50 protein-coding genes and 4 pseudogenes are annotated in these 56,349 nt (G+C 68.6%); 35 read left to right on the forward strand and 19 right to left on the reverse strand.

All coding sequences use genetic code 11. The features are described 5' to 3' along the window. From ACFYOH_RS13595 to ACFYOH_RS13610, 4 genes are all read left to right on the forward strand, one after another. Positions 1–552, forward strand: a 552-nt coding sequence (locus ACFYOH_RS13595; RefSeq protein ID WP_388624992.1) for a fumarylacetoacetate hydrolase family protein, incomplete at its 5' end; no start/stop codon positions are given. Next, positions 549–2,171, forward strand: coding sequence for a bifunctional 3-(3-hydroxy-phenyl)propionate/3-hydroxycinnamic acid hydroxylase (locus ACFYOH_RS13600; RefSeq protein ID WP_388624994.1), 1,623 nt, complete (start codon positions 549–551; stop codon positions 2,169–2,171). The genes ACFYOH_RS13595 and ACFYOH_RS13600, both read left to right, overlap by 4 nt. Next, positions 2,168–4,186 carry an acetoacetate--CoA ligase gene (locus ACFYOH_RS13605; protein WP_388624996.1) on the forward strand — a complete coding sequence of 673 codons (2,019 nt, stop codon included), beginning with the start codon at positions 2,168–2,170 and terminating at the stop codon, positions 4,184–4,186. Before ACFYOH_RS13600 ends, ACFYOH_RS13605 begins: the two co-directional genes overlap by 4 nt. Before the next feature lie 69 nt (positions 4,187–4,255). Beyond that, positions 4,256–4,873, forward strand: a complete 618-nt coding sequence (locus tag ACFYOH_RS13610; RefSeq protein WP_388625944.1) for a malonic semialdehyde reductase — start codon at positions 4,256–4,258, stop codon at positions 4,871–4,873. A gap of 93 nt (positions 4,874–4,966) precedes the next feature. On the opposite strand, the gene ACFYOH_RS13615 is transcribed toward ACFYOH_RS13610, so the two are convergent. Both ACFYOH_RS13615 and ACFYOH_RS13620 read right to left on the reverse strand, forming a co-directional pair. Next, the gene (locus tag ACFYOH_RS13615) at positions 4,967–6,103 is read right to left on the reverse strand and encodes a HoxN/HupN/NixA family nickel/cobalt transporter (protein ID WP_388624999.1); all 1,137 of its coding nucleotides are present in this window, start codon (positions 6,101–6,103) and stop codon (positions 4,967–4,969) included. 148 nt (positions 6,104–6,251) lie between these two features. Continuing rightward, positions 6,252–6,722, reverse strand: a complete 471-nt coding sequence (locus tag ACFYOH_RS13620; RefSeq protein ID WP_388625002.1) for a hypothetical protein — start codon at positions 6,720–6,722, stop codon at positions 6,252–6,254. A gap of 429 nt (positions 6,723–7,151) precedes the next feature. Here ACFYOH_RS13620 and ACFYOH_RS13625 point away from each other — a divergent pair, with 429 nt between their 5' ends. From ACFYOH_RS13625 to ACFYOH_RS13650, 6 genes and pseudogenes are all read left to right on the forward strand, one after another. After that, entirely contained in the window at positions 7,152–7,775 is a 624-nt protein-coding gene (locus ACFYOH_RS13625) for a hypothetical protein (RefSeq protein ID WP_388625005.1), read from the forward strand. Positions 7,776–7,909: 134 nt separating this feature from the next. Continuing rightward, the gene (locus ACFYOH_RS13630; protein WP_388625008.1) at positions 7,910–9,457 is read left to right on the forward strand and encodes a cytochrome ubiquinol oxidase subunit I; all 1,548 of its coding nucleotides are present in this window, start codon (positions 7,910–7,912) and stop codon (positions 9,455–9,457) included. Positions 9,458–9,478: 21 nt separating this feature from the next. Continuing rightward, positions 9,479–10,426, forward strand: a pseudogene (gene cydB, locus ACFYOH_RS13635) (cytochrome d ubiquinol oxidase subunit II); the annotation flags it as partial. Positions 10,427–10,534: 108 nt separating this feature from the next. After that, positions 10,535–11,872 (forward strand): NAD(P)/FAD-dependent oxidoreductase, encoded by a 1,338-nt coding sequence (locus ACFYOH_RS13640; protein WP_388625945.1) that lies wholly within the window; start codon positions 10,535–10,537, stop codon positions 11,870–11,872. Between the two features lie 46 nt (positions 11,873–11,918). Next, positions 11,919–13,430 carry an MFS transporter gene (locus ACFYOH_RS13645; RefSeq protein WP_388625010.1) on the forward strand — a complete coding sequence of 504 codons (1,512 nt, stop codon included), beginning with the start codon at positions 11,919–11,921 and terminating at the stop codon, positions 13,428–13,430. 110 nt (positions 13,431–13,540) lie between these two features. Then, positions 13,541–14,128: a TetR/AcrR family transcriptional regulator gene (locus tag ACFYOH_RS13650; RefSeq protein WP_388625012.1), complete on the forward strand. Its 588-nt coding sequence runs from the start codon at positions 13,541–13,543 to the stop codon at positions 14,126–14,128. Here ACFYOH_RS13650 and ACFYOH_RS13655 read toward each other — a convergent pair. Then, complete coding sequence (locus tag ACFYOH_RS13655; protein ID WP_388625015.1) at positions 14,125–15,861, reverse strand: FUSC family protein; 1,737 nt, start codon at positions 15,859–15,861, stop codon at positions 14,125–14,127. The genes ACFYOH_RS13650 and ACFYOH_RS13655 overlap by 4 nt on opposite strands. Positions 15,862–16,162: 301 nt before the next feature. Beyond that, positions 16,163–16,630, reverse strand: coding sequence for a MarR family winged helix-turn-helix transcriptional regulator (locus ACFYOH_RS13660; RefSeq protein ID WP_388625018.1), 468 nt, complete (start codon positions 16,628–16,630; stop codon positions 16,163–16,165). 52 nt (positions 16,631–16,682) lie between these two features. Here ACFYOH_RS13660 and ACFYOH_RS13665 point away from each other — a divergent pair, with 52 nt between their 5' ends. The 9 genes and pseudogenes from ACFYOH_RS13665 to ACFYOH_RS13705 all read left to right on the forward strand — a co-directional run bounded on the left by ACFYOH_RS13665 (position 16,683) and on the right by ACFYOH_RS13705 (position 25,387). After that, complete coding sequence (locus tag ACFYOH_RS13665; RefSeq protein ID WP_388625020.1) at positions 16,683–17,609, forward strand: pirin family protein; 927 nt, start codon at positions 16,683–16,685, stop codon at positions 17,607–17,609. A gap of 141 nt (positions 17,610–17,750) precedes the next feature. Next, entirely contained in the window at positions 17,751–18,104 is a 354-nt protein-coding gene (locus tag ACFYOH_RS13670; protein WP_388625022.1) for a DoxX family protein, read from the forward strand. Positions 18,105–18,688: 584 nt separating this feature from the next. Continuing rightward, entirely contained in the window at positions 18,689–19,312 is a 624-nt protein-coding gene (locus ACFYOH_RS13675) for a hypothetical protein (RefSeq protein ID WP_388625005.1), read from the forward strand. A 108-nt stretch (positions 19,313–19,420) separates the two neighbouring features. Then, entirely contained in the window at positions 19,421–20,749 is a 1,329-nt protein-coding gene (locus ACFYOH_RS13680) for a Dyp-type peroxidase (RefSeq protein ID WP_388625024.1), read from the forward strand. 36 nt (positions 20,750–20,785) lie between these two features. Then, positions 20,786–21,955 (forward strand): DUF4331 family protein, encoded by a 1,170-nt coding sequence (locus ACFYOH_RS13685; RefSeq protein ID WP_388625027.1) that lies wholly within the window; start codon positions 20,786–20,788, stop codon positions 21,953–21,955. Then, positions 21,952–23,043, forward strand: coding sequence for a tetratricopeptide repeat protein (locus tag ACFYOH_RS13690; protein WP_388625029.1), 1,092 nt, complete (start codon positions 21,952–21,954; stop codon positions 23,041–23,043). Before ACFYOH_RS13685 ends, ACFYOH_RS13690 begins: the two co-directional genes overlap by 4 nt. 223 nt (positions 23,044–23,266) lie before the next feature. Beyond that, positions 23,267–24,313, forward strand: a complete 1,047-nt coding sequence (locus ACFYOH_RS13695; protein ID WP_388625032.1) for a zinc-binding dehydrogenase — start codon at positions 23,267–23,269, stop codon at positions 24,311–24,313. 187 nt (positions 24,314–24,500) lie between these two features. Continuing rightward, a pseudogene (ribA, locus tag ACFYOH_RS13700) lies at positions 24,501–24,929 on the forward strand (GTP cyclohydrolase II RibA); the annotation flags it as partial. A 41-nt stretch (positions 24,930–24,970) separates the two neighbouring features. Further along, positions 24,971–25,387, forward strand: coding sequence for a PhzF family phenazine biosynthesis protein (locus ACFYOH_RS13705; RefSeq protein WP_388625035.1), 417 nt, complete (start codon positions 24,971–24,973; stop codon positions 25,385–25,387). 306 nt (positions 25,388–25,693) lie between these two features. Here ACFYOH_RS13705 and ACFYOH_RS13710 read toward each other — a convergent pair whose 3' ends face one another. The 4 genes from ACFYOH_RS13710 to ACFYOH_RS13725 form a co-directional block, all read right to left on the reverse strand. After that, positions 25,694–27,334 (reverse strand): vanadium-dependent haloperoxidase, encoded by a 1,641-nt coding sequence (locus ACFYOH_RS13710; RefSeq protein ID WP_388625038.1) that lies wholly within the window; start codon positions 27,332–27,334, stop codon positions 25,694–25,696. A gap of 96 nt (positions 27,335–27,430) precedes the next feature. Then, the gene (locus tag ACFYOH_RS13715; protein WP_388625041.1) at positions 27,431–27,853 is read right to left on the reverse strand and encodes an ATP-binding protein; all 423 of its coding nucleotides are present in this window, start codon (positions 27,851–27,853) and stop codon (positions 27,431–27,433) included. 1,316 nt (positions 27,854–29,169) lie between these two features. Next, positions 29,170–29,961 carry an anti-sigma factor family protein gene (locus tag ACFYOH_RS13720; RefSeq protein ID WP_388625044.1) on the reverse strand — a complete coding sequence of 264 codons (792 nt, stop codon included), beginning with the start codon at positions 29,959–29,961 and terminating at the stop codon, positions 29,170–29,172. 25 nt (positions 29,962–29,986) lie between these two features. After that, on the reverse strand, positions 29,987–30,607 hold the full coding sequence (locus tag ACFYOH_RS13725) for a sigma-70 family RNA polymerase sigma factor (protein WP_388625946.1): 621 nt from the start codon (positions 30,605–30,607) through the stop codon (positions 29,987–29,989). 990 nt (positions 30,608–31,597) lie between these two features. Here ACFYOH_RS13725 and ACFYOH_RS13730 point away from each other — a divergent pair. The 4 genes and pseudogenes from ACFYOH_RS13730 to ACFYOH_RS13745 all read left to right on the forward strand — a co-directional run bounded on the left by ACFYOH_RS13730 (position 31,598) and on the right by ACFYOH_RS13745 (position 34,062). Beyond that, complete coding sequence (locus ACFYOH_RS13730) at positions 31,598–31,894, forward strand: cupredoxin domain-containing protein (protein WP_388625046.1); 297 nt, start codon at positions 31,598–31,600, stop codon at positions 31,892–31,894. Beyond that, a complete protein-coding gene (locus tag ACFYOH_RS13735; RefSeq protein WP_388625049.1) occupies positions 31,891–32,124 on the forward strand; it encodes a hypothetical protein in 234 nt (77 codons plus the stop codon). The genes ACFYOH_RS13730 and ACFYOH_RS13735 overlap by 4 nt, the downstream gene beginning before the upstream one ends. Further along, positions 32,121–32,576: a hypothetical protein gene (locus ACFYOH_RS13740; RefSeq protein ID WP_388625052.1), complete on the forward strand. Its 456-nt coding sequence runs from the start codon at positions 32,121–32,123 to the stop codon at positions 32,574–32,576. The genes ACFYOH_RS13735 and ACFYOH_RS13740 overlap by 4 nt, the downstream gene beginning before the upstream one ends. Before the next feature lie 89 nt (positions 32,577–32,665). Continuing rightward, a pseudogene (locus ACFYOH_RS13745) lies at positions 32,666–34,062 on the forward strand (IS30 family transposase). A gap of 144 nt (positions 34,063–34,206) precedes the next feature. Here ACFYOH_RS13745 and ACFYOH_RS13750 read toward each other — a convergent pair. From ACFYOH_RS13750 to ACFYOH_RS13765, 4 genes are all read right to left on the reverse strand, one after another. After that, positions 34,207–35,136, reverse strand: a complete 930-nt coding sequence (locus tag ACFYOH_RS13750; RefSeq protein ID WP_388625054.1) for an NAD(P)H-binding protein — start codon at positions 35,134–35,136, stop codon at positions 34,207–34,209. Positions 35,137–35,678: 542 nt separating this feature from the next. Beyond that, a complete protein-coding gene (locus ACFYOH_RS13755) occupies positions 35,679–36,686 on the reverse strand; it encodes a zinc-binding dehydrogenase (protein ID WP_388625057.1) in 1,008 nt (335 codons plus the stop codon). A gap of 46 nt (positions 36,687–36,732) precedes the next feature. Beyond that, complete coding sequence (locus ACFYOH_RS13760; protein WP_388625059.1) at positions 36,733–37,350, reverse strand: NADPH-dependent F420 reductase; 618 nt, start codon at positions 37,348–37,350, stop codon at positions 36,733–36,735. A gap of 77 nt (positions 37,351–37,427) precedes the next feature. Then, the gene (locus ACFYOH_RS13765; protein WP_388625062.1) at positions 37,428–38,402 is read right to left on the reverse strand and encodes a zinc-dependent alcohol dehydrogenase family protein; all 975 of its coding nucleotides are present in this window, start codon (positions 38,400–38,402) and stop codon (positions 37,428–37,430) included. A gap of 805 nt (positions 38,403–39,207) precedes the next feature. On the opposite strand from ACFYOH_RS13765, the gene ACFYOH_RS13770 reads away from it, so the two are divergent. The 6 genes from ACFYOH_RS13770 (at position 39,208) to ACFYOH_RS13795 (ending at position 44,981) form a co-directional block, all read left to right on the forward strand. Next, a complete protein-coding gene (locus ACFYOH_RS13770) occupies positions 39,208–40,434 on the forward strand; it encodes an acyl-CoA dehydrogenase family protein (protein ID WP_388625064.1) in 1,227 nt (408 codons plus the stop codon). Between the two features lie 5 nt (positions 40,435–40,439). After that, positions 40,440–41,672 carry a CaiB/BaiF CoA transferase family protein gene (locus tag ACFYOH_RS13775; RefSeq protein ID WP_388625067.1) on the forward strand — a complete coding sequence of 411 codons (1,233 nt, stop codon included), beginning with the start codon at positions 40,440–40,442 and terminating at the stop codon, positions 41,670–41,672. Next, positions 41,669–42,451 carry a crotonase/enoyl-CoA hydratase family protein gene (locus ACFYOH_RS13780; protein WP_388625070.1) on the forward strand — a complete coding sequence of 261 codons (783 nt, stop codon included), beginning with the start codon at positions 41,669–41,671 and terminating at the stop codon, positions 42,449–42,451. The genes ACFYOH_RS13775 and ACFYOH_RS13780 overlap by 4 nt, the downstream gene beginning before the upstream one ends. 60 nt (positions 42,452–42,511) lie before the next feature. Further along, positions 42,512–43,498 (forward strand): 3-hydroxyacyl-CoA dehydrogenase NAD-binding domain-containing protein, encoded by a 987-nt coding sequence (locus tag ACFYOH_RS13785; protein WP_388625073.1) that lies wholly within the window; start codon positions 42,512–42,514, stop codon positions 43,496–43,498. Continuing rightward, positions 43,495–44,400, forward strand: coding sequence for a 3-hydroxyacyl-CoA dehydrogenase (locus ACFYOH_RS13790; protein WP_388625075.1), 906 nt, complete (start codon positions 43,495–43,497; stop codon positions 44,398–44,400). The genes ACFYOH_RS13785 and ACFYOH_RS13790 overlap by 4 nt, the downstream gene beginning before the upstream one ends. Before the next feature lie 77 nt (positions 44,401–44,477). Beyond that, positions 44,478–44,981, forward strand: a complete 504-nt coding sequence (locus ACFYOH_RS13795; protein ID WP_388625078.1) for a MarR family winged helix-turn-helix transcriptional regulator — start codon at positions 44,478–44,480, stop codon at positions 44,979–44,981. 99 nt (positions 44,982–45,080) lie between these two features. Here ACFYOH_RS13795 and ACFYOH_RS13800 read toward each other — a convergent pair whose 3' ends face one another. The 5 genes from ACFYOH_RS13800 to ACFYOH_RS13820 all read right to left on the reverse strand — a co-directional run bounded on the left by ACFYOH_RS13800 (position 45,081) and on the right by ACFYOH_RS13820 (position 49,762). Then, entirely contained in the window at positions 45,081–45,611 is a 531-nt protein-coding gene (locus tag ACFYOH_RS13800) for a MarR family winged helix-turn-helix transcriptional regulator (RefSeq protein ID WP_388625082.1), read from the reverse strand. A gap of 41 nt (positions 45,612–45,652) precedes the next feature. After that, complete coding sequence (locus tag ACFYOH_RS13805; protein ID WP_388625084.1) at positions 45,653–46,147, reverse strand: DoxX family protein; 495 nt, start codon at positions 46,145–46,147, stop codon at positions 45,653–45,655. 52 nt (positions 46,148–46,199) lie between these two features. Beyond that, positions 46,200–48,089, reverse strand: coding sequence for an amidohydrolase (locus ACFYOH_RS13810; RefSeq protein WP_388625087.1), 1,890 nt, complete (start codon positions 48,087–48,089; stop codon positions 46,200–46,202). Positions 48,090–48,191: 102 nt separating this feature from the next. Beyond that, positions 48,192–48,878, reverse strand: a complete 687-nt coding sequence (locus tag ACFYOH_RS13815; protein WP_388625089.1) for a YoaK family protein — start codon at positions 48,876–48,878, stop codon at positions 48,192–48,194. A gap of 221 nt (positions 48,879–49,099) precedes the next feature. After that, a complete protein-coding gene (locus ACFYOH_RS13820) occupies positions 49,100–49,762 on the reverse strand; it encodes a hydrolase (protein WP_388625091.1) in 663 nt (220 codons plus the stop codon). A 712-nt stretch (positions 49,763–50,474) separates the two neighbouring features. On the opposite strand from ACFYOH_RS13820, the gene ACFYOH_RS13825 reads away from it, so the two are divergent. The 3 genes from ACFYOH_RS13825 (at position 50,475) to ACFYOH_RS13835 (ending at position 52,167) form a co-directional block, all read left to right on the forward strand. Then, positions 50,475–50,834, forward strand: a complete 360-nt coding sequence (locus ACFYOH_RS13825; RefSeq protein ID WP_388625093.1) for a hypothetical protein — start codon at positions 50,475–50,477, stop codon at positions 50,832–50,834. Between the two features lie 107 nt (positions 50,835–50,941). Next, the gene (locus ACFYOH_RS13830; protein WP_388625095.1) at positions 50,942–51,916 is read left to right on the forward strand and encodes an aldo/keto reductase; all 975 of its coding nucleotides are present in this window, start codon (positions 50,942–50,944) and stop codon (positions 51,914–51,916) included. Next, entirely contained in the window at positions 51,913–52,167 is a 255-nt protein-coding gene (locus ACFYOH_RS13835) for an NAD(P)-binding domain-containing protein (protein ID WP_388625098.1), read from the forward strand. The genes ACFYOH_RS13830 and ACFYOH_RS13835 overlap by 4 nt, the downstream gene beginning before the upstream one ends. A 30-nt stretch (positions 52,168–52,197) precedes the next feature. Here the strand turns inward: ACFYOH_RS13835 and ACFYOH_RS13840 are convergent, their stop codons facing one another. Both ACFYOH_RS13840 and ACFYOH_RS13845 read right to left on the reverse strand, forming a co-directional pair. Then, positions 52,198–53,154: a cytochrome D1 domain-containing protein gene (locus tag ACFYOH_RS13840; protein WP_388625100.1), complete on the reverse strand. Its 957-nt coding sequence runs from the start codon at positions 53,152–53,154 to the stop codon at positions 52,198–52,200. Positions 53,155–53,289: 135 nt separating this feature from the next. Beyond that, positions 53,290–54,594 (reverse strand): Dyp-type peroxidase, encoded by a 1,305-nt coding sequence (locus tag ACFYOH_RS13845; RefSeq protein WP_388625103.1) that lies wholly within the window; start codon positions 54,592–54,594, stop codon positions 53,290–53,292. Between the two features lie 308 nt (positions 54,595–54,902). Between ACFYOH_RS13845 and ACFYOH_RS13850 the strand changes: the two are divergent. The 3 genes and pseudogenes from ACFYOH_RS13850 to ACFYOH_RS13860 all read left to right on the forward strand — a co-directional run. Next, positions 54,903–55,046 (forward strand): annotated as a pseudogene (locus tag ACFYOH_RS13850) (hypothetical protein); the annotation flags it as partial. After that, a complete protein-coding gene (locus tag ACFYOH_RS13855) occupies positions 54,977–55,969 on the forward strand; it encodes an NAD(P)H-quinone oxidoreductase (protein WP_388625105.1) in 993 nt (330 codons plus the stop codon). The pseudogene ACFYOH_RS13850 and the gene ACFYOH_RS13855, both read left to right, overlap by 70 nt. Positions 55,970–56,055: 86 nt before the next feature. Continuing rightward, entirely contained in the window at positions 56,056–56,337 is a 282-nt protein-coding gene (locus ACFYOH_RS13860; RefSeq protein ID WP_388625108.1) for an isochorismatase family protein, read from the forward strand. Positions 56,338–56,349 lie beyond the last annotated feature (12 nt).

The following is a 56,349-nucleotide window of genomic DNA, read 5'->3' on the forward strand; positions in this document are numbered from 1 at the left end:
CTCCCGGTGGGCACAGTTGTGGAGGAGCAGGACCTTTCTTCGTACGTCGCCGGGCTCGTCCTCACCAACGACGTCAGCGCCCGCGACGTCCAGCTGACCAAGACCCAGTTCTACGAGAGCAAGTCATACCCGACCTTCACGCCGACGGGCCCGTACCTGGCCCTGCTGGAGCCCGAGGACTTCGCCCATCTGCTGAACCTGCGGCTGCGGCTGAACGTCAACGGCGTACCGCGTCAGGACCGCACGCTCGCCGACATGATCGTGCGGCCCGCGCAGGCGCTCACCCTGCTCGCCCGCTTCCAGACCCTCGACCCGGGCGATCTGCTGCTGACCGGTACGCCCGGCGGCACCGCCCTGAAGGCCCCGCCCGCGCCGGTCGCGAAGATCAGTGCGCTGCTGCCGCCCGCGGCGAGGTGGAAGGCGTTCTTCAAGGGCCAGGCCAGGAACCCGCGTTACCTGCGTGACGGTGACCTCATCACCGCCACGATCGCCACCCCGGACGGGCGGATCGACCTCGGTGAGCAGCGGACCGCCGTGGCGGACGCGAGGTGAGCGCCGAAGCCCGGAGACCGGTGGTGATCATCGGCGCGGGACCGGTCGGGGTCACGGCCGCCCTCCTGCTCGCCCGGCACGGGGTACGCAGCCTGCTCCTCGAACGCCACCGGGACATCTATCCCCTGCCACGCGCCGTCGTCGCGGACGACGAGATCTGCCGGATCCTGCAGAGCGTCGGCATCCACGAGGAGTTCGCAGCCGTCTCGCGCCCGGCGCCGGGCCTGCGGCTCCTGGATCCCCGGCGCCGCCTGATCACCGAGTTCCCGCGATCCCTGCAGGGCCACCACGGCTTCGCGCAGACCAACATGTTCGACCAGCCCGAGCTGGAGCGCCTGCTGCGGCGCGCCTTGGCGCGCCGCCCCGAATGCGAGTTGTGGGGCGGCGTGGAGGCCGTGTCCGTCACGCAGCCCGCCGACGGGACGGCTCCGGTGCGGGTGACCTTCCGCCGCGACGGCAGCGACGAGGAGGAGCACCTCTGGGCCGACGCCGTCCTCGGCTGCGACGGTGCGGGCAGCCTCACCCGAGAGGCCATCGGTGCCGTCTGGGAGGACCTGCATTTCGAGGAGAGCTGGCGCGTCATCGACGTGCGCACCAGCCGCCGGGTGAACAGCTGGGAGGGAGCCGAGCAGATCTGCTGCGCCACCCGTCCGGCCACCTACATGCGGGTCGGCGAGGACCGCTACCGCTGGGAGTTCCGGCTGGACGACGACGAGCGCCTGGACGGCGCGGAGGGCCGGGAGCGCCTGCGCGAGCTGGTCGCCCCCTGGGTGGATCTGCCGTCCGACGGGCCAGAGGACGACGACTTCGAGGTGATCCGGCAGGCGCAGTACACCTTCCGGGCCCGCCTCGCCGACCGCTGGCGCCAAGGGCGCGTCTTCCTGCTGGGCGACGCCGCCCACCTCACCCCGCCCTTCGTCGGGCAGGGCCTGTGCGCCGGGCTGCGCGATGCCTACAACCTCACCTGGAAACTCGCCCGTGTCCTGCGACAGGGCGCACACGACGGACTGCTGGACACCTACGAGCACGAACGCAAGCCGCACGCACGCCACCTGATCCGCGTCGCGGTCGCCGTGGGCTGGGCCATGACCGGCGGCCAGGGCCGCGGTGCGGCATTCCGCCGGACTCTCGTGGGAACGGCCTGCCGCATCCCCGGCGTGACCGCGGCAGTGAGCCGCGACCTCAGCCCCGCTCTGACCGCCGGCCCGCTCGTACGGCGTCACCCCCGGATGGCCGGCCGGACACTGGCCGGAACGTTCTGCCCGCAGCCCTGGGTACGGCACGACGGCGGGGCGGTCCGCCTCGATGACGTCCTCGGAAACTCGTTCGCCGTCCTGACCGCTGTGCCGCCCACAGCCCGGATGACGGCCGTGGCCACGGCCCTGGGCGCACCGCCGATCCACGTCGACGACCTGGGCGACGACGGCACTCTGGCGGCCTGGCTGGCAGGCGGCCGCTCGGACGCCGTCCTGCTGCGCCCCGACCGCGTCGTGATGGACACCGTCCCCGCCGGCACCGGCGACTTCACAGGCACCGCCGCCTGGGCTCCCCTGCTGCACACGGGCCGCCGTGCGCCTGATGCCCGGGCCGTTCCCCCGCCGAGGAGCACCACACCATGACCACCCCGCACCCCACGCCGTACCCGGCCCCCTTCTTCACTCCCGACCCGAAGGCGGCCGCCCGCAGCCGCATCGCCGACTTCGCCCGGTGGGCCGCACGTCACCAGGGCGCCGAGGGAGTTGACGAACCCACCGACTACGAGGCTCTGCACCGCTGGTCCGTCACCGACCTCGAAGGGTTCTGGGAGGCGGTGTGGCAGTACTTCGACATCGACTCAACGACTCCGTACGAAAACGTGCTGGCCGAGGAAACCATGCCCGGCGCACGCTGGTTCCCGGGCGCCACTCTCAACTACGCCCATCACGCGGTGCGCAACCTGCACCCGGACGCGCCCGCGATCACCGCGCTGGACGAGACCGGAGCCGGCTACGAGATCACGGGCCGGCAGCTGCGCGCCCAGGTCGCCTCGGTCGCCGCCACCCTGCGCGACCTGGGCGTCGGACAGGGCGACCGGGTAGTGGGCTACCTGCCCAACACGCCCCACGCCATCGTCGCCTTCCTCGCAACGGCCAGCCTGGGCGCGGTGTGGTCGGTCTGTGGCCAGGACTACGCACCCAAGGCCGCCGCCGACCGCTTCGCCCAGCTCGAACCGGCCGTGCTCGTCACCGCGGACGGCTACCTCTTCAACGGGGCCACGCACGACCGCCGTACCGCCTCGCTCGAGCTGGCAGCCGCCCTGCCGACGCTGAAGGGCACGGTGCTCGTGGACCACGTGGGCCTCACCTGGCCCGAAGGCGAACCCTCGGGACTGGTGGTTCCCTGGGAGGACGCGGCCACCCGCACCGAGTACCTCACCATCGCCCCGGTGCCGTTCGACCACCCGCTGTGGGTCGTGTTCTCCTCCGGTACCACCGGCCTGCCCAAGGGCATCGTCCACGGGCACGGCGGCGTCCTGCTGGAGCACCTCAAGACCCTCGGCCTGCACTGCGACCTGGGCGTCGGGGACCGGCTGCTGTGGTACACCACCACCCACTGGATGATGTGGAACCTGGTCGTCTCCACCCTGCTGACCGGAGCCACCACCTGCACCTACGACGGCAGCCCCGCGCCGCAGGCCCGCCCGGACATCCTGTGGGAGCAGGCGGCCCGCCACCGGGTCACCGTCCTCGGCACCAGCCCCCAGTACCTGCTGGCCATGGCCAAACTGGGCATCGAACCCTCCGCGCACGACCTGTCAGCCGTCCGTGTCATCGGATGCACGGGCTCCGCCCTGCCCGCATCCACCTACCCGTGGGTCCGTGACCACGTGGGCGAAGGCATCCAACTGGCCTCCACCAGCGGCGGCACGGACGTCGTCTCCGGCTTCGCCGGAAGCGCACCCACGACCCCCGTCTGGGCAGGGGAGTTGTCCGCCCCCAACCTGGGCGTGGCACTGGCCGCCTACGACTCCGAGGGCACCCCGGTCCGTGACCAGGTCGGCGAACTCGTCGTCACCCGGCCCATGCCGTCGATGCCGCTGTACTTCTGGAACGATCCTGACGGCAGCCGCTACCGCGACGCCTACTTCAGCGCCTACCCGGGCGTGTGGCGGCACGGGGACTGGATCACCCACACCTCCCACGGCTCGGTGATCGTCCACGGCCGCTCCGACGCCACCCTCAACCGCAACGGCGTGCGCCTGGGCAGCGCCGACATCCACGACATCGTCGAACGCCTCCCCGAGATCACCGAGGCCCTCGTCATCGGCGCGGAGGAACCCGACGGCGGCTACTGGATGCCGCTCTTCGTGGTCCTCGCCGAAGAGACCGTCCTGGACGACGGGCTGCGCGACCGGATCCGCGACGCGATCCGCGCCGGAGCCTCACCCCGCCACCTCCCCGACGAGATCCTCGCCGTACCGGCCCTGCCTCACACGAAGACCGGCAAGAAGCTCGAGGTTCCTGTCAAGCGGCTCCTTCAAGGCGCTGCCGCCGCGCAGGTCCTCAACCCCGGAGCCGTCGACAACCCCGAACTGATCGCCTACTTCGCCCGTTTGGGCGCGGAGCGCAAGAAGCGGTCGACAGACCACACCTGACCGTCGGAGCGGAGACCCTGCCCCGACACCACACCAACCCCACACCGAAGCAAGAGAGAAACCGTGAGCATCACCGACCGCGAACAACAGCCCCTCGATGTCCTTGACGATGCCGGGCGAAAGATCCTCTTCACCGAAGCCCGCACCGCAAACACCTTCGCCACCACGGCTGTCACCGACGACGAACTCGCCACGATCTGGGAGCTCGCCCGCTGGTCGCCGAGCGCAGCCAACGGCCAGCCTCTGCGTGTCCTCTTCGTGCGCACCCGTGAGGGCAAGGAGCGACTGGTCCGGCATCTCGACGAGGGCAACAGGGCCAAGACCCTCAGTGCGCCGGCCGTGGCGATCCTCGCGTACGACGTCGACTTCCACGACCAGATGCCGACCGTCTTCCCGGCCCGCGGCGAGATGCTGCGAGCGGCGTTCGCCGACCAGACCGAGAAGCGCGAAAGCATCGCGGGCTACAACTCCGCACTGCAGACAGGGGTTTTCCTTCTCGCGGTGCGCGCGGCGGGCCTCGCCGCCGGCCCCATGGCGGGCTTCGACAGGGCCGGCGTGGACGATGAGTTCTTCACGGGTACCAGCTGGCATTCACATCTGGTGGTCAACATCGGTCATCCCGGTGCCGACCCTTGGTTCCCGAGGCTGCCCCGCGTCCCCGTTGAGGACGCCGTCGCCTGGGCCTGACGACCCGGTCGGTCCCCAGCACCGTTGCAGCTGCGCCCGCCCGTGCCGCCAGGAGCGGCACGTGCGGGCGATGGGGGAGGGGCACTACCGCTGTCAGTCGGCCTGCTGCTCGGCCGGCCGCAGCCCAGCGGTCCACTTCTCCTCGATCCGCCCGAACTTCCACACGGCCAGCGCAGTACCCCACGTGGCGAAGAAGAGTCCCACGATGACGAAGCCGATGATGTTGAGGTCCAGGCCACCGACCCAGTCCCAGAACGCGCCGTGCAGGCCGGCCTTGTCGGCGAGCAGGCCCAGCAGCTCGGCAGTGCCGACGATCAGCGCGACGGCGACGGACAGGCCGGTGATGACGAGGTTGTAGTAGACCTTGCGCACTGGCTTGGAAAAGGCCCAGCCGTAGGCGAAGTTCATGAAACAACCATCGATGGTGTCCAGCAGACTCATGCCGGCCGCGAAGAGTACCGGCAGGCAGAGAATGGCGTACCAGGGCAGCCCGGATGCCGCTCCAGAGCCTGCCAGCACCAGCAGTGCGACCTCGGTGGCGGTATCGAAGCCGAGACCGAACAGAAGGCCGAGGGGATACATCTGCCAAGGCCTGGTGATCGACTGCATCACGCGTCCCAGCAGGCGGTTCATGAGGCCACGATTGTTGAGCTGCTGCTCCAGCGCGGCCTCGTCGAAGTGGCCCGAGCGCATCTGCCGGAACACAGCCCAGATACCCGCCAGGATGATGCTGTTGATGATGGCGATGATGTAGAGGAAGGCCCCGGAGACGGTCGTACCGATCACCTGGGTTACGTGGTGCAGCTCGGAGTTGTCGTCCCGTACCGGTCCGGCGAGGGCTTTGATGCCCAGGGAGAGCAAGAGCGCCAGGAAGAACACGATGCTGGAGTGCCCCAGGGAGAACCAGAAGCCCACCGACAGCGGACGTCGGCCCTCCTCCATCAGTTTCCGAGTGGTGTTGTCGATCGCCGCGATGTGGTCCGCGTCGAAGGCGTGCCGCATGCCGAGGGTGTAGGCACTCACTCCAATGCCGATTCCGAAACCTTTGGTGCCCAGGCTGTAGTGCTCCGGCGCCACGATCGCGACCAGCGTGAACCACCCGATGACGTGGAGTCCGATGATGAAGACGCCCATTCCGGCGACGCGGCCCCACTCGGCGCGGCTCATCGAACCGGATATGCGGCGCCAGCGGGAAGTGGATCTGCTGGTAGCCGTGCGTGCGGCTGTCATGCGTGGTCTTCCTTCGTTTCTACGAGACAGGCCGTGAGGCGCCCGGTAGGGGAGAAGGGGCCAATTGAGCCCGCTCCCGTCCACCGGGCGCCTCAAGCGCGTTCAAGCCACGGGCCCGGCTGAGTCCGCAGCGCAAGCGGCGTCAGTGTCACCGGTTGCGGTTCCCGTCGTGGTCGTAGCGGTTCCAGTCGCCGTCATTCCGAAAGGAGCCGTGGTCGTTCCGATACGAGTTGCGGTCGTACCGGTTCCAGTCGTAGTCGTACCGGTTCGACTCGCGGTCGTACCGGTAGTTTCTGTCGTGCTGCCGGCCGCGGTACTCGTCGTCCCAGCTGCAGTAGCGAACGTGACGGTCGTACCGGTCCCAATAGGTGTACCTGTCCCCGATGTTGCGCTGTCGGCCGCGGTAGTCGTCCCGGCAGTACTTGTACTCGTGGCCGTGCCGGTAGGAGACATCGCGGTCCCAGCGGTGACCGTCGGTCTTGATACTCACCGCTGAGCGCTGGACATGCTCGGACAGAGGCGTCGCGGCAGAGGCGGTGCCACCGGCACCGAGAACGGCTCCACCCGCGACCGCGGTGGAGGCGACAGCGAGAGCGAAGCGCTTCGTGAGCTTCCTCATGATTTTCCCTTCAGGCGGGCGCAGTCCGCTCCCCAGCGATTGCTGGTGCGAGTGATGGATGCGCCATCGGTAGTCGAGGCCGCAACGGCGTGATTAACCCCTTGTGAGGGCCGACTGCGGCCGACGTTCGACGCAGGCCACAGATACGGCGGCACTGCGCAATTTCCATACGTCGTATGGAAGCGAGACAATTCGTACCATATGGCGTACGGAACTGTCGAGCGCTGTTGGCGTCGATCGCGAATGAGGAGGTCACGTCGCGAGTGCCACCGTGAATGTGACCCAGGTCATAGTGAGACAAGTTGACTCATAGAGAGGTTGTGAGGCAATCTGTCTCACAGAGGGGGTCGTGAAAGCGCAGAACTCGCGACCATCCGCAGATGCCGTAGATGCCACCGCATTCACGCACAAGTGCTATTGGAGGAAACCATGACCGCTACGCTCACGAAGAAGGCGGGCAAGGGCCGCACCGACGGGGTCGTCTCCGAGCTGGCCACCTACTTCCACATCAAGCCGGGACACGAGGAAGAGATCCGGGCGGCGGTCCAGCGGTTCGTGGAGGAGCTGCGCCGCCAGGACCCGGCGCAGACCATCAAGACCGGTCTGCGCGACACCCGGCACGTGGTCTTCGACGGCGGCAGGATGCTGCTGTGGGCCACCACCTTCGAGACCGAGTGGGACCCCTACGTCGACGACGCGATCCTGACCGTCGGCTTCGAGCACTTCGCGGACTGGCTGCAGCACACCACCGAGTGGGACGAGCTGTTCGCCTGGGTCGAGGAGGCCGGCGGCATGAGCGCCCTGACCGACATGGACCGCCCGGACTTCGAGGACAACGTCCGCAACTCCACCGCCCGCCTGAAGAAGATCCTCCAGGACGGCCAGGAGCAGGCCGCCTCCTACTTCAACCCCCTGGGCACCCTCACCATGCCCCAGGTCGTCAAGGCCCAGAAGCTCGACGCCGCCTTCCAGGAAGTCCTCGACGACCCCACCGCCGAGGAAGCCCTCGCCCACCCCGCCCTCAAGCCCCTCCTCGCCCAGGCCGCCAGCTGACCCGCTGACCCCCCACACCCCTGGGAGGGAGCGACCATTCCCGCTTCCTCCCAGGACCTCGATCGCTAACCGCAGGCGACTTTGTGAATGTATTCACTTTCACAAAGTCGCCTGACGGATTCCCTGGAGAGGGAGTGCACACGCCCATGTCCCCCGACGTGATAGCCCGCTGGCAGTTCGGAATCACCACCGTCTACCACTATCTCTTCGTGCCGCTGACGATCAGTCTGGCCGGCATCACGGCCGGTCTGGAGACGGCGTGGGTGCGCACGAAGCAGGACAAGTATTTTCACGCCACCAAGTTCTGGGGGAAGCTCTTCCTGATCAACATGGTGATGGGCGTGGTCACCGGCATCGTCCAGGAGTTCCAGTTCGGCATGAACTGGTCGGCGTACTCCCGCTTCGTGGGCGACATCTTCGGGGCGCCGCTGGCGATGGAGGCGATCATCGCCTTCTTCTTCGAATCCACCTTCATCGGGTTGTGGATGTTCGGCTGGGACAAGCTTCCCCGCCGCCTGCACCTGTTCTGCATCTGGATGGTGTCCCTCGGCACCGTGCTGTCGGCGTACTTCATCCTGGCGGCGAACTCGTGGATGCAGCACCCGGTCGGCTACCGGATGGACCACGGCCGACCCCGGCTGACCGACTTCACCGAGGTGCTCCTGCAGCCCACGGCGGTGTTCGCCGCCCTGCACGCGCTCACGGCCGCCTTCGTCACCGGGGGAGCGCTGGTGACCGGCATCGCCGCCTGGCACCTGTGGCGCGCGAAGCGCACCCAGGCCCGGGGCGGCGTGGTGGAGTCGGGACGGGTGAGCGTCATGCGGACCTCCCTGCGGGTCGGCCTCGCCGTGCTCGCCGTCGCGGGCTTCGCCACTGTCCTCGACGCCGACGCCCTCGGCAAACTGATGGTCGACCAGCAACCGTTGAAGATGGCCGCCGGTGAAGGTCTGTGGAACACCGCGGCGAACGCCCCGTTCTCGCTGTTCGCCGTCCCGAACGTGGGCAAGCACCAGAACTCCGTCGACGTCGACATCCCGTACGTGCTGTCGTTGCTCGCCCACAGCGACCCGCACACTCCTGTTACCGGCATCAACAACGCGGCGTCGGCCATGGCGGCGCGATACGGCGGCGCACCGGGGGACTACCTTCCCAACGTCCCGCTGGAGTACTGGTCGTACCGTTTCATGATCACATTCGGGATGGCGTCTGTCGCCATCGGCGTGGTGGGGCTGTGGCTGACCCGCAACCGGCGCTGGATCGCGCAGGACTTCGTCACCAGGCCGGACGAGGTCCCGCACCTGATGCTCACCAAGAACCGGGCCCTCGGGCCGGTGTTGACCAAGTGGGCCTGGCGGGCCGCCGTCTGGACCCTGGGATTCCCGCTGATCGCGAACTCCTTCGGATGGATCTTCACGGAAACAGGCCGCCAACCCTGGGTGGTCTACGGCCTGATGCGCACCTCGGACGCCGTGTCACCGGGGGTGAGCGCCGGGGAGATGCTCACCACCTTGATCGGTTTCACCTTCCTGTACGGGATCCTCGCCGTCATCGAAGTCAAGCTGATGGTCAAGTACGCCACGGCCGGGCCCCGGCTCGACGAGCAGCCGCCGCAGCGTGACCCCCGGTTGCGCGGTCCGTCCTCCGCCGAGGACGACGACAAGATCCTCACATTCGCCTACTGACCAGCCGTCAGGACCTTCGCCATGCACCTCCACGACTTCTGGTTCCTGCTCATCGCCTTCTTCTGGACGGGCTACTTCGTCCTGGAGGGCTTCGACTTCGGCGTCGGCGTGCTCACCAAGCTCCTCGCCCGTGACGAGCCCGAACGCCGCGTGCTGCTGAACACCATCGGGCCCGTCTGGGACGGCAACGAGGTCTGGATGATCGCGGCCGGCGCCGCGACCTTCGCCGCCTTCCCGGGCTGGTACGCCACCCTGTTCAGCGGCTTCGACCTTCTCCTGTTCGCCGTCCTGGTCTGCCTGATCGTGCGGGCGGTGGGGTTCGAGTACCGCGCCAAGCGCGACAGCGTCCGCTGGAAACGGAACTGGGAGCACGCCATCTTCTGGTGCTCGCTGCTGGCGCCGCTGCTGTGGGGGCTGGTCTTCGCCAACATCGTCCACGGCGTGGCCATCGACCGGCGGCACGTCTACGCCGGCGGCCTGAGCGGCCTGTTCCACCCGTACGCGCTGCTCGGCGCTGTGACCCTGCTGGCTGTCTTCACCGTCCACGGAGCGGTGTTCGTCGCGCTCAAGACGGTCGGCGACATCCGTGACCGTGCCCGAACTCTGGCCCTCAGGCTCGGCGTTCCGGCCACCGCGCCCGCCGCGTCCTTCCTGCTCTGGACGCAAGGGGACCGTGGCAACAGCCGCAGCTTGGTGACGGTGCTCGTCGCGCTGGTGGCCTGGGGCATCGCACTCGCTTGCACCAGGGCTCGCCGGGAGGGGTGGGCGTTCACCTTCTCCGCCGCCACGGTGGCGGCCACGGCAGCCACGTTGTTCCTGACGCTCTATCCCGACGTCATGCCGTCCACGCTGAACCCGGCCTGGAGTCTGACCGTCACCAACGCGTCCTCCTCGGCCTACACGCTGGGGATCATGACGTGGGTGGGCGCAGTCTTCGCGCCGCTGGTCATGGGCTATCAGGCCTGGACGTACTGGGTGTTCCGCAAGCGCATCGGCACCCAGCACATCCCGCGGGCCGACTCATCCGGAGCCGCTCCCGCACGCTCTCACGTCCCGTCTCACGCACAAGGAACCGTCATGACCCTTGCCCCTGTCCCGGACAGGCCGCGCATCCTCATCGCCGGCGGCGGCTACGTGGGCCTCTACACCGCGGTGCGCCTGCTGAAGAAGCTGCGCCGCGGCGAGGCGACCGTCACGGTCGTGGACCCCCGCTCGTACATGACCTACCTGCCTTTCCTCCCGGAGGCGGCAGCCGGCAACGTGGCCCCGCGCAACCTCGTCGCCTCGCTGCGCGGCGTTCTGACCGGCGCGGAAGTGGTCACCGGCCACGTCGTCTCCGTCGACCAGGCGGACAAGGTCGCCCACGTCAGCACCGCGGCGGGTGACACGCTCGAGCTGCCCTTCGACCACCTGGTCGTCGCGCTCGGCTCGGTCTCCCGCACCTTCCCGATCCCCGGCCTGGCCGAGCACGCCATCGGCATGAAGTCGGTCGAGGAGGCCATCAGCCTGCGCAACCACGTCCTGGCCCAGCTCGACCGGGCGGACTCGACGTCGGACGAGACGGTGAAGCGCAAGGCGCTGACCTTCGTCTTCGTAGGGGGAGGCTTCGCCGGCGTGGAGACCATCGCGGAGGTCGAGGACATGGCCCGCGACGCCGCCGGTAACTACCGCAATGTCAGTAGGGAAGACATGCGCTTCATCCTGGTCGAGGCCGCCGGTCGCATCCTGCCCGAGATGGGTGCGGACCTCGGTGTCTGGACGATGGAGAAGCTCCAGGCACGCGGCATCGAGGTGTACCTCGAGACCTCCATGGAGTCCTGCGCCGACCAGCACGTGGTACTGGCGAACGGTGTCGAGACGGACGCCTCGACGATCGTGTGGACCGCCGGCGTCCGCCCCAACCCCGCCCTGGCCCACTTCGGCCTGCCGCTCGGCCCGCGCGGCCACGTCGACACCCTGCCCACGCTGCAGGTCAGGGATTTCGATCACGTGTGGGCCGCAGGCGACAACGCCCAGGTCCCCGACCTGGCCGGCGAACAGGACGCGTGGTGCCCGCCCAACGCGCAGCACGCCGTACGACAGGCCCCTGTGCTGGCCGACAACGTGATCGCCGCTCTGCGCGGACGACCGCTGAAGGAGTACCGGCACAAGAACCTCGGCGCGGTGGCCGGCCTCGGCCTCCACAAAGGCGTCGCGATCCTGTTCAACAAGCTCAAGCTCAAGGGACGGCCGGCGTGGTGGTTCCACCGGCTCTACCACGGCAGCCGTGTCCCGACGCTGAACCGCAAGATACGCGTGTTCGTGGACTGGTTCCTGGCCTCCCTGCTCAAGCGGGACACCGTGGGCCTCATCGAACTGGAGCACCCGCGCGACCCGTTCACCGAAGCGGCCACGCCGCCGCGCAGCCGTACCTGATCCCTTCCCCCCCTTTGTGTCTGTCCTTGTCTGGAGGGCTGTCCCCATGTCCCAGAACGCCATCGCCGCAGCTCGCGGCGCTGAGGCCGCACCTGAGAATGCGTCTGTCGACCCGTCGCACCAGCGCCGCTGGTGGATCCTGCTGGTCATTTCCCTGTCCATGCTGATGGGTGTCCTCGACGGCACCATCGTGAACATCGCCCTGCCGTCCGCCCAGCACGACCTCGGCTTCTCGGACGCCGACCGGCAGTGGGTGGTCACCGCCTACGCACTGGCCTTCGGCAGCCTGCTGCTGCTCGGTGGCCGGGTCGCGGACCTGGTCGGTCAGAAGGTGACCTTCCTGGTGGGGCTGGCCGGCTTCGCGGCCGCTTCCATGGTGGGAGGTGCGGCGAACGGTTTCGCCATGCTCGTCATCGCGCGCGCCGTCCAAGGCCTGTTCGCCGCCCTGCTGGCCCCGTCCGCGCTGTCGCTCCTGATGACCACCTTCACCGATCCGCGCGAGCGGGCGAAGGCCTTCACCGTCGCGGGCTCGATCGCCGGTGCCGGCGGAGCCATCGGCCTGATCCTCGGCGGGGTGCTGACCCAGTACTTGGACTGGCGCTGGACCATGTACGTCAACGTGGTCTTCGCGGGGGTGGCGTTCGTCGGTGGGGCCGCTCTGCTGCACCGCACGCCGCGCGATACGTCCTCCAAGCTCGATGTCCTCGGCACTCTGCTGGTTTCCATCGGCCTGTTCTGCCTGGTCTACGGGTTCTCGAACGCCGAGACGCACGGCTGGGGCTCGTCGGCGACCTGGGGCATGCTGGCGGCCGGAGCCGTACTGGTTGCCGTCTTCGTGTGGTGGCAGACCAGGGCGGCGTATCCGCTGCTGCCCCTGCGGGTCCTGCTGGACCGCAACCGCGGTGCCTCCTTCGCCGCCCTCTTCGTCACCGGCGCGGGCATGTTCGGCGTGTTCCTGTTCCTCACCTACTACCTGCAGCAGAGCCTCGGCTACAGCGCCCTGAAGACGGGCTTCGCCTTCCTGCCCATGATCGTGGCGTCGTCGTCCGCGTCGGCGGTGGCCAACAACGTCCTGGTGCGGCGCATAGGTCCCAAGCCGGTGGTTCCGCTGGGGATGGCCATCGCGGCCGCCGGCCTGGTGTGGATGACCACGCTGGACCTGGGCAGCGGATACATGACGCAGGTGCTGCCCCAGCTGGTGCTCGTCGGCGTCGGACTGGGCACGGTGATCGCGCCCGCGATGAGCCTGGCCACCTCCGGCGTGGCCGCGGCCGATGCCGGAGTCGCGTCCGCCGCCGTGAACACCGTCCAGCAGGTGGGGGGGTCCATCGGCGTCGCCCTGCTCAGCACGATGGCCTCCGACGCCGCCACCAACTACCTCTCCGGCCGCAACCCCAAGGACCCCGGCGTCCTGGCACAGGCTGGTCTCGAGGGCTACTCCACGGCCTACTGGTGGTCGGCGGCCGTCTTCGTGGTGGGTCTGGTGGTGACCGTACTGCTGTACCGCCGTGGCGTGCCGCAGCACGACGAGAGTGCCGCACCCGCCGTTCACATGTGACGTACGCCGCGCGAGTCGTACGGGTCTGGGGCTTCTCTCTTCCTCTACTATGAGACAAGATGACTCATAGTGACGCTGTAGACGCATCGTCCCACAGAAAGGTGGAGTAGATGCAAGTCAGAACTGATCCGCGTCTGTTGCGCAGTCGCGAGGCCATGGTCGCGGCGGCCACCGAGTTGCTCACGGAGGGCGGGCTGGAGGCCGTGACGCATCAAGCGGTCGCCGCCCGGGCCGGCGTCGGCAGGGCCACGGTCTACCGGCACTGGCCCGGCCTTCTCGAGCTTCGCCTGGCCGCGCTGGAGGCCGGCATGCCCCCACTGCCCCCGGTGCCCGAGGAGATTCGGGCCGCTTCGGGTCACGATCCGCGAGCTGAGCTCATCCATAATCTGGGCGTTCTCGCCGAGCGGCTGGACGACGAGAACACCGGTGCCGTTCTCGTCGCGGTCATCGGTGGCTCACGGAACGACGAAGGTATGCGCCACCTCCGGCAGACGCTGATGACCCAGATCGCCGATGCCGTGCGTCCCGCTGTTGCCGCGGCCGTCGAGCGCGGCCAGCTCCGGTCCGACGTCACTGCCGAGACCATGGCCATGGCCACGGTCGGCCCCCTGTTCTTCGAGCGCTTCATCGCTGGGAACCGTCTGGGGCGTGACACGGTGGAGATCGTCGTGGATGCCGCTCTGCGGGCCTGGGCCTAGACACTGCCCGGCGCATGATCTCCTCCGGAGCTTGCGGTGTCGGCCAGGATCTCGGCTGTAACGGCGTCGCAGACCTGCTCGGCGGCTGTGATCGTTGCCTCCCAGTCCGGAAGGGTGCGCTTGGGCGGGAGAGGTTCGGCGCGGGCCTGAGCCGCCGCGCGCCGGGCGTCGGCCAGGCGGCGGTAGGCGGCGCGGCGCAGTGTCTGGCGCTGGGCGGACGTGGCGTTCGGCGCCAGGTCGCGGTAGCGGCGGACGGCGATCAGAGCGGCTTCGGTCTGCGTCGCGGCCCAACTGCCGGCGGAGTCCGGCCACACCAGGAAGTTCGCCACCAGCACGATGGCCGCGGCCAGGGTGGTGTCCAGGATGCGGGTGGCGTACAGCGTCCGGTGGTCTCCGAGCAGATCGACGAGGACGAAGACGATCCCGGTCAGACCGGTGGTGGCGACGGCATAGTGATGGCGGACGCCTACGGCCATGAGCGCGCCGAAGACCGCCACCGTCCCGATGAGTGCGTACGGGGTGTTGCCGGTCAGCAGGGCAACCGCACCGATCGCGGCGACGCCGACGACCGTGCCGACGCAGCGGTGCACCGCCCGGCGCAGGACGGGGCCGAAGTCGGGCTTGTAGATGAAGGCCACGGTCATGGGCAGCCAGTAACCTCGCGGGCCGTGCAGCAGGACGGCGCTGATGTGGGCGACGAGGACACAGGCAGAGAGCAGAACGGCGTACCGCAGACGGACGGTCCGACCTGGGCGTGGGCGTGCCGGTACCGAGAGGACCACGTCCGCGCCGGCTTCCGCGTCGGCTGTCCCGCACAGTTCCACAAGCGCTCGTACTGCGGGTGAGCGCAGGTCGCGCTCGGGTGCCGCCTTCTCGGCCGGCAAGAGGCTCTGCCCGGTGGCGGTGCTCCTTCCTGTGGGAAGCAGGCGCTCGGCCATCTTCAAGGGGAGGTCGGCCACGACGGGTGGGAGGGGGCGTCCCTCCCACACGAGCGCCGACACCACCTCGCCGAGGCGAACGGCGAGGCGCAGAGCGTCGAGCAGTCGACTGGTGTCGGGATCTTCCGGCCTATGGCGGATTGCGGCCGCCAGGTCGGGGGCCATGGCGTCGTGCGCGTCGTTGAGCGCCAGCGTCATGGAGCGTCGTGCGGCCTCGGCGTGCGGGGTGCCGACGGCCGTCAGCGCCTGCGCGGCGGCGTGGTACACGGCGCGCACGGAGTCGGACTCGATCCGGTGCCGCCGCCACAGCCACGGGCTCGTGGACAAGAAGGTGACCAGGAGCACTCCGGACAGCAGTGCCAGGGGCGGCTGCCACCAGGGTCCGGACAGGGCGATGCCGCTGCCGACGGCGGCTCCGAGGAGCAATTGCATGCCGGTCACGGAGAGAACGGGACCACGCAGACTGATCAGTCCCCCGACCACAGCGGTGGAGACCAGACAGCCCGCCACTGCCGCCGCGTGCCCACTGCGCAGCGCGAGTTCTCCGATGAGCAGGCCGAGGGCGCTGGCCAGCCCTACGGCCAGCAGTCGCTGCATGCGCAAGCGGTAGGGGGACGAGCCGTCCTGCCCCACACCCCACAGGGCACCGATCCCGGCGAACACGGCCGGAACCATGTGTCCTGTCCACAGCCCGAGCAGGAGGGGAAGAGCCAGAGCGACGACGCCGCGCAGGGCGGCGGCGAGCGGAAACCCCGCGCGCGCTGCGCTCAGGGTCCGGCGCAGCCACGTGGTCACAGCCGTTCGTGGACGGCGCGACTGCCGGGTTTCTGCTGTGGGTGCCATGGGAGTGGGTCCTGGTTGCCGTAGCGCTGGTCTCATTTCAACGCCCCGCGGTGCGCCCGTCGAGCACGGCCCAGCTCAGTTCGTGACAAGGACGGTCAGCTTGCGGGGCCATGGACCGCCCTGGACGCGGATCATCTCGATGTCCGCGGTGGTGAGGGGCCGGCTTTGGTGTTGTACCCGCGCCGAGAGCTCTTGGGTCGGCTCGTGACCGGCTCTCACCATCCCGCCGATCAGCGCGAGAGCCGTTGCTGAGTCACTCGCCGACAGCCGGGTGATCCGTTTGCAGATGGTCAAGGATGGCATGGGAGATCTCGGCGAGGTGTTCGATCTGCTCGGGTGTGAGACGGTCGATGACCAGGCGCCGCACCTCCTGGGCATGGCTGGGCGCGGCTCTTTCCAGGGCGGTCCGCCCTTCTGTCGTGATCACCGCGTACATGGCGCGTGACGCGCCGCTCCGGCGCTCCACCAGGCCGCGCTTGCACATGCGGGTGAGCTGGTGGTGGAGGCGGCTCTTCTCCCAGCCCAGCTCGTGGCTGAGCTCATGGGCACGCAACCGTCCGCCGGGGGCTTCGGACAGGGCGACGAGCACCGTGTAATCGGCGTTCGACAGGCCGCTGCCAGTCTGGAGCTGCTGCTCGATACGTGATCGCAGAACCTCCTGCATCTGGAAGAACGCCCGCCAGGCGCACAGCTCGCGCTCACTCAATGCCTGCTGCTCCATGTCCTCATCATAGCGACGGGTTGACACATCAACTCGCCGCCGTACTGTTGAGGTGACACATCAACTCGAGGGTGGTAAGGAACCAATGCACGCCATGGAGGTCCCGCAAGGCGCAGCGCAACGAAGCGTCGTCCGCGTCGAGAGGAAGGTGCACTTCGGACCGGACGCGCAGGTCGACGACAGGAACGTGATCATCACTCCGCTGAGGCCGGAACTCACGGATCCGTTCCTGCTGCTGAGCGAGGACTGGTTCTCCTCACCGGGCTTCGAATGGCATCCCCATCGTGGTGTCGAGACGGTCACCCTGGTCCTCGACGGCGTTCTGGAGCACGGCGACAACATCGGTCACGCCGGCGCGCTGACGACGGGAGACGTGCAGTGGATGACCGCAGGGCGCGGAATCATTCACCGGGAACTCGCCTTCCGCAACGAACGGGCGCACACCCTGCAGCTATGGGTGAACCTTCCGCGCGAGATGAAGATGGTCGACACCCGGTACCAGGACTTGCTGGCCGGCCGGCGACCGGTCGTCGAAACAGACGGCGCCCGCATCGACCTGATCTCGGGCGAGGCCGGCGGTGTCCAAGGTCCCGCACTGAACAACTGGCCCATCTCCGGGGCGGTGATCACCCTCGAGCCCGGCCGGCGCCTGGATCATCTGCTGCCGGGCCGGGACCGTGCCTTCCTCCACGTCCTGTCCGGCACCGTGACGATCGCCGGGCGCCTCGTTCGCGCAGGTGAGACCGCCTGGTCCGATCCCCTTTCTCAGGCTCCCCTCTCGACCATCACACTCGAGACCGCCGACGGCGACGAGTTCAGCGTGGTCATGGTCTACAGCGGTGAGCCGATCGGTCAGCCTGTCGTGATGGGCGGCCCGTTCGTGATGAACAGCACGAACGAGATCGAGCAGGCCTTTCGCGACTTCCAGAGCGGCAGGTTCGGCGGCATCCCGAACCAGGCCCGCCTTCAGTACCGCTGACGCCTGAGCACCCCGCAACCCTCGTCTTGCCCGGCGTCTTGATATCGGGCAGCGTTCCGCGACTCCCAAGCGCCACATTCGGCGACACCGCCCCCATTTCAGACCGCCTGCCTGGCGGTCCCCGCTCACATGAGGTATTCGATGTTCACCGCGACAGTGATCCTTTCCGCCCTGACGGCCCTCGGCTTCGCCGCTGCCGGACTCCCCAAGGCTCTCGCGCAGCCCTCCGCGGCCGCCGATGCCGAGCGCATGGGTTACTCGACCACCGCCTTCCGAGCCATCGGGCTGCTGGAGCTGGCCGGGGCCGTCGGAGTCGTCGTCGGCCTGTGGTGTTGGCCGCTGGGCGTGGCGGCTGCCGGTGGACTGCTTCTGGTGTGCGCCGGCGCCATGCGCGCGCACCTGAGCATGAAGGACGCCCCCAAGGCCCTCATCCCGGCTCTGCTGTTCGCGGTAGTGGCCGCAGCCGTAGTGATCACGCGACTTGCCAGCTCCTGAGCGCCGCCACGCCCCGGTTCCTCGGCCGCCCAGGACACGGGCAGGTGACCGAGCCTGCCGGTCACCTTGTCGCGTGTGGCGGTGGGACTGGCCGGCAGCACCTGGGCAAAGTCCTCGGGCGGTCTGAAGTGGTGGATCCATACGGTGTGGCCGGTGTCCGGAATGTCGTGGCCTCGCTCGTCCTGGTCGTCCCGTCGCCCGGCTGCTGAGAGTCGTCTTCCAGCGGTGCTCCGCCTGCACCCGTCGGCCGGAGCGCCACGTGCACGCGGCCGGTCCGACGGTGTGCTCGCCTTACCGGCGAGCGTGGCGCACAGGACCAGCAAGGTGCGCTCGAAGTGCTGGGCCATCAGCTCGGCCAGGGCGCGGTGAGGCGGTCGACATGCTGCTCGGCTGAGCGCCCGGCCCCAGTACGTCGCGAGTGCCACCGTGAATGTGACCCAGGTCATAGTGAGACAAGTTGACTCATAGATTGGTTGTGAGGCAATCTGTCTCACAGAGGGGGTCGTGAAAGCGCAGAACTCGCGACCATCCGCAGATGCCGTAGATGCCACCGCATTCACGCACAAGTGCTATTGGAGGAAACCATGACCGCTACGCTCACGAAGAAGGCGGGCAAGGGCCGCACCGACGGGGTCGTCTCCGAGCTGGCCACCTACTTCCACATCAAGCCGGGACACGAGGAAGAGATCCGGGCGGCGGTCCAGCGGTTCGTGGAGGAGCTGCGCCGCCAGGACCCGGCGCAGACCATCAAGACCGGTCTGCGCGACACCCGGCACGTGGTCTTCGACGGCGGCAGGATGCTGCTGTGGGCCACCACCTTCGAGACCGAGTGGGACCCCTACGTCGACGACGCAATCCTGACCGTCGGCTTCGAGCACTTCGCGGACTGGCTGCAGCACACCACCGAGTGGGACGAGCTGTTCGCCTGGGTCGAGGAGGCCGGCGGCATGAGCGCCCTGACCGACATGGACCGCCCGGACTTCGAGGACAACGTCCGCAACTCCACCGCCCGCCTGAAGAAGATCCTCCAGGACGGCCAGGAGCAGGCCGCCTCCTACTTCAACCCCCTGGGCACCCTCACCATGCCCCAGGTCGTCAAGGCCCAGAAGCTCGACGCCGCCTTCCAGGAAGTCCTCGACGACCCCACCGCCGAGGAAGCCCTCGCCCACCCCGCCCTCAAGCCCCTCCTCGCCCAGGCCGCCAGCTGACCCGCTGACCCCCCACACCCCTGGGAGGGGGTGGCACCTCCCACCCCCTCCCAGGAACCCCACCGGGCGTGACGACCGCGCCCTCGCTACACAGTTCTGGAAGGCATCATGACCACGGTCAAGGGCAGCGCCCTAGAACTCGACGACATCCAGGCAGCCGCCCTGGAGCCACGCCCGACGCCCTACGCGGGCTCCTACCTCGCCCTTCGCATCGACGACCGGCGGCAGGGACGCGAGCTGCTGCGGCGACTCACTCCCGTCCTCGACTCGGTCGCCTCGTTCGACCCCCAGCGCCAGGTCTCGCTTGCGGTGGCACTCAGCTTCCAGGGTCTGAAGGCCCTGGGCGTGCCCGAGGAATCGCTGGCCACCTTCCCGCCCGAGTTCCAGGAGGGCATGGCCGCGCGGGCGGACGAACTCGGAGACGTGGGGGACAGCGCGCCGGAGAACTGGGAAGGCCCGCTGGGGTCGGAGGACGTGCACATCATCCTGGCCGCCCTCGCCCCGGACGACGCCCGCCTGGAGACGATCGTCCTCCTCGCCCGTGACGCCCTGCGCGATCTGCCCGGGGTAGTCCCCATCTGGCAGCAGGACGTCCACGTCGGACCGGACGAGAAGGAACCGTTCGGCTTCCGCGACGGCATCGGTCAGCCGGCGATCGAGGGCACCGGGATTCCCGGCACCAACCCCCGAGAAGTCCCGCTCAAGGCAGGCGAGTTCGTCCTTGGATACGAGGACGAGACCGGAGACATCGCACCCGTCCCGCAGCCCGAGGTGCTCGGCCGCAACGGAACGTACGTGGTCTTCCGCAAACTGCACACGCGAGTGGCGGAGTTCCGTCAGTACATACGCGACCGAGCCAAGGACCCCGCGGACGAGGAGTTGATCGCGGCCAAGTTCGTCGGCCGCTGGCCCAGTGGCGCCCCGCTGGCACTGATGCCGGACAAGGACGATCCGGAACTCGGTGCCGATCCCGCGCGCAACAACGACTTCATGTACGGCGACGACCCGCAGGGCCTGAAGTGCCCCGTGGGAGCCCACGCCCGCCGGATGAACCCGCGGGACGCGGTCGTCACCGGTGAGGTGCGCCTGCACCGCATGATCAGGCGGGGCACGACCTATGGTCCGCCGCTGCCCAAGGGTGTGCTGGAGGACGACGGCGCCGACCGCGGCATCATGTTCGCCTTCGTCGGAGCCCACCTCGCGCGGCAGTTCGAGTTCGTGCAGCGGCAGTGGTTGAACGACGGCAAGTTCATCGGGGCCCCCGACGAGAAGGACCCGCTGATCGGCGGGAACGAGGACGGCCAGTTCACCATCCCGCGCGAGCCGATCCGGCGCCGCTTCAAGGGGCTTCCGCCGTTCGTCGTCAACCGGGGCGGCGAGTACTGCTTCATGCCTGGGCTCTCGGCGCTGCGCTGGATCGCCGACCTCGACACCTGACCTCTCCCCGCCCGCAACACGACAAGGAGCTTTCTCATGGCTGACCACTTCTCCGGGCCGCGCGTCATGGCCGACCCCGCATCCGACATCTGCGACGTCTACGCCTTCCCGAGCCCGGAGCGGCCGGGGAACCTGGTGCTCGTCCTCAACGTGCTGCCGGCCTCGGCCCCCACGGCGCTGTTCTCCGACGCGATCACCCACCGTTTCCGTGTCCGGCCGGTCACGTCCGTGACCGAGGGCGCCGCTGCGGCCTTCCAAGTCGGCGAGGGCGAGTACCTGTTCGACTTCACCTTCGCCGCCCCCCACCAGCTCGACGGCGCCGACACTCTGGTGCAGATGGGCACGTGCCGGGCGCCCGGCGGCCGGACGGTCGCCTTCCAGGTCGGCAACGAGGTGCCCACCGAGGCCGAAGGCCTGAAGATCTTCGCCGGATCGCGGCTCGACCCGTTCTTCATCGACTTCGTGGGCGTGATCGCCACCGATCTGACCGGGCAGCTGTCCCTCAGGCCCGACGCCGACAACGTCCTTGAGGACCTGAACGTGCTGAGCATCGTCCTCGAGGTCGACGCCGCGGTGCTCGGACCGGCCGCCGGCTCACTGGTGGCGGTCGTCGGCGAGACCCTGACCTCGGGGGGGCTGCGCCCGATCCAGCTGGAGCGCATGGGCCGACCGGAGATCAAGAACGTGGTCCTGTCGAGCAAGAAGTACGACACCGTCAACCGTGACCTGGAGATCCGCGACCTCTACAACGAGGAAGACACCTTCAACATCCGGCCCGACTACGCGGGCGCCTACCGCGCACGGTTCAACGCCAACCTGGCCTGGTTCGACGGCCTGGACGGCAAGACCGACTGGCCGCTGGACGAGCAGGGCAACCACCCGCTGACCGAACTGCTGCTCGCGGACTTCCTCGTCGTCGACCTGTCCAAGCCCTTCTCCGAGGACGGCTGCTTCGAGATCGAGACCGCCCTGGTCGCCGGCCGCCCGCACACCACCTGCGGTGGCCGCTCGCTCAACGACGACATCGTGGACACCCTCTACACCCTGCTCGTGGGCGGCGTCGACGGCGAGCGCCTCAGCGACGGCGTCGACCAGGCGACCAAGCCGGCCACCCGCACCTTCCCCTACCTCAACGCTCCGAACCCGACCCCGCCGGACCTGGGCGCCCGCCTGGCCGCGATGATGCCTCCCCAGGAAGCGGCATGACCGGGGCGTCCACCCAGGAGTGCGAGCCGGTCACGACGAGCGGCACCATCGCCGTGACGAATCTGCACGCGCAGATCGACGGGCTGGCGCTACGGCTCAGCCGAACGGTTGCGGGGGAGGCGCAGGGAGCTCACTCGGCGGCGTCGGCGCCTCTGGTGGTGGCCCAAGGGGCAGCCCTGATCGACCTGCTCAACCTCCGGGGCCATCTCCTGGGCCGCGTCGCCGACTACGAACAGGCGGCGGCCCTGGCTGAGCGGCTGGTGCAGGCGGCACCGGACGACGCTACCGCCCTCCTCGCCCGAGCCAGGTCCCGAGCGACCCTGCACCGCTTCGCCGAGGCCGCCGCAGACCTCGGTGCGGCGGGCCGCAGCGGCGCGGACGAGGCCACACTGGCCGCGGAACGATCCGTTGTCCTGCAGGCCCTCGGCTGCTTCACGGATGCCATGGCCCTGATCCACAAAGCGGGGGAGCGGCAGAGCGAGTTCTCAACGCTCGGCGCGCTCGCCGTGCTCCACGCGGAGCGCGGGGAGGTCACCGAGGCGGAGCGGCTGTTCGACAAGGCGCGGCGACGCTACCGGGCGACCTCGCCGTTCCCGCCGGCCCAGCTGGACTTCAGGCGCGGTGTGATGTGGCACCGCGAGGGCGACCTCGATGGGGCCCGCTCCTGGTACGAAGCCGCCCGGCAACGGGTACCCGGCTACGCGCCGGCACTCGGCCACCTGGCCGAGGTCGAGCTGTCGCGCGGATCGTTTCACGCCGCTGTCGCCCTACTGCGTCCTCTCACCCGGACCAGCGACGACCCGGAGTACGCCGCCCATTTCGCGGCCGCGCTGCACGCAGTCGGCCGGGTCCACGAGGCGAAACAGTGGCGCGAGCGTGCGGCAGCGCGTTACGACGACCTGGTGCTGCGTCACCCGGAGGCCTACGCCGACCACGCGGCCGACTTCTGGCTCACCGTGGGGGACGACGCGGACCGCGGGCTCCAACTGGCATTGCAGAACCTCGCATTCCGCCAGACAGCCCGAGCCCATGCCCTGTTCCAGCGCGCTGTCCTCGCGCAGAACCAGGTTGCACAAGCTGCCCCATAGCCGTCGACCGGCGGCGGCCATGGGGCACCGACGGGGTCGGCCGGACGTCAGAGGGTGCGTCCGGCCGACCCCGCACCACCTCGCCGAGGGCAGACGCGGCCCGAGACTTCAACGGGCGACGCCCTGACCCTCGTCCCCTGAGCAACATCCCTTACTCGTTGGTGGTTCCACGGGCCGTTGCAGCCCCCGGAGCCGCAACCACTACTCAAGAAGGCCCACAACGATGGACACCATGCTGGCAGGACGCGTCCACCTGGACACGAAGAAGTTCCTGGTGGAGGAGATCCCGGTCCCCGAGCCCGGACCGGGCGAAGTACTGATCGAGGTGAAGGCGGCCGGGGTGTGTCTTTCCGACCTCCACCTCATCGACGGCAGCATCTCGCCGGTGCACCTGAAGTCCAATGTGCTCACCCTCGGGCATGAACTCTCCGGTGTCATCCATGCCCTGGGCCCCGGCCTCAAGCGGGACCTGGCCGTCGGCACGCGGGTCGCCCTGCAGGCGGGACAGCCCTGCCGTGAGTGCGCCACCTGTGTCAGGGGCGGCACGTGCACATCGTTCCGCGGTCGCGGCGTCGACTACGACGGTGGCTGGTCCCAGTACACGATCGCCCGTGAGGACACCGTCGTCCCCATTCCCGACTCACTTCCCTTCGACCAGGCGGCCATCATCCCTGACGCCGTCTCCACCTCCTACGCGGCCCTCGTCGAGACCGTGCAGGTGCGTTCCGCCCAGTCGGTGGGCATCTGGGGAGTCGGTGGAGTGGGCGCTCACGCCGTCCGGCTGGCCCGCATGATGGGCGCGGCGCCCATCATCGCCGTCGACCCGCTGCCCCGTGCACGCGAGCGAGCCCTCGCGTTCGGCGCGGACATCGCGCTCGACCCCACCGACCCCGGTTTCGCCGAGGCCGTTATGCGGGCCACCGAGGGACTGGGCCTGGACTACGCCTTCGACTTCGCGGGCGTTCCCCGGGTCCGGGAACAGGCGTCGCCCCTTCTCGGGAACCGAGGCGCGCTGGTCCTGGTGGGTATCACCATGGAACCGCTGACGATCTCCGAGAAGATGACCTTCAACCTGAAGAACAAGAAGGTCTACGGGCACTACGGATCCTCGTTCGACCACGTCTACGAGCTGATCCGGTTGGCCGGCAGCGGCCGTCTCGACCTGGCGCCGTCCATCACCGACCACATCCCCCTGGCCGACGCCCCCGAGGCGATCCACCGCCTGGAGCACAAGATCGGCGATCCGATCCGTCTCATCCTCGTGCCCTGACGACTCGCCCCGAGCACGCGAGCGTGCCGGCCGCGCACTCTTCGGAGACGTGCGGCCGGCGGGTCCCGCGACGATCAGGGTTGCGCAGAACGAAGCCGAATGCGGTGCGTTCGTCCTGATCGACGGGCCACAGCGGCGCGGCCCATCGCGCGACCGACACCCGCAACCGCCGCCCAGGACGATCGACATGCGCAACTCACGCCACACCCCCGCACCCACCGACAGCAGCAGTACGGCCGGCTTGCCGACGGCCACGGTCCGCACCCGTGTGACGGTTCCACTCCGCTTCGACGACGGCTATACGGTCACCGCCGACCTCGTCACCTTCCACAGCCTTGCCGACGGCCAGGAACATGTGGCCGCCATCCTCGGCCCATCCGACCCCGACCGGACCCCGCTGGTGCGTCTCCACTCCGAGTGCCTGACCGGCGACGTCCTCGGCTCGGCCCGCTGTGACTGCGGCCCGCAGCTGCGCGAGGCGGTCGAGCGCATCGCCATCACCGGGGGCGTCCTGCTCTACCTCCGTCAGGAGGGCCGCGGCATCGGCCTCTACAACAAGCTCGACGCCTACGCCCTGCAGGACCAGGGCCTCGACACGTACGGGGCGAACGCCGCGCCAACGGGCCACTGGGCCGCAACCCGTTGGCTGTCGTCGACTTGAGCCACCTCGACAACGACCCGCCCGTCGCCTGGATGCAGAAGGTGGCGCGCGAGTTCAACCAGGCCGAGACCACATTCGTCGTGCGTTCGAAAGCCACTACGAGTCCGGATGTCGCGGCCCGCTTGCGTTCCTTCACGGCCGGCGGGACCGAGGTTTTCGGGGCCGGTCACGACGCGTTGGGAGCATGGTCGTGGCCCTTCGAGACCGACCATGTGACTCGGCCGGACAACAGTGGCCGTGCAGCTTCGCATCCTGCCACCGGCACCGACCCGCCCAGGGAAACGGCCCCAGGACGTCGGCCTGCGGCCGATCCGGCCTCGCCGAGCCCTACGCGTGGCGGCAGTGGTCACTCGGCTGAGCTCCTTTGGGATCCGATCGGCGGTTCGAACCTCCCACAGACCCAGAGGTGTTGAGGTACCTACGGGAACTCGGGCGAGGCCCTAGACTGCGGGTCCGCCGACAGTGACATGGGCGGGCCCGCGCTCAGCGACCTGGGGCAACCGGGTGGGTCCGACCACGACAGTCATTCAGTCAGTGCGTCGCGGTGACAGGAAGCCAGGACTTCCTGCGGGCAGACATCCCTGCCAGCCAGCAGCTGCGGGCCCTCGGCGTGGAGGATGGCCGCCCTCTGAGCGTGGCCCGAGCCAGTGGTACCCGATGCGCCGGGACCACTGGCTTCTCGGCCCTACCATGTGCATGGTTGTAGCGTGGCGGTGCGGTCAGAGCCGACCTGCCACGAAGTCGGCCACCTGAGTGCCGAGTTGCTGGCCCGCGTGGTTGTCAAGGGAGGTGTGCTGGCCGGACCAGATCCGGCTGAGCCACGCTTCGGTGGCGGCGTCCTGGAAGCCGGTGAAGGTTCGAGTGACGCCCTTCGAGGTCACCGCAAAATGATGCCGCCCCCCGTAGAGTCCGGTCAGCGTCGTTGCCGCAGCCTGGCTGAGAGCGCCGTGAGCGCCGGGATAGGACGGATCCGGTGCGGTCGGCAGCAGAGGGGTCCAGCTGGGATCGCCGACGATGCTCGGGTTGTAGTGCGTACCGCCGAGCCGGATGGCGGTCACGGGCCGCCAGACGTGGTAGACATACTTGGCGTCGTACATCGCGATCGCGGTGTCGGCGAGGGACAGGTCGAGCCGGGCGAAGACCTTCACCGCCCTCTCCAGGTTCGCGTTCTGGGAGGTGACGAGGTTCTGCGTGATCTGGTTCCAGACGTTCCATACGGGTGCCGCCGCCCAGAACTTCGCGGCTGCCGTCTGATCGGGAGTGCGGGTGGTGCTGGTCTTGCTCCCCAGGCTCTTGACCTCGTTCAAGGCGGTGGCGTACGCGGCGCTGCTCACGGCCGGCGGCGGTGCCGGGCGGAACTGCCGTCCGTCGGCCAGTACGAACGGCTTGACCGAGCCCCAGTCGGTGAACACCGGTGTCGGGAAATTGGGAGGGGTGGGCCGGTAGTCCCCGGCCTTGTCGCCGGGGCGGAACCGCGGTGGCTTGGCTGAGGATCCGTCGTTGGACCGCAGGGTGATCAGCCGGCGGGCGACCTCCGCTCCCACACCAATGCCCGCCTGCTTGTCCGGGCCGCCGGAAATCGCGGACAATTGGCTGCTCAGCCGCTGGTTCAAGCCTGCGCGCCTGGCCGGGTAGAGGGCGACCAGCACATCGTGGGCTGCCTGGTCCGCTGCGGCGTCCGCACGAGCGCCTCTTGGCGCCGTCATCGAGAACACGTAGGCGGGGCCGGCCCGGGTGATCGATACCACCGCGTCGTACTCGGCAGCCTGCAGAAGCGCGAAGCTGCGCGTGGGTTGGACGGTGGACGGCTGCGCCTTCGGATTGCTGAGGATGGTGACGAGCTCGCGGTTCCACTCCACGACCGACATCCCTGCCCCCGTCGCGGCGGTGCGCAGGGCCGGCGAGTGAGCGGTGGTGGACCCGAAGGCCGGGCCGGCGGGTCCGGCTGTCAGCACGGCTCCGGCAAGTATGGCGAGTGTCTTCTGCTTTCCACCCATGTTCTGTGGCTCCTTGTCGCTGGTGGCGGGCTGTGACAACTGGCGGTCATGCGCGTGGCTCATCTGTGTCGGCCACGCGAGCGTGATGGTGTCGGGGTGGTGCGGGCCGGCAGCCAGGTCGAGATGGCGGCGGTCGTGGAGGACGAGTTGCTCGGCGGGTTCCGCGGCAGCTGCGACGGGGCCGGGGTCGTCCAGGGCCCTCCGGTCCATGAGGGCCTTCCGGCGTAGCAGCCAGGCGCGTTCGGCTCCGGGGGCCAGCACTTGGTGCATCTCGCGGCGCAAATCTGGCGCATGCGTATATGCCTCGTGCGGGGGCGGGGCGTCGATGCCCTTGCCGCTGTTCGGGGTGACGTCCACGCTCACAGGGCCCTTCGCCGCGGCCGCCCCCGGTGGCCCGTCGCTGTGCTGCAGTGCCGGCCCTGGCAGGGGGTCGCAGCTCGTGCGGAGCGTCCGGCCCGGTCATGGCGAGCACCTCAGGCAGGCGCGGACTTCGCGGCCGCTGCGTGTCTGGCGAATCTCGGTCGACTCGGCAAGGGACTGGACGATGCCGGTGCCACGGCCGTGTTCGTCGGAGGCGATGCCGGGGCGATGACGCTCCACGGCCGCGCCGGAGTCAGTGACCACGATGTGCAGAGTTTCGTGGTCGAGGGCGAGCAGCAGGGTCATGCGCTCATGGCCGTACTGGGCAGCGTTGGCGGCGAGTTCGTCGACGATGAGAATGGCGGAGTCCCGCTCACCCGCGGGCACACTCCAGGTCTCCAGCAAATCGGCTGCGAAGTGACGAGCGGCGGAGACGTGCGCCTCCTGCGCCGGCAGGGCGAGCAGTGCATGGCGGCGGCAGGGCCGGCCGAGCAGTGAAGTCGGGCGGGGGGAATCGGTCACGAACATGGTCTTCTGGCTCTTCTGTCGATGTGCGGAGACCGGAACGGGGTGACCGCAAGCAGTTCGGGGGTGGTCGGTAGGCCGGATCCTGATCCTGCGTGGGCGCGCTCAATCAGTTCCACGGACGACACATGCCGGATGGTTCGAGCTGTTTGCCTTTTTTGTTCCGATTCTTGCGAGTCATGTCAATGTCGGCGCCTGTCTGGGCTCAGCTGCCTCTGTCCAGAGCACGCTGTTGCGCGGCCGGACTGGGCACCGGCAGCTCGGTCCCCTCGCCCGTGGTCTTCCGGACGACCCCGTGGAAGCGTCGCGCCGTAGACCGGGACGGACGTCCGTGCCTACATTTCGGCTGGATCGCGGTGCTCCGCGTGCAGACGTGATGGATCCTCTTCTCCGGGTTGTGCGGACTTCGGGAAAAAGAAGAGTCGTGCGCGCCCCGTCGGCCCGCTCATGCACGAAGTAAGCTGCGGACTGGGCCGGTTCGACGGTGCGGGGGCGAGAGTGACCAGGGCCCGGAAACCGTCGGCGCGTCGCGGGAAGGGCCAGGGTGTCGGTTTTCGCCTCCTCCGGCGGAAGCGGAGATGTATGCCGCCGCCCCCCTTTCGCACAGCCGTGCCCGCCCGTGTACGCGGCCGGCACCCGCGGGGCCCGGCGCGGGATGGCCGACCGGCCCCTGCGGAGGTCGCGTGACGGAAGCAGACCAGAGCCCCACGACCGAGCTGCAGAACTGCCCCGGTACCGACACAGCCGCCCGAGACAGGTCGTGCAGGGGAAGCAGCCGCCGCAGCTGACCGGCCCCGCGATGTGTGGCACCACCGCGGACAGATCGATCGGATGGCTGCTTCAACCCACCCCTCGACCCTCGACCTGCTGGTCGCGTACCCGGATGGCCTTGACCTTGATCAACCTGGCCGGGGGTGATCCTTCCCGGCTGGCGGCGGCCGACTCGACCATCAGCCGCCTCCGCGCGCTGGCTGCCGCTCAGCCCCTCGGCCATGCAGGTGCCAGTGTCGGCCTCCGAGGCCGCCACACTCATCGGCCGCGAGCCCTTGTCGGACGGTCCCGCCGATCCCGGAGCCACGCGGTGCGGCGGGATCGAGGGGCTACGGTGATCACGAGCGTGCCCGTCCAGCCGGTGTCACGGGCAGAGGCGGCCCGGTTCTTGTCGAATGTCCGGGGTCCCTCGCCGCGGAGCGCCCGGCCTTTCGAAGGCGACGTCGTCTTGGCCTCTTGTGCCACCAATCCTCACGCCCTGCTGCTGCCGTCATGCCACTGGGCGACCGGCCGCCCAGTGACATGACCGCCATGGTCTGGCCTCACGCTCGGATGGTGACCAGCTTCTGACCGTTGCCTGAGAGGATCTCGAAGTGCTCGATGGCTCCCGGAGCCATGGCGACCGCTCCTGGGATCGTGGTGCCGGGAGGGTACTCGCCTGCCCGCCAGGTAGCGCCGTCCGTCCTGGCCCCGCCGGGCCCGACCGCCTGCAGCCGACAGGTGATTCCGGCGGGTGCCCCTCCTGCGGAGATCTGCAGGACACTGCCCCAGGCAGAGGGCGAGACCTTCACCGAGGCGGAGACGCCGGTGGTGGGATCGCTCCCGGAGAAGGTGCGCCAGACAGTCGGCGCGGTCGGCCCGGGCGGCCTCGCCTGACTGCCCACGGATCCGATGGCCGCCAGCCATGTGCCACCGGCCGCTGCCGCGATGAACGTCAGCGAGACTGCAGCGCCGGCCAGTTGCAGACGCCAGGACCTGCGGCGCCTGGCCGCAGCCTGCTGGAGCAGCCTCTCCAGCACACCCCCCTCTGGGGTCTTCGACACCGCGGGCGCGGCGCGCCGTTCGGGCAGCGGGGAGCCCTGCGCGCTTTCGGCTGCCCGTGCCATCAGCCGGTCGGTCAGGTCCGTTTCGGCCGCCGGCACCGTCTGGCCCGAGGCTTCGGCTTCGGTCACCGTCGCCAGCAGCGCAGGCAATCCCGCCAGCTGGGCGTGTTCGGCCCGGCATTCGGTGCATGCCGCGAGGTGGATGCGCACCTGTTCCATTTCCGCCGAGGGCAGCGTGCCCAAGACGTAACCTCCCAGCGTCAGCCGGAGGGCGTCGTGCTCCGCACTCATGGTCGCCGCCTCCTGCCCGCCACGGTCATGGCTCGATCCCGCGTTCCTGCAGCGCCAGCCGCAGGGCGTGCAGGGCGTAGTACGTCCGCGACTTCACTGTGCCCAGCGGGATGCCCAGCACCTGTGCGGCCTCCGCCATGGTCCGGCCCCGGTAGTAGGTCTCCAGCAGGACGGCGCGGTGGTCCGGGGACAGTGACCGGACGGCTTCGGCAACCGCCCAGCTCTGCAGTGCCTGCTCGATCTCGTCCTTGCCCGGCTTCTGCTCGGCGGCTCGCTCCAGCACATCGCCGCCGGCCTCGGCCGGCCTGGACTGCCGGGCCCGGTGGGCGTCGATGACCAGGTGTCGAGCGACCGTACACAGCCATGCCCGGGCCGGGCCGCGTGCGGGGTCGAACGCGGCGGGATGCTGCCACGCTCGCAGCAGTGTCTCCTGTACCACGTCCTCTGCCCATTGCCAGTCTCCTGAGGTCAGTCGCAGCACGTAGTGGAACAGGGCTCCTGCGTGCTCCGCGTACAGAGTGCGCAGCAGTTCCTCATCTGCGGTCGAGAGGGTCCCTCTATCAGAGACACGGTGCGCGGAGCGATCCGGATCGGTCCTTGAACCACGCTTTCGGGAACTCCAGGGCATAAGACGATCATCAGGCATATACGCCGCTTTGTCCTGTACGAGCAGCTCGGTGCCGGTCACGCGCTGTGAGTGCTCCAGGTGGTACGCCCTTGCGGCGTTACGGCCTCGCCATGATCAAGCATGCGCGGGTCCGGGGCCGGCTGAACTGCAGCGATCCCATGAAGTCCCACAAAAGGTGCGTATCCATCGAACCGCAGGAGCCGCGCCGTCCGTGGAGGCGAACAAGAACCGGCTTACGCGCAACTCCTCATCGCTTCCCCTACGGCAAGGGATGGAACAGGGGTGACCGAAATGCACCACGCGACGCACGCGCTCTCGCCATCGGCCCCGCTCCCCAGCCCCGTGCATCGAAGCCGGTGCCACTCTGCGGCCCCGACCGATGTCCAGCACACACCACGTCGATGGCGCTACGCACAGTGATCTGCGGCTGTGCGGCGACCGGGGCAGAGCTCCATCCGGGCCAGTGCGCGCATCACCCGTATGGGCGACGCCGACCTGCCCCGAGTCGCTCGCGGCTGCCTGCTCGGGGGAACTGCCGCGTGCCGCCTTCATCTTCGTGGCGTGGCAGGGCGGATGCGCAGCGCGGAGCACCTCGAGGCGGGCAGCCGGCACGGGGCAGCACCCAGGCTCGCTCGCTGGGTCCGCGAGGGACACGTGCCCATGAACGCGGCATCCACCACATCCCTGCGGTTGCGTGCGCCCGAGCCGGCGCAGTTCCCGTCTCCGCCTGATCAGTGAGGAACGGACGCCATGTACGTGAACCTTCGCCCACCAACTCGGCGATCCCGTGCTGCGGCCGGGCTGGCCGTCGCCACCATCGCCACTGCCGGTGCGCTGGGGCTCCTCAGCTCATGCGGCCCGTCGTCGCATACCTCGTCCGTCGGGACCGGCGCCATCACGCCCGGTCCGGGTCAGCACCAGGCGGCCGGAACGCCCGGGGCCACGGGGTCCGGGAAAACGGCGAACGCCGCTCCCGGCGCCTCCCCGATGCCCAGCATGAGCATGCCCATGAGTACCTCGAGCGCGGGCGCGGCGGCCGCGCCGGTGACCGGGAATGCCGTCGCGATCAAGAACTTCGCATTCTCTCCGGCCACGCTGCAGGTCAAAGCGGGCACGACGGTGACGTGGGCGAACCAGGACACCGACGCCCACACCGTCACCAGCGCCGCATCGGGTGGCCTCCTGCACTCGGCCGCCCTGGCCACCCACGCCGCCTACAGCTACACGTTCACCAAGCCCGGCACCTACTCCTACATCTGCACCATCCATCCGTTCATGACCGCCACCGTGGAGGTGACCCGATGACCGACTACTACGACCGCCATGACGGAGCACCGGCCGACAAGGCAGAGGGCAACATCACCTTCCACTCCGCCACCACCACCGCCTACCCCCTGCCCAAACCGGGCCGCGCCCCCGCCCCCACGCCCCAGGTCGTCCCTGCCCGGCAGCTCAAGGACGCACTCGGCATCCGCAGCGTCGGCTACCGCCAAGGCGACCGCGAACTGGCCATCAACGACCAGAGGCTGGCATGAACACCCAAAGATTCCTCGTCCCCACCCTGCGGGCGGCGACCGCCGCAACCCTCGCCGCGGGCGGATACATCCACGCCCAGCTCTACATCGACGGGTACCGCTTCATCCACGTCATTGGCCCCCTGTTCCTGCTCCAGGCCAGCGCGTCCTTCGCCCTCGCTGCCCTGCTACTGATCGGGACACCACCCCCGCTGCTGAGGATCTCCGAGGCAGGCGTCGCGCTCGGCGCCCTCGGCGGCTTCACCGCTTCGCGCACCGTAGGCGTGTTCGGATTCACCGAGCGCGGTCTGCAACCGGCACCACAAGCCGTCCTCAGCCTCCTCGCCGAAACGGGCACGCTGCTGCTCCTCGCCATCTGGCAAGTGAGCGCGACCAGACAACGCCGCGCTGCCCGACCGGCCGTCAGTACCCTCATCCGGAACCGGTCCATCACCCGTACACCACCCAACTGAACCACCACCACGACGGGTCACGTCCGCTTGCTCCTATGTCGGCGGATTCAACTGGTCGTCGCAACACCTCGTACGCATGGAGGTGTTGGATGGTGCGTCGTCAGCAGGCAGCGGACCGGGCGCTGCGTCCGAAGCTGAGGTCTCCGGGGCATCCGAAGTATCAGCGTCATATCGAGGCGGCGTTCTGGACGGAGATCGCCAAGGGCCTTCTCGCTGAGGAGGCCGCCGCCGTCATCGGCGTGGCGCCGGCGGTCGCGACGCGCTGGTACCGCCAGTGTGGCGGCATGCGACCGTTCGATTCGAAGCCGCCCTCGGGCAGGTACTTGTCGTTTTCCGAGCGAGAGGAGATCGCGTTGCTCAGGGCCCAGGGCAAGGGAGTGCGCGAGATCGCTCGAGACGTCGGTCGTCATCCAGGCACCATCTCCCGCGAGCTGCGACGCAACGCCGCCACAAGAAGTGGGAAGCTGGACTACCGGGCGTCGGTGGCGCAGTGGAAAGCAGATGTGGCGGCCCGGCGTCCGAAGACAGCGAAGTTGGTCGCCGATCCGAGGTTGCACGCCTACGTCCAGGAGAGGCTGTCCGGCCAGATCACTACATCTGGCGGCATGCCAATCGCGGGACCGGTGACGGGCTCGTGGACGGGGCGGAACAAGCCGCATCGCAAGGATCGTGCGTGGGTTCAGGCATGGAGTCCAGAGCAGATCGCGAACCGGATCAAACTTGATTTCCCGGATGATGAATCCATGCGCATCAGTCACGAGGCGATCTACCAGGCTCTCTACATTCAGGGCCGCGGGGCGCTGAAACGCGAGCTCATCCTGTGTCTTCGGACCGGCCGCGCTCTGCGTGCGCCACGGGCGCGTTCACGGCGGAAGACCTGGGCGCACGTCACGCCAGAAGCGTTGATCAGCGAGAGGCCCGCCGAAGGCCGAGGACCGCGCTGTCCCCGGCCACTGGGAAGGGGATTTGATCATCGGGCTGGAGCGTTCCGCGATCGGCACCGTTGTCGAGCGGTCGACCCGGTTCACAATGCCGGTTCATCTGCCCCGCGAAGAGGGATACGGCACGATCCCTCGAACGAAGAATGGCCCCGCACTGGCCCGGCTACGGAGCGATCTCCATGAAGAAGGCACTCGCCAACACGATGTCGATGCTCCCCGAGCAGCTGACGCGGTCGCTGACATGGGACCGCGGCAAGGAAATGTCGGCGCACACGCAGTTCAGGGTCGAGACCGGTATCCCCGTGTTCTTCGCCGATCCGCACAGCCCATGGCAGCGAGGCACGAACGAGAACACCAACGGACTCCTGCGCCAGTACTTCCCGAAGGGCACCGACCTCTCGCGCTGGTCCGCCGAAGAAATCGAAGCCGTTGCTCACGCGCTGAACACCAGACCCCGCAAGACACTTGGTTGGAGGACCCCGGCCGAGGCATTCAACGAGCAGCTACTCTTGCTCCAACAAGCCGGTGTTGCAATGACCGGTTGAGTCCAGGCAATGAGCGACCTGGTCTCGGATGTCCTCGAAGCCCATGGCGGCGTGGAGCGGTGGCGGCCACGCGTCGTGACCGCCCCAGCTGCCCAGTATGTGTTCTTCTAACATCTACGCGACCCGATCCGCGAGGATTCGGCTTCAGGGACTGAGCAGGCTGGGGTGCTCACGGACGTATTCGGCCACCCCGGTAGGAGGCCGCCCTGTGACCTGCTCGACGCCGTCCGCCGTGCGGTCGTATCGATTCTCCGCGTGAAGGCGAGCCATGGTGGAGATGTGCTGGAAGACGTGGTCCGGCAGCCCCAGCGGTCTGAGGTCGTCGTCGATCCATTCCTGCAGGCCGACGTCGGTGTAACTGACCGGCTGGCCCAGAGCTGTGGAAACCTCCGCCGCCATGGCGGAGATGTCCTCCGAGCGAGGGCCGGTCAGCTCATAGATGCGGCCGGTGTGCCGGGACGGATCGGCCAGGATCTGCGCCACGACCGCGGCGACGTCCCCGGCTGCCACGGGGGAGGTTTTCGCCTGGCCGAAGGGCAGTCTGATGCTTCCGTCCTTCGCGATCGAGGAGAAGCCGACACGGAACAGCGGGTTCTCCATGAACACGGTGGGCCTGATCTGGACGACGGGCAGGCCTGACCAGTCGAGGACCTGCTCCACCAGCCAGTGGTGTCGCTGCTGCACAGACTCGGAGGTGCTGGTGAGGTCCATCTCGGAGACGGTCAGCTGCGACATGTTCACGAACGTTTCCAGGCGCCCGTACGCACGCGCGACGGCCGCCACCGTCAGGGCAGCCTCCAGATACCGCGCCGACACGCCCATGCCGAAGTACATCCGCCCGCAACCGGACAGGGCGTCAGTCACATCGCCCGCTCGCGTGAGGTCTCCGACGACGACCTCGGCACCCGTCGCGCGCAGCGCCTCCGCCCGTTCGTCGTCGCGACGCACCATGGCCCGCACGGGCAGGTCGCGTTGCCGGAGAATTTCGACCACGGTTCGTCCGACGGCGCCGACGCTACCCGCCGCGCCCGTCACCAGTATGGGCAGCAAACTGCCTTCCGGGGGGCGGTCCATACGAGCAGCGTGCGGTGCACGTCGCCGGGGCGCAACCGGAGCCCGATGAGCCGATACGCTCGGTAGCAGCGGGTCGCGTAGCCCGTGACACCGACGCGAGCCGGTCACCGCTCGGCAGATGCGCGCCGCGGGCCCGGGGTGTCCCATCCGAAACGTCCCGCAACTCCAGCAGGCCGTCGTTCATCGTGGAGAACGTACGGATCTCATAACGGGCGCGCTTGCCGGTGCCCGGCACCCGGATGCACACCTTGACATCCGCCTTGCCCAAGTCGGCGCCCCCGCACCGCTCCTCGATCACATTCATGTCCCGCCCCACCCTTCCTCGCGTGCACCAATAGCGGTGCCCGCCCATCAGGGACCACAGGATTCAAAGAAGCTCTCTTGCGTGCTCGCGGCAACACCACTGGACTCCTGCGCTCGGCCCCCGCGTCCGACTACCAAACGGGCTCAATGTTCGGCACCAAGCTCCATCGACGTCCTCCGGACGGGCACCAGCCACAATTTTCCCGGCCACGGGGCGGGACCGACAGGGCCCGGGACGACTACCAAGGGCGGACGAGGACGGTGCCGACCTTGCTTGGCCGTACTGCGTGTTCAACGGCGTCGGTCAGTGCGCCAAGGCCGTACGTGGCGGCCACTTCGAACTGGTCCTTGAGCGCCAGCGCGATCAGCTTCGCGGCGGCGACGTCGGATGCCCGCCTCTCGGCGGAGACCTCGGACAGCCACCGGCCGATGTTCTTGCCCTGCAGCGTCAGCGATTTGTGCAGCAGCTTCGACGCGTGCACCGAGATCGGCTCCTGGGCGATCTGCCCGTAGCTGACCAGCTTCCCGCCCGGCGTCAACAGGTCCAGAAGGCTCTCCGCCAGCTTCCCGCCGATCGGGTCGAAGGCCACACTCACCGGGCGGCCGGCGGCCGCCTCGAGGACCTCGTCGGCCCAGCCTGAATGCGCGGTCGACACGACCGGAACGTTCGGGAACCGCTTGCGCAGCTCGGCGGCGCCTCGGTCGCTGCGGACGACGTTGATGACGCCGAGGCCGTGGAGTTCGCACGTGCCGGTCACCAGCCGCCCGACCGACGAGCCGGCAGCGGTCTGCACCAGAACACCGTCGTATCCGATGGCCTGGTGCTCCTCCGCCTCACGGCGCAGCATGACCGCGGTGAGTGGATTCACCAGCATCTGCGCGGCGATCTCGTTCGACAGCTCGTCCGGTACGGTGACGACCACGTCGGCGTTCGCCACGATCCACTGGGACCACGCACCTGGCTGAGGGAAGACCGTTACGCGCCCGCCGGCTTCGACACCTGGGGCCACACGCGCATGTGGCCCTATTGCCTCCACCACGCCCGTGGCCTCGACACCGGCTGGGACCGGCTGTGCAGTTTTCCTCGGGTAGGCCTCGACGGCCTGCAGATCACCAGGGTGCACCGGGAATGCCGTGGTACGGATGAGGACCTGACCACTCCCCGGTGCTGCCGGCTCCGGCTCCTCGATGACAGTCAGGACGTCGGCGGGCAGCCCCCCATGGGTGCAGACGACACGACGGTTCATGGTTCTCCTCCCGCGCGACGGGTGTGCGCAGACCTGGGCCGCGGCGTCAGCCGACGTCCTGCAGCAGCAAGTGCTTCGCGCTGAGTGCTCCGTCCAACTGCATCAGTCGCCCGCCCTCACGCAGGCCGCCGAGGTCCAGGGCGGCGAATCCGAATTCGCCCAGCAATCCGGCCACGATTGCCTTCGCATCGGTGTCATCACCCGCGTAGAAGGCCACTTGCCGGCCTTCGGCATGCCGGGGGTCCGCGGCGATGAAGGGGGCGAACAGGGTATTGAGAGCCTTCACGACCCGTGCTCCGGGTAGGTGCTCGGCGACCCACTCGCTGCCCGTGAGTTCCCCGACGTCGTACCTGCCCCGCCAGGGGTTGGCCGCAGCGAACTGATTGGTCGTGTCGACGACGATCTTTCCGGACCAGTCGGTGAGGCCGGTCAGTTTCGGCACGGCGAAGAACGGCACCGAGAGGAACACGAGCCCCGGCTCGGCCGCTTCCTCGGCCGTCGCTGCGCGGGCCATCGGCCCCAGCTTGGTCACGAGGGCTTGGAGGGTATCGGGGCCCCGGCTGTTGCCGATGACCACCTCATGGCCGTGGCGGACGGCTTGGTCGGCGACCGCCTGGCCCACCTCTCCTGCACCGAGTACGCCAATGATGTTGTGTGGGGTCATGGTGTTGTTCCTTGATCGTGTGCAAAGACCACTCGGTTGCCCGACACCGGCTCGTGTGCACTTTCGTTCATCGGCCGCTACGCGCGCCGGGGGTTGAAGTCCAAAAGGACTTTGCCGTTCTCGTGCAGGTACGCAAGGGCCTTGGCGGAGTCCCTGGCCTTGTAGACGGGAGCGGAGGGCGACGTCAGCCTGCCATCGGCGACCAGTTGCGCGGACTCTGCACTCAGGGCCGGATGACGGGGCAGATACTCGTCGTCATGCATCCAGAACTCCGTTGTGGTGATGTTCTTGGTCCGCAACATGTCCTGAGCGGGGGCGAAGGGCTCGCCACTCATGTAGCCGTAGATCACGAGCAGGGCACCCTCGGTCAACACGTCCAGCAGCAGTGAGGTGGCCTCTCCGCTGACGCCGTCGAGTCCCAGCAGCACCGGATCGTCGCCGATGATCGCACGCACCCGCGCGGCCACGTCCGGATGATCGACGAGCACGATGACAGCGCCCAGTTCCTCGATCTCGGTGACCAGCTTCTCTCGGCGGACGATGTTGATCGTGCGAAGTCCGCGCTCCTGGGCGAAAGCGATGACGGAACGGCCGACCCCACTGTTCGCCGCGTTCTGCACCACCCACGAGCCGGCGGGCAGGTCACGCGACTCCACAAGGAGCGCTCCGGTGATGGGATTAATGGTGAGCATCGCGGCCTGGTCGAGGCTGATGGCCTTGTCGACGACCGTCAGCTTCGCGGCCTCCGCCAGGACCTGCTCGGACCAGGCGAAGGTGCCGAAGGGAAGCAGGACCGTGTCGCCGGGGCGGACGTCGGTGATGTCCGCCCCCACGGCCAGGACCGTGCCGGCACCCTCATTGCCGATGACGCTCGGCAGTACCGGGCGGACCGGATAGACGCCCTTCGCCAAGAGCAGGTCGTGGTGGTCGAGCGGGGCGTACTCGACCTGGATCAGCGCCTGGCCGGCGGCGGGAGCCGGTGGCTCGGGAACGTCGACCACCTTCAGGCTCTGCTCAGGCTTCCCGAACTGAACGAGATGAATCGCGATCATGTAACTCGTCTCCTGGCAGTCTTGCGGTGAAGCCGCTCCCAGCGGTGGGGGAGGACCAAAGCAAGATCGGCAGCCGCAGCGAAGCCGAGCGCCACGCAACATGACTGCTGCAACAGAGTCAGACCTGCCGCATTGGCAGGCGGTGCCTGTGTACACATGCTGTCACCTCTGGCGTAGCGCCACATCACGTGCAGTTCGTGGTTGCGCTCCGTGCACGACTACGTGATCGCTGGAGATCAGGCGGGTCTGGGGCGTGCAAGAAGCCGCTGCATCGCCATCAAGGCGGTGATCAGATCACATGACGGTGCCGCAGGGCGGACAGCCACGGCGAGCGAGGCCACAACCGCCCGAGTGGCTCGCCGGCGCCTTGCCCTGGCACCTCTGCCGGGACGGGGCGCATCCCGACCACTGCCTCGAGACGTTTCTGCAGGCTTCCTAGGAGGAACACCGGCTCCGGCACGGCGGCCGACTCACCGGCTCCCACCAGGCAGCCGAGGAGGAGACGCGGGCCGGGTCTGGCGGAGGCATTTCGCGAGGCCATGTCAGAAGCCGCCGCGGTGGGGCCTGGGCGGATCTTGTACAGACCCGATGGGCTGATGCTGCGCGCCCCGCGCCTCTGTCTCACCGGGCTGCGGCGGGCCACTGGGGTGATACGCGGTGGCAAAGGCACCCCGCAGCGGCGAGGGGCCGGGGAACCGGCCACGACTCCTCGTTCAATCGAGGCAGAGAACCGATTCGCCGCGCAGAAGTCGGCTCCAGGGCGCGGACCTGCGAGCCATGCCCACTGCGTTTGAGGGAGATTGCCATGAGCGGTACGACGACCTTGCCGACACCGTCCGGTCCGTACCTGGACACAGGGCTGCTGCCCGCCGACTTCTACGCCCATGAGGAACTGCTGTCGGAGAAGGAACGGGGGAAGATCGCATCGCTGCGCGACTTCCTGCGCACGCAGGCCGCCCCGCTGGTCGACGACTACTGGGCCCGGGCCGAGTTCCCCTTCCAGTTGGTGGGGGGCTTCGGGCAGCTGGGCTTGATGGAATGGGCCGACCCCGACTCCCCGGAATCCAGGCCGAGCAACCTCTTCTCGGGCTTCACCGCGCTGGAGCTCGCACACTTCGACGCGTCCTTGGCGACGTTCTTCGGCGTGCACACAGGTCTGGCCATGGGCACCATCCTCGCCTGCGGCTCCGACGAGCAGAAGCGGCGGTGGCTGCCGGCGATGAGCCGCTTCGAGAAGATCGGCGCCTTCGGGCTGACCGAGCCGCACGGCGGATCCGACGTGGCGGGCGGCCTGCGGACGACCGCGCGACGTGACGGCGACGGATGGATCCTCGACGGAGCCAAGCGATGGATCGGCAACGCGACGTTCGCCGACCTGGTCGTCATCTGGGCCCGCGATGTCGAGACACAGCATGTGCTGGGATTCGTCGTGGAGAAGGACACCCCCGGGTTCACCGCGACGAAGATCGAGAACAAGATGGCGCTGCGGATCGTGCAGAACGCCGACATCGTGCTCGACGGCTGCCGCGTTCCGGAGGCCAACCGGTTGCAGAACGCGAACTCCTTCAAGGACACCGCCAAGATCCTGCGCCAGACGCGCAGCGGCGTGGCGTGGCAGGCGGTGGGAGTGATGTTCGGCGCCTACGAGATCGCCCTGAGTTACGCGAAGGAGCGCGAGCAGTTCGGGCGCCCGATCGGGGGCTTCCAGCTCGTGCAGGACCTGCTGGTGAAGATGCTCGGCAACGCCACGGCCTCGTGCGGGATGGTGACGCGCCTGGCCCAGTTGCAGGACGCCGGGGTGTACCGGGACGAGCAGTCCGCGCTGGCGAAGGCCCACTGCACCGTGCGGATGCGCGAGACCGTCGGGTGGGCGCGGGAGCTGATGGCCGGCAACGGGATCGTCCTCGACTACAAGATCGGCCGCTTCGTCGCCGACGCGGAGGCCATTTACTCGTACGAGGGCACACGGGAGATCCAGACCCTCATCGTCGGACGTGCCGTGACCGGCGGCCTGAGCGCCTTCGTGAGGTGACGACCATGACCACCGAATCCGTCTTCACCGGCTTGAAGGTCCTCGACGCGTCGAGCTTCATCGCGGGACCGGCCGCGGCCACCGTGCTCTCCGACTTCGGAGCGGACGTCATCAAGATCGAGCCACCGGTGAAGGGGGACCCCCAGCGGCTGCTGAGCTCCGTGCCGCCCAGCCCCCGGGCCGAGGCCAACTACAGCTGGCACCTCGCCAACCGCAACAAGCGGGGCATGGTGCTCGACCTGAAGTCCCCGGCGGCCACCGAGGTCCTCAAGCGCCTCGTCCAGTGGGCCGACGTGGTGATCACCAATTTCCCGCACGGCACGCGCGAGAAGCTGCACCTCGGCTACGAAGAGGTCTCGGGCTGGAACCCGAGAGTCGTCTACGCCGACATCACGGGCTTCGGGGATGCCGGTCCCGACGCCGGACTGCCGGGCTTCGACCTGACCGCCGCCTGGTCGCGCAGCGGGCTGCTGGCCTCCACCCGGGACGCGGGAGCGCCGCCGACGGTGCCGGTCTGGGGCAGCGGCGACTACATGTCGGCGATCGCGATCTACGCCGCGATCGTGACCGCCCTGTACCGCCGCGAGCGGACAGGACAAGGGGCCAGCGTCGGGACGTCGCTGCTCGCCGCAGGCGTATGGGCGACGGGAACACTCGTGGCCGGCGCGCTCGCCGGCGGCACGCCGTTCGAGCTGCACGACCGGAAGGCACCGGCGAACCCCCTGATCAATCCTTACCGAACCGCGGACGACGAGTGGTTCATGCTGGTCGCCTCACCCCCGCACTGGCCGGGACTCACGCGGGCCATCGGGCATCCCGAGCTGCTCGAGGACCCCCGTTTCACCGGCATCGAGGGCTTCGTCAAGAACTCCGCCGCACTGACGGAACTGCTCGACGCAGAGTTCCGCTCACGCCCATTCGCCCACTGGAAGGACACCCTGACCCGGGAACGCGTCACCTACAGCCTCATCCAGACACCCGAGGAGGCAGCACAGGACCCGCAGCTGCGCGCGAACGACATCGTCGTGCCGCTGGCAGGGGTCAACGGGCTGGACTACACCATCAACAGCCCGGTCAATGTGCGAGGTGTCAAGAAAGTCCCGGCGAAGCGGGCCCCGGACCTGGGCGAGCACAACGACGGGATCCTCGCCGAGCTGGGATTCGGCCCTGCCGACATCGCCGAACTGCGCGCCCAGGGAGCGATTCCCGGCCCGACACAAGCGCAGGCGCCGCAATGAGCACAGCGCCCGACGCGGCCGCCATGGTGCTGCACGAGCGCCGCGACGGCGTGCTGACCCTCACCATCAACCGTCCGGCACAGAAGAACGCCGTCGACCACGAGGTCGCGGTACAACTCGCGGCGGCCGTGGATCTGCTCGACGCGGACCCGGAACTCTCGGTCGGCGTCCTCACGGGCGCGGGCGGGGTGTTCAGCGCCGGCATGGACCTGAAAGCCTTCACCAAGGGGGAGCTGCCGGTGCTCCCCGGCCGAGGATTCGGCGGGCTCACCCGCGCGGCGGTGCGCAAGCCGCTGATCGCCGCGGTCGAGGGCTGGGCGCTCGGCGGAGGCTTCGAGATGGTACTCGCCTGCGATCTGATCGTCGCCGGGGAGGACGCCCGGTTCGGGCTTCCCGAGACCACCCGTGGTCTCGTGGCGGCAGAGGGCGGACTGGTCCGGCTGCCGCGCCGCCTTCCGTACCACGTCGCCGCGCGCGTACTGCTCACCGGCGAGCCGCTGACCGCCGCAGAAGCCAAGCAGTACGGGCTCGTCAACGAACTGACCCCGCCCGGCGTCGCGTTGACTGTGGCCCGGGAACTGGCGGGACGCGTCGCGCGGAACGCACCGCTGGCGCTCGCAGCCGTCAAGGAGGTCCTGCGCGAAACACAGGGCCTGAACGAGAGCGACGCGTTCACACGCCAGGACGAGATCACCAGCGGGCTGGCCACCAGTGAGGACGCCAGGGAAGGCGCACGGGCGTTCGCTGAAAAGCGCGCACCTGTCTGGCACGGCCGTTGATACCAGTCACGTCGGCCCCCTACCGCCCGTATCCGATTCCCTCAGGAGCAGTGACCAGTCATGAATGCGCACAGGCCTGTCCAGCGCGTGGCGATCGTCGGGACCGGCACGATCGGTGCGAGCTGGGCGACGCACTATCTCGTCCGCGGCTTCGACGTCACGGCGACCGATCCCGCCCCCACCGCGGAGACGGCTCTGCGGTCGTACGTGGAGGCGGCCTGGGACGCGGCCGCCTCGATCGGGCTCGCGCCTGGGGCGTCGCCCGACCGGCTGAGCTTTACCGCGGACCTGCGTCAGGCCGTCGCGGACGCCGACTTCGTCCAGGAGAACGCACCAGAGCGGCCGGAGCTCAAGGTGAAGCTGTTCGCCGACATCGACGAGGCCACGCCGCCGGACGCGATTCTCGCGTCGAGTTCATCGGGCATCACGATGAGCGTCATCCAGGCCGAGTGCCGGCGCCCGGAGCGCACCGTCATCGGACATCCCTTCAACCCACCGCACATCGTCCCGCTGGTCGAGGTCGTCGGCGGTACGAGGACCGATCCGGACACGGTCCGGGACGTCATGGCGTTCTACGCCGCGATCGGCAAGAAACCGGTCCACCTCAAGAAGGAACTTCCCGGGCACGTCGCCAATCGCATCCAGGCCGCCCTGTACCGCGAGGTGGTGTACCTGGTCCAGGAGGGCGTGCTCGACGTGGCCGACTCCGACGACGCGGTGTCCTGGGGCCCGGGGCTCAGATGGGGTGTCATGGGACCCCATCTGCTGTGGCATCTGGGCGGAGGAGAGGGCGGCATCCAGCACTTCATGGAGACGCTCATGCCGCGGATGGTGGCGTCCTGGCAGGACCTGGGCACCCCCGAGTTCACACCCGAGCTCCAGCAGACGATCGTGGCCGGTGTCCTCGACGAGGCGAACGGCCACTCGGTCGACGAGCTGGCCGACCGGCGCGACGCGATGCTCTCGGCCCTGCTGGCCGTGCGCGCACGGCATGACTCCTCCGGCCCGGGGCTCACAACCGACCCCGTGACAGAGGAGGGGACATGACACAGCGGCAGGAAAGGCTGTTCGTACTCGAAGCCAGCGGTGGCGGCCGGCTGTTCTGTGTGCACCCCGACGGCTCGGGCAAGACGGTCCTCGTCACCGGGTGCAGGGTTCCTGACGGGGTGGCGGTCGATGTGGCGGCCGGGCACATCTACTGGACGAACATGGGTGTGCCGGCGGAGAACGACGGCTCGATCGAGCGTGTGGACCTGGACGGAGGCAACCGGACGACGATCGTGCCGAGCGGCGTCACGCACACCCCGAAGCAGCTCCACTTCGAGGCCGTGGGCCGGAAGCTGTACTGGGCTGATCGTGAGGGCATGCGCGTGATGCGCTGCGAACTCGACGGCTCGAACGTCGAGACACTCCTGCAGACGGGACAGGGAGCCGACGACCGCCAGGACGAGAGAAGGTGGTGCGTGGGAGTCGCCGTCGACCCGGCCGGCGGACATGTCTACTGGTCCCAGAAGGGCCCGAGCGACGCGGGGGAGGGGAAGATCCTGCGGGCCGGAATCGACCTTCCCGAGGGCCAGAGCGCGGCCGAACGCAGCGACATCGAAGTGCTCTTCGAAGGTCTGCCGGAGCCGATCGACCTCGAACTCGACTACGTGCAGCGCCTGTTGTACTGGACGGACCGCGGCGACCCGCCCCGGGGCAACACCGTGAACCGCGCACCCATGCACCCGCCGAACGCAGTACGTTCGCCCGAGATCCTCCTCACCCACCTGATGGAAGGCATCGGCATCACCCTCGACCTGGACGGCGGCCGCATGTACGTGACCGACCTGGGCGGCAGCATCTACACCGCCGGCCTCGACGGATCGGACCGCAAGGAGATCCTCGTCGCACAGGGCAACCTCACCGGAATCGCCCATGCCGTGCTGGTAACCGGAAAAGGCGTCTGACCAAGTGCGTACGTCACTTCCCATTTGGTTCAACATTAAATTACACTGAGGGGTGTCGCAAAATTCAAGGAGTCCTTGTGGAGAGCATTGAATCGGCCGGCGTTGACGCGCAGCACTCTGTGCGCGTCTTCAGTAGTGCGGCACGGTGGCTGACTGAGCAGGTCGGGCAGGAAATTCGACGTGAGACCGGCATGTGGCAGATCCACTATGAGATGCTCTCTTGGCTGGCGGAAGCCCCTGAGGGGCAATTGGGCCTGACCAAGTTGGCCCGGCGGATGGGCATATCGACCAGCAGACTCTCCCATCTGGTGGACCGCACACGGGAGCACGGCTGGGTGGTGCGCGTACCGGATCCCCTCAACCGCCGCATCGTCCTGGCGCGGCTGACCGGTGCGGGAAGAGATGCCCTGCGGGCCGCAGCTCCCCTCCAGCTCGCCTGCGTGCGCTCTAGTTTCCTCGACCGTCTCACCCCTGCCCAGGTTGAGCAATTGCGCGAGATCAGTGAGGCACTTATCGGGCCGGTCGACCACCACGACGAAGGCGGCAGTGCGAATTCGGAATACACGGAACGGTCGGCCTGACGTCGCCTTCCGTCACCGCAACTCGGTGATTGCGCTTCACGCATGAGGAAGTGCATTCGCAGACGACGTTTCTGTCCTCGGACGCTCTGCGTGCCGACGTCACTTCCCGAGATCGTCATTGGCGTCGCGCACCGCGCGCATGGCATCGGCGAGCTTGCCCAACCCGTCGCGGCCGAGAGGGGCGAGGACTCGATCGCGCAGAATCCCCGTAACTGCCTCGGAGATGGCCCAGGCCGTGTCCTTGCCCAGGTCCGTCAGTTCGAGGTAGATGAGGCGCCGGTCTTCCTCACAGGTCATACGCCGAGTCAGACCGGCCGCACAGAGCCGGTCGGCAAGCTTGGTGAACCCACCACTGGACATGCGTGTCTCGTGTGCCAGGCGTGTCATCGGCATCCGGTTCTTGGGCGCGGTGAGCAAGCGCACCAGAACCTCGGCGGCGCCTTGGCGGAGGTTGAAGCGCTCGGCCAGTTCGCTCGCGAGAGAGTCCTGCGTGGCCTGGAAGCCCTGCATCACCAGCATCCACCCGTCGAGCAGCTCACGGTCAATGCTCTCGCCGCCACCACGGACGTCGCCACTGGCGGAGGGCGGCGTGGGCTCCGCCCTCCGCCGCCCTCTCGTCTCTCTCTCCATGCCAGTCTCAACGCGCCGGCGGCGCAGATGTTCCTGATGACTCAGATGGGCAGGCCCGGCTGTGCCAGGACGGCGCGGGTCATCAGCCCGCTGAGAATGCCGAGGCCGACGGCCGCGGCCGCCCACCAGGGGGCCCAGGGAAGCAGGCCGATGGCCTGGTCGACCGACCAGCGGCCGGGCCCGGTGAGCGTCAGTACGGCCGGCAGGACGGTCAGGACGAGCGGGTACTCGTAGCCGTCGTGCTGCACCCAGAGCCCGTTGCGCCACTTCACCGTGGCCGCGACCGTCATGACTCCCGCCGAGATGGTGGCAGCCAAAGGGGTGAGCGCTCCCGCGCTGAGCAGCAGACCCGCGGTGATCTGTCCGAGGCCCGCGGCGGCCGCAGTGAGCCGGCCGCCGCGGAACCCGTCCGCCCGGAACTCCGCCGCTCCACCCTCGATCCCGTGACCTCCCAGGCGGTGGCTGACCTTCTGGATTCCGTGCCCGACGAACAGCAGGCCGACGGCCAGCCTCAGGATGAGCAGTCCGGTGTTCATCACACTCTCCTCGTGCGTGGTGGGTGGTGCGGTAAAGGTCGGCTGCGGTGCCTCAGAGCACGAAGCAGGTGTCGAAGATCTCGGTCGGAGCCTCTGGCGCGAAGCCGCGCTGGGCGCGCCAGTGCCGGTGCTGCTCGGACTCGGCGACGGCTTGGCCGAGTAGCTCCGCCTGTCGCGCGCCCGAGATGCTGGGCTTGACGGTGGCCTGGTAGCCCCCGTAGTGGGCGACCGGGCTCCACGCCGGACTGATCGCCGGTATCGACTCGTCCAGACCCTCGTACTCGCCGGCGGCGTACACGATGCGTCCGCCGGTGATGGTCAGGAGGGACTCGATGTGCGGGATGTCCTGCTCCGGGACAGTGAAGAAGTCGTCGGAGAGGACGGCGAGGTCGCCGTAGAAGCCGGGCTTGAGGATGCCCTTGACGTCCTGCTCTCCGGTGAGCTTGGCGCCGGCCTGGGTGTACATGGTCAGTGCCGTCTCCCGGCTGACGCGGTTCTCCGGCGGGTAGATCGTCAGATCGCCGATGGTCCGGCCGGAGACCAGCCAGTGCAGCGCGACCCACGGGTTGTAGGAGGACACCCGGGTGGCGTCCGTGCCGGCGCCGACGGTCAGGCCGCGCTCCAGCATGGCGCGCACCGGCGGTGCGTCTGCTGCGGCAGCGGCGCCGTAGCGGCGTACGAACGCCTCGCCCTGGAAGGACATGCGGTTCTGGATCGACATGGCGCCGCCCAGTGCCGCGACGCGGTCCAGGCTCTCGCCCGAGACGGTCTCCGCGTGGTCGAACAGCCAGCGGTTGCCGGCGGGGAAGAGGCCGTCGGCGGCGAGCTTCTCGAAGACCGTGAGGTCGCGGCGGATGGTCTCGTCGTAGGTGGCGTGCAGGCGGAAGCCCCAGCCGTTCTCCATCAGCAGTCGTACGGCCTTCTCGAAGTCGTCTTCGTAGCCGTCGGCCAGTTCGGGCCGGGGCTCGGTGAAGTTCTCGAAGTCGGCCGCCGACCAGGTCAGGTTCTCTCCGGCGCCGTTGAGCCGGAGCCATTCGTCGCCGTCTTCGGGCTTGACCATGTCGATCCAGCGCTTGAGGTCGTCGATCTCCTGTCCCGGGGTCTGCGGGAAGAGGTGGTAGGCGATGCGCAGCGACAGCTGGCCGGCCTTGGCGAGGTCGATGACGGTGCCGTAGTTGTCGGGGAAGTTCTGGAAGCCCCCGGCCGCGTCGATGGCCGAGGTGAGGCCGAACCGGTTCAGCTCGCGCAGGAAGTGCCGGGTGGAGGTCTTCAGGTCCTCGCCCTGCAGGGTCGGTGCCGCGGCGAGGGTGGAGTACAGGATCAGCGCGCTGGGGGCGGCCAGGAGCATGCCGGTCGGCTCCCCGTCACGGCCGCGCACGAGCTGGCCGCCCTTGGGGTCCGGGGTGGCCTTGGTGTAGCCGGCCGCCTTCAGCGCCGCGCGGTTCATCAGGGCGGACTGGTACAGGTGCAGCACGAACACCGGGGTGTCCGGCGCGGCCGCGTTGAGCTCGGCGAGGGTCGGCAGGCGCTTCTCGGCGAACTGGTCCGCCGACCATCCGCCGACCACCCTGACCCACTGCCCCTTGGGGGTGCGGGCGGCCTGCTCGCGCAGCATCGCCAGGGCCTGGCGCAGCGTCGGTACGCCGTCCCAGCGCAGTTCCAGGACGTAGTTCAGGCCGCCGCGGATCACGTGCAGGTGGGAGTCGTTGAGGCCGGGGACGACCCGGCGGCCCAGCGCGTCGACCACTCGGGTCTGGGGGCTGATCAGCGGGGCGACGTCCTTGTCGTCACCGACCACGGTGACCTTGCCGTCCTTGATGGCGACGGCGCTGGCCTGGGGGTTTGTCGGGTCGCCGGTGTAGAGCTTGGCGTTGCGGATCACGAGGTCGGCGACGTGGTCGTCGCTGACCGGGGGGAGGCCAGCCACGGACATAGTGGCCATGGAAATCATCTCCAATGAGCAAGCCCCAAAAAACGGGTGTGTGTGGGGGGGTGAAGCGGCTGCTGGGGCCGCGGTGAGGGGGGACTGACAGGCGGGCCCGAGTCAGCCCGCGGATGGGCCGCGTGGTACGGCCAGGACGGCGGCAGCGGTACCGAATGTGCTCGCCAGCAGAGGCCAGCCGAGCCCCGTGTGCTGCACGACCACGGCTCCGCCGAACGCGCCTGCCAGCATCGCCAGCACCGAGGCCAGTCGGCGGCCGGCACGCGGATTGGTACCGCCTGCCGGAGTCGAGTCGGATGCCAGGCCGGTCAGCGTCAGGGTCAGCACCGTCGTGGTCACGTCCGGAACGGCGAGTTTGCGGACCGTCCCGTTGCGTAGGCCCATGGCCAGAGCGATCAGGGCGATGAGCGCGTGGACCGCATGGTTCGCGACAAAGGCGACCGTGGTGGCCGTGGCCAGCAGCACCGTTTCCAGCAGCAGGATGCAGCGCAGCCGGCTCGGCGACGTCCAGTGGCCCATCACGGTTGCCAGACGGCCGGCCGCCCCCGCCCCGAGAAGGAAGGCGGCCAGCGACACCAGCGAGCCGAGCACCGAGAAGCCGGGGACGCCGGCGGCGGCGAAGCCGATGATGACCACGTTGCCGGTCATGTTCGCGGTGAAGACATGGCCCAGCCCCAGATAGCTGACCGCGTCGATGAGCCCGCTCACCGCCGTCACGGTCATCAGGGCCGGCAGCAGCGGCTCACGACCGCCCGACGCGCCGGGTGCCGAGGAATGATTGAGGTTCACTGTCGTTTCCTTGGGTCACGGCCCATGCCGGGTTCGGATTGCTCGCGCACGCGAACGTGGGCCGTCCATGGGCCGGCCGCTCGGTGGCAGGCCCGCTGCTTCTGGGACGCGGGATGACCTCTGCGCCGCTGCATCCCCGGACGGCGGGTACTTCGAGGTCTTAGGCTGCGGGCCGGTGCCGGCCCAGGGGCGGGGCGCCCGCGGGCCGGCGACCCGGTGAATCAGCCCGCGGCGTGGGCGCCGATGACGGACTGGGCGTACACGACGCCGAGACCGTAGGCGCCGCCATGCTCCTTGACGATCTCCATGACAGGGAGGTACGTCTCGGCACGGGCCCAGTCGCGCTGCAGCTCGAGCAGGACCTGGATCCAAGTCACCGGCACGGCACCGGCATTGACCATCCGCTCGATGGCGTGCTCGTGAGCCTGCGGGGTGACACCGCCGGAGGCGTCGGCCACCACGTACACCTCGTAGCCCTGTCCGAGCGCGGACAGCACGGGGAGAACGATGCACACCTCGGTCCACAGGCCCGAGATGATGATCTTCCGGCGGCCGGTGGCCTTGATCGCCTCGACGACCGCGTTGTCCTCCCAGGCGTTCATCGTGGTGCGGTCGATGATCTCCTGGCCCGGGAAGACCTCGGCCAGCTGGGGCAGGAGCGGGCCGGAGAAGGACTCGGCGGCCACGGTGGTCAGCACCGTCGGCACACCGAACGCCTTGGCCGCCTTCGCAAGGCCCACGGTGGCATTGACGATCGCGGTGCGGTCGCCGCTGGCAGTCCCGAAGAACATCTGCGGCTGGTGGTCGACGAACAGCATCACCGAGTTCTCAGGGGTCAGCAGATCCGGGCTGGGGGCGGCCTTGACATTGCCGATGTTGAACATGATGGGTTCCTCTTGTTCTGAAAGGAGCAGGGACACGCGTCCTGCGTGCCTGCCGGAGGGTCGGCCGAAGAAGCGGCCGATCCGCGCGAGCAGTCCCTGTGGTCGGTTCTCGGATGCCGGCATTGCGGCCTCCTCGGGTGTCTCGTGAGGACGGGGTCCGTCCCCGGGTGGGACGCCCGTATCAATCAATCTTCCAAGCCAGATATTTCTGCGCAAGAGGTTGAATGATGAACTAGATGGGTGAGGTGTATCACGGCGCCCACGTCCGCTCCTGAGCGTCTCGCTGCCTCGCACGCGCGCAGACCCCGACCGCGTGGACGCTCGAGGTGCTCGGGATCTCTATGTGTGGATCCCCGGGCCACCTGGCGTCGCGACGCTGTCGGTCGCGGCAATCGGCTCAGCCGTGTCGCCGTGTCGGCACGCATGCCCTCCCTCTTGACCGGGGCCGCATCAACCGGTGGCGTTCCTCCTGCGTGTGCCCGGCTGCTGCGCCACCGATCGGACGACCGCATCGAGCCCGCTGATCACGCCGACGGGTGCCGGGCCGTGGTCCCGGGTTTCCTCGGCGGGGTCCTGCACCAGCCGTCCCGCGCGTTTACCGGACTGGTCGTGTTCGCGGTCTTCGGAGCCGCCGCGGCGGCCCAGACGGGCACCGGTCGGCTCGGCACCCGGACGCGCTGGTACCTCGGGCTGCTCGCTCAGGCCGTGGGCAATGGCCGTTCTCGCAGTCGGTATGCGCCTTGGCAGCCTGCCCGTGTTCCTGCTCGCGGGGATCATCGCCGGAGCCGGTGCCGGGGTGCTGTTCAAGTCCGCCGTCGGACATGTGGCCGACACGGCCGCCTCGGCTCAGCGCGGCGAAGCCCTCGCTGGCCTGTTTTTCGCCTCGTACCTCGGCCTGGCCGTGCTGCCCGTCAGCCTGGGCATCGCCAGCCGGTCCATGAGCCTGACCGATGCGACGACGTGGTTCACCGTCGTCGTGCTGGCACTCCTCGCCGCTGTCGCCGTACGGACGAGCCGCCACGGTCCCGGCACGGCTGCCGAGACGCCCAGCACGTTGCGACGGCGATCATGAGGGATCCCGCCGCTGCCTTGAACGCGATGGTCCGCGAGGAACTCGGCGCGGATCCGAACGAGGTGGGTTCAGAAAGCCAAACGATCAATGACGCACGGAGGACAACCATGCGCAGCACCACACTTGGAACGACCGGCTTGCAGGTCTCCCGCATTGCCTTCGGCACCTGGCAGCTGGGAGGCGACTGGGGCGACTTCGCCGAGGACGATGCCAAGGCCGCCATCCACCGGGCCCGCAAGCTCGGGGTGAACTTCTTCGACACCGCCCAGGCGTACGGATTCGGTGCCTCGGAGCGACTGCTCGGTGCCGCCTTGCGGAGCGAACTGCGGCGTTACCGCGATGAGTTGGTGATCGCCACCAAGGGTGGTCTGCGCAGGACCGCTGCCGGGATCGCCCGGGATGCGAGTCCCGCGGCGCTACGCGAGGGCGTCGACGCGAGTCTGACCGCGCTCGGCGTCGACCACATCGACCTCTACCAGGTCCACTGGCCCGATCCGAAGGTGCCGTTCGCCGACACCGCGGGTGCACTCAAGGAACTGGTCGAGGCGGGCAAGATCCGGCACGTCGGCGTGTCCAACTATTCCGCCGACCAGATGGCCGACTTCTCCCGCACCCTTCCGGTGGAGACGCTGCAGCCGCCCTACCACCTCTTCCACCGCGAGATCGAGGACACCGTCCTGCCCTATACCCGGCAGCACGGCATCGGCGTCCTCGTCTACGGGCCACTCGCGCACGGCTTGTTGACGGGCATCCTCACCAAGGAGACCGTCTTCTCCTCCGACGACTGGCGCGCGAAGAGCAGCGTCTTTCGAGGCGAGACCTATGGGCGCAACCTCGCTGTCGTACGCGAGCTCCAGGAGTTCGCCGCCTTCCGCGACATGACGGTGAGTCAACTGGCCCTCGCGTGGACCCTGGTCCAGCCGGGAGTGGACGTGGCGATCGTCGGTACGCGGCGTGCCCACCACGTCGAGGACAGCCTCGCAGCTGCAGACATGTCGTTGGACGAGAGCGACCTGAAGGAAATCGACTCGATCATGGCCGCGGCCGCCCCGGTCGCCGGCCCCTCCCCGGAGAGTGTGTGACGGCTGGGCAGGATGGGAGTGGGCGGACGACGGTCGCCGTCATCGGCACCGGTGTGGGAGCCCCTATCGCGCGGAATCTGTTGCACGTCGGCTTCGATGTGCGGGTGTGGAACCGGACCCGGCAGAAGGCCGAGGTTCTGGACGACAGCGGTGTGCATGTCGCCTCCTCGCCGGCCCCGGACACCGAGTTCCTGATCACCATGCCGACCGACGGCGCGTACTCGGCATCGTTGAACGAGGCTGAAGCCTGAATCCGAACCCACTCGACGTGATTGACCGCCTCAGCTCACCGCCACCCCGTACGGTTGGGCGCCCACGGTGACCGTCGCGACGACCTTGCGGGATGCGGAATCGACGACGGCGAGAGTACCCGCTCCCTGGTTGGTGACGTAGATCGCGTCGTCGGTGACCGCCAGGTTGAACGGGTCGGTGCCGGGCGGGCCGAGGTCGATGGTCGCCGAGACGTGCTTGCTGCCGGTGTCGATCACGGAGACGCTGCCGGGGCCGAGGTTCGCGGAGTAGGCGTGGCGGCCGTCCGGGCCGATGGCCACGTCGAAGGGGCCCGTGCCGACGTTCACGGTGGCAGCCTTGCCGCTGTCGGTGGCGATGGCGAGTACGCGCGTCCCGACCTCGTCGGCGACGTAGGCCGCCTTGCCGTCCTTGGTGACGGCGACGGCCACCGGGGACTGCCCCGCGGGGAGCTGCCGGGTGACCTGGTGGGTGCGGGTGTCGATGACCGACAGCGTGCCCGATCCCGCGTTCGTGACGTACGCCTGGGCGCCGTCGCGGCTGAGGGCCACGTTCACTGGGGACCTGCCGACGGGGATGGTGGCCGTGGCCCGCTGGGTGCGGGTGTCGATCAGGGAGACGGTGTTCGAGGTGCCGTTGGTGACGTAGAGGGACCCGCTGTCCGGGCTCAGGGCGACTCCGGTGGGGCTCTTGCCGACGGGCACCGTGGCGACGGTCTTGTAGGTGTGGGTGTCGAGGACCGAGACACGGGCCGAGCCGCTGTCGGCGACGTACAGGCGTCTGCCGTCCGCGGAGACGGCCACGCCCTCGGGGGCCGTGCCGGCCGGCACGGTTGCGATCACCTTGTGGGCGTGGGCGTCGATCACCGAGACGGTGTTGTCCTGCTGGTTGGTGACGTAGACGCGGCTGTCGGGGCGGGTAGACGTCGGCGACGGGTCGGCGGTCACCGGGTGCGCGGAGGCGGTGGGCGCACAGGAGACCAGAAGCACGGCAACGCCTATCACGAGGACCGGCCGTACTGCCCTGCCATGGCCTTGGCGGCTCCCTGCCGATGTCCGCGCGGCAGACAACATCTCGCCTCCTGTGCGCAGTGCCGTGGTCCGGTCCGGTGCCCCGGCCAGGTATCAGGTCAGCAGCCCGCGGGCGTAGTAGTCCCTGTTGTCCCGGACGCCCGGGAGCGCGAAGAAGTAGCCTCCGCCCCGAGGGCTGATGAAGGGCACGAGGGCTTCGCGCTGTAGCCGGGTCTGCATGGTGATGTAGGTGTTGAGTTCCTGCTGGAAGCAGTTGAACGCGTGTCCCATGTCGAGCTCGGGCAGGTTGGGACTCCGGTCGTAGTCGAAGCTCCGGCGCAGGATCGTGCTGGTCGCCGCGGTCTCCGGGGTCTGGGGGTTGGCGAGCCGGATGTGGCAGTTGAGCGGGGTGATGAGTCCCTGGGGGTCGTTGGTGTAGATGGGGTCGAACTTGTCGTTGTCGTTCTCGCCCAGCGCGTACAGGGGGGCGCCGCTCGCCTTGCGGCGGCCGAAGATGCGCTCCTGTTGGGCGACGGGCACCTTCTGCCACGCCTCGATGAAGAAGTGCACGATACGCACCACGTGATAGGTGCCGCCCGCGGCCCACGCCGGTTCAGCGCTCTTCGGCTGGACCCAGACCGCCTGGTCCATCTGGGATGCGCTGGTGGTGTCGACGTTGGAGATGCCGTCCTTGAAACCGAACCAGTCGCGCCGGACACCGACGGGGCGATGCGGATTGCGCTGGCCGTCGATGCGCCAGCGCAGCTTCGCCGCCGACTTGGTGTGCATCAGGATGTCGAGCAGGGCGTTCACCGTCGTGTCCCGGTTATCGGCGCATATCTGGAGCAGCAGGTCCCCCTGGCTCAGCGCCGGATCCAGGTCGTCATGCTGGAACGGCTTCATCGTGACGAGTTGGACCGGCTTCCGGGCGCGCAGACCGTATCGGTCGTCGAAGAGAGAGGCGCCCACGCCTACGGTCACTGTGAGACCGTCTGCCACGACCGTGGGTCCCAGGATGCCCGAGCTTGACGGTGCCGCGGTCGGAGACGTTTCGGGCGGTTTTCCACCGGACGTGAGGAAGCGGGCGCGCGCAGTCAGCGTGCGGAACAGCTCGGTGAGTTCGTTGCGGCCGGATGCGGTGACGTCGAGCGCGACAAAAATGGCGACCCGTTGTGGGTGAGGAGGAAGGGCGATGCCCGCCTGGTGGTAGCCGTGGAAGGGAATCGTCCGGGACTTGGGTTCGTCCGTGTCCGCGGGTGTCGTTCGCGCGACTGCTGTACCACCTTTGAGGGTGGTGTCGCCCGCGGTTCCGACCACGAGGCCGGCTGCGGAGCCTTGCAGAAACGTCCGCCGGGCGAACGCCCCCACCGGGCAACCCGCTCCGCTCCATTCCTCGTGGGGATACGCCTCGTCGGTCATGGCATTCTCCATCAACCGAACATCGACCGAAGCCTGGTCTAATATGTTATGTCGGATGTGTCAGTGCTACCACTTGGGAGTGTGACGGCATGGCGAGGTCACTCCCTGGAGGTTCTGGCTGGCAGGGCGCGCGTACTCGAAAGGGGGCCTTCCCTTCATGATCGTGGACACACTTCGTTGATCACGCGGCGAGCGTGAGCTTAGAGCTCGTAACAGGATCTTGCTGAACAGTGCTCGAGCGTGACTGTTGTGAATCTGACCGTTGGGGTGGGTGTGACGGCTCGGCCGTGGATCGTGGACGACGACTTGTGGGCACTGATCGAACCGCTGCTGCCGCCCTGGCGCGAGCGGTCGCCGGGGCCGAGACGGTGCCCGACCGGCTATGCCTGCAAGGCACCCTCTACGTCCTGCACCAGAACCTTGCGTGGCAACTCCTGCCCTTGGAGCTCGGGTCCGGCTCTGGGCAGACCTGTCGGCGGCGTCTGGGGCCCTGGCAACAGGCAGGGATGTGGTGGCCAGCGCGGTCAACCGAGCAGATGTCGCGCAGCGGATGGGGCGGTACCCGGTCCCCCCAGGAGCATCGCCCTACCCGGGACTGGAGGTCTCGGGCCAGATCAGCGCCATCGGCGAGGACGTGACCCAGTGGCAACCCGGCGACCATGTATGCGCGTTGCTTGCAGGGGGCGGATACGCGCAGAAAGTCGCCGTCCCTGCCGGGCAGCTGCTCACGGTGCCCCAGGGCATCAGCCTTGTTGAAGCGGCGGCCCTACCCGAAGCCACCGCCACGGTCTGGTCAAACGTCTTCATGACAGCTGGCCTGAAGGCAGGCGAAACCTTCCTCGTGCACGGCGGAGCGGGCGGCATCGGCACGATGGCCATCCAGATCGCCAAGGCCCGCGGCGCCCGCGTCGTCACCACTGTCGGTGGCCCCGAACAGGCTGCCAGGGTGCGAGACCTCGGCGCCGACCTCGCGATCAACTACCACACTGACGACTTCGCTGAGCACGGCCCTTACGACGTGATCCTCGACATCGTTGGCGGCCACTACCTTCAGCGCAACGTCAGCTCCCTCGCCCCCGACGGGCGACTGGTCATCATCGGTCTGCAGAATGGCCTGGAGGCCGAACTCAACCTCGCCGAACTCATCTTCAAGCGCGCGTCCGTGCACGGGACCACCCTGCGCTCCCGCCCGACCGGGCAGAAAGCAGCCATCGTGGCCGAGGTCCAAGACCACGTGTGGCCACTGATCGAGAACGAGTCCGTACAGGTGGTCATCGACCAGACCCTGCCCATGTCCGAGGCTGCCGAGGCGCACCGGATTCTGGGCGCTCACCACATCGGCAAGATCGTCTTGGTCAACCCCGACACGGCGTGACGGCGGTCTGCCGGCACTCACGAAGGTGACGGCGGGGCTGTAAGGCATGCCGGCTTCCGACAGCTCTCAGAGCCGGCGACGGTTCGATGTCGCTCGAGGTATGCGCGGCACTTCCCGCGATCTCGGCGACAGCCGCCGGGTACGACGCCTACGTCGCCGTGGACGCCTCCGGCACCTTCAGCCAGACCAAGCGGGAGGCCGGACTGCTGCGCATGCAACAGGCAGGCGTCATCGTCAGCGACTACGCCACCCTCATGGTCGAGGCCCTGGCCGACAACGCCTCCCCCGAGGCAGGACCCTGCTACGCCGCACTCGACATGCCGTTCGCCGTCCTGGTCGGCCAGATCTCCGCCGCCTACCAAGCCTAGAAGCCCGTGGGG

This window comes from Streptomyces sp. NPDC007856, assembly GCF_042868225.1.
In the GTDB taxonomy this organism is placed as follows: Bacteria; Actinomycetota; Actinomycetes; order Streptomycetales; family Streptomycetaceae; genus Streptomyces.

Excerpts from the sequence above, each read along its gene's own strand:
- ACFYOH_RS13605 (WP_388624996.1), top strand. The coding sequence starts at position 2,168 with ATGACCACCCCGCACCCCACGCCGTACCCGGCCCCCTTCTTCACTCCC.
- ACFYOH_RS13615 (WP_388624999.1), bottom strand. The coding sequence starts at position 6,103 with ATGACAGCCGCACGCACGGCTACCAGCAGATCCACTTCCCGCTGGCGC.
- ACFYOH_RS13620 (WP_388625002.1), bottom strand. The coding sequence starts at position 6,722 with ATGAGGAAGCTCACGAAGCGCTTCGCTCTCGCTGTCGCCTCCACCGCG.
- ACFYOH_RS13625 (WP_388625005.1), top strand. The coding sequence starts at position 7,152 with ATGACCGCTACGCTCACGAAGAAGGCGGGCAAGGGCCGCACCGACGGG.
- ACFYOH_RS13640 (WP_388625945.1), top strand. The coding sequence starts at position 10,535 with ATGACCCTTGCCCCTGTCCCGGACAGGCCGCGCATCCTCATCGCCGGC.
- ACFYOH_RS13645 (WP_388625010.1), top strand. The coding sequence starts at position 11,919 with ATGTCCCAGAACGCCATCGCCGCAGCTCGCGGCGCTGAGGCCGCACCT.
- ACFYOH_RS13650 (WP_388625012.1), top strand. The coding sequence starts at position 13,541 with ATGCAAGTCAGAACTGATCCGCGTCTGTTGCGCAGTCGCGAGGCCATG.
- ACFYOH_RS13660 (WP_388625018.1), bottom strand. The coding sequence starts at position 16,630 with ATGGAGCAGCAGGCATTGAGTGAGCGCGAGCTGTGCGCCTGGCGGGCG.
- ACFYOH_RS13670 (WP_388625022.1), top strand. The coding sequence starts at position 17,751 with ATGTTCACCGCGACAGTGATCCTTTCCGCCCTGACGGCCCTCGGCTTC.
- ACFYOH_RS13675 (WP_388625005.1), top strand. The coding sequence starts at position 18,689 with ATGACCGCTACGCTCACGAAGAAGGCGGGCAAGGGCCGCACCGACGGG.
- ACFYOH_RS13680 (WP_388625024.1), top strand. The coding sequence starts at position 19,421 with ATGACCACGGTCAAGGGCAGCGCCCTAGAACTCGACGACATCCAGGCA.
- ACFYOH_RS13685 (WP_388625027.1), top strand. The coding sequence starts at position 20,786 with ATGGCTGACCACTTCTCCGGGCCGCGCGTCATGGCCGACCCCGCATCC.
- ACFYOH_RS13690 (WP_388625029.1), top strand. The coding sequence starts at position 21,952 with ATGACCGGGGCGTCCACCCAGGAGTGCGAGCCGGTCACGACGAGCGGC.
- ACFYOH_RS13695 (WP_388625032.1), top strand. The coding sequence starts at position 23,267 with ATGGACACCATGCTGGCAGGACGCGTCCACCTGGACACGAAGAAGTTC.
- ACFYOH_RS13720 (WP_388625044.1), bottom strand. The coding sequence starts at position 29,961 with ATGAGTGCGGAGCACGACGCCCTCCGGCTGACGCTGGGAGGTTACGTC.
- ACFYOH_RS13725 (WP_388625946.1), bottom strand. The coding sequence starts at position 30,607 with ATGCCTGATGATCGTCTTATGCCCTGGAGTTCCCGAAAGCGTGGTTCA.
- ACFYOH_RS13730 (WP_388625046.1), top strand. The coding sequence starts at position 31,598 with ATGAGTACCTCGAGCGCGGGCGCGGCGGCCGCGCCGGTGACCGGGAAT.
- ACFYOH_RS13735 (WP_388625049.1), top strand. The coding sequence starts at position 31,891 with ATGACCGACTACTACGACCGCCATGACGGAGCACCGGCCGACAAGGCA.
- ACFYOH_RS13740 (WP_388625052.1), top strand. The coding sequence starts at position 32,121 with ATGAACACCCAAAGATTCCTCGTCCCCACCCTGCGGGCGGCGACCGCC.
- ACFYOH_RS13750 (WP_388625054.1), bottom strand. The coding sequence starts at position 35,136 with ATGGACCGCCCCCCGGAAGGCAGTTTGCTGCCCATACTGGTGACGGGC.
- ACFYOH_RS13755 (WP_388625057.1), bottom strand. The coding sequence starts at position 36,686 with ATGAACCGTCGTGTCGTCTGCACCCATGGGGGGCTGCCCGCCGACGTC.
- ACFYOH_RS13760 (WP_388625059.1), bottom strand. The coding sequence starts at position 37,350 with ATGACCCCACACAACATCATTGGCGTACTCGGTGCAGGAGAGGTGGGC.
- ACFYOH_RS13765 (WP_388625062.1), bottom strand. The coding sequence starts at position 38,402 with ATGATCGCGATTCATCTCGTTCAGTTCGGGAAGCCTGAGCAGAGCCTG.
- ACFYOH_RS13770 (WP_388625064.1), top strand. The coding sequence starts at position 39,208 with ATGAGCGGTACGACGACCTTGCCGACACCGTCCGGTCCGTACCTGGAC.
- ACFYOH_RS13775 (WP_388625067.1), top strand. The coding sequence starts at position 40,440 with ATGACCACCGAATCCGTCTTCACCGGCTTGAAGGTCCTCGACGCGTCG.
- ACFYOH_RS13780 (WP_388625070.1), top strand. The coding sequence starts at position 41,669 with ATGAGCACAGCGCCCGACGCGGCCGCCATGGTGCTGCACGAGCGCCGC.
- ACFYOH_RS13785 (WP_388625073.1), top strand. The coding sequence starts at position 42,512 with ATGAATGCGCACAGGCCTGTCCAGCGCGTGGCGATCGTCGGGACCGGC.
- ACFYOH_RS13790 (WP_388625075.1), top strand. The coding sequence starts at position 43,495 with ATGACACAGCGGCAGGAAAGGCTGTTCGTACTCGAAGCCAGCGGTGGC.
- ACFYOH_RS13800 (WP_388625082.1), bottom strand. The coding sequence starts at position 45,611 with ATGGAGAGAGAGACGAGAGGGCGGCGGAGGGCGGAGCCCACGCCGCCC.
- ACFYOH_RS13805 (WP_388625084.1), bottom strand. The coding sequence starts at position 46,147 with ATGAACACCGGACTGCTCATCCTGAGGCTGGCCGTCGGCCTGCTGTTC.
- ACFYOH_RS13810 (WP_388625087.1), bottom strand. The coding sequence starts at position 48,089 with ATGGCCACTATGTCCGTGGCTGGCCTCCCCCCGGTCAGCGACGACCAC.
- ACFYOH_RS13820 (WP_388625091.1), bottom strand. The coding sequence starts at position 49,762 with ATGTTCAACATCGGCAATGTCAAGGCCGCCCCCAGCCCGGATCTGCTG.
- ACFYOH_RS13825 (WP_388625093.1), top strand. The coding sequence starts at position 50,475 with ATGGCCGTTCTCGCAGTCGGTATGCGCCTTGGCAGCCTGCCCGTGTTC.
- ACFYOH_RS13830 (WP_388625095.1), top strand. The coding sequence starts at position 50,942 with ATGCGCAGCACCACACTTGGAACGACCGGCTTGCAGGTCTCCCGCATT.
- ACFYOH_RS13845 (WP_388625103.1), bottom strand. The coding sequence starts at position 54,594 with ATGACCGACGAGGCGTATCCCCACGAGGAATGGAGCGGAGCGGGTTGC.
- ACFYOH_RS13855 (WP_388625105.1), top strand. The coding sequence starts at position 54,977 with ATGCCTGCAAGGCACCCTCTACGTCCTGCACCAGAACCTTGCGTGGCA.
- ACFYOH_RS13860 (WP_388625108.1), top strand. The coding sequence starts at position 56,056 with ATGTCGCTCGAGGTATGCGCGGCACTTCCCGCGATCTCGGCGACAGCC.